This window comes from Pseudomonas entomophila (genome assembly GCF_029193575.1).
GTDB classification, from domain to species: Bacteria; Pseudomonadota; Gammaproteobacteria; order Pseudomonadales; family Pseudomonadaceae; genus Aquipseudomonas; species Aquipseudomonas entomophila_G.
On sequence record NZ_JARGCS010000046.1, the window covers coordinates 1 to 56,755 of the forward strand.

51 protein-coding genes and 1 pseudogene (1 of these 52 cut by a window edge) are annotated in these 56,755 nt (G+C 64.2%); 20 read left to right on the forward strand and 32 right to left on the reverse strand.

Annotated features, from left to right (window positions below; translation table 11 throughout):
* Together P0Y43_RS21130 and P0Y43_RS21135 are read left to right on the forward strand one after the other, a co-directional pair.
* Positions 1–1,032, forward strand: a 1,032-nt coding sequence (locus P0Y43_RS21130) for a polyamine ABC transporter substrate-binding protein (RefSeq protein WP_275639222.1), incomplete at its 5' end; no start/stop codon positions are given.
* Between the two features lie 257 nt (positions 1,033–1,289).
* Positions 1,290–1,730, forward strand: coding sequence for an HIT family protein (locus P0Y43_RS21135; protein ID WP_275639223.1), 441 nt, complete (start codon positions 1,290–1,292; stop codon positions 1,728–1,730).
* A gap of 264 nt (positions 1,731–1,994) precedes the next feature.
* On the opposite strand, the gene P0Y43_RS21140 is transcribed toward P0Y43_RS21135, so the two are convergent.
* Positions 1,995–2,888: a LysR substrate-binding domain-containing protein gene (locus P0Y43_RS21140; protein ID WP_275639224.1), complete on the reverse strand. Its 894-nt coding sequence runs from the start codon at positions 2,886–2,888 to the stop codon at positions 1,995–1,997.
* A 230-nt stretch (positions 2,889–3,118) separates the two neighbouring features.
* Between P0Y43_RS21140 and P0Y43_RS21145 the strand changes: the two genes are divergently transcribed.
* The 9 genes from P0Y43_RS21145 (at position 3,119) to hutH (ending at position 12,035) form a co-directional block, all read left to right on the forward strand.
* The gene (locus P0Y43_RS21145; protein WP_275639225.1) at positions 3,119–4,150 is read left to right on the forward strand and encodes an ABC transporter substrate-binding protein; all 1,032 of its coding nucleotides are present in this window, start codon (positions 3,119–3,121) and stop codon (positions 4,148–4,150) included.
* A gap of 78 nt (positions 4,151–4,228) precedes the next feature.
* Positions 4,229–5,311, forward strand: coding sequence for an ABC transporter ATP-binding protein (locus tag P0Y43_RS21150; RefSeq protein WP_275639226.1), 1,083 nt, complete (start codon positions 4,229–4,231; stop codon positions 5,309–5,311).
* Positions 5,308–6,207, forward strand: a complete 900-nt coding sequence (locus P0Y43_RS21155; RefSeq protein WP_275639227.1) for an ABC transporter permease — start codon at positions 5,308–5,310, stop codon at positions 6,205–6,207. Before P0Y43_RS21150 ends, P0Y43_RS21155 begins: the two co-directional genes overlap by 4 nt.
* A 1-nt stretch (position 6,208) precedes the next feature.
* A complete protein-coding gene (locus P0Y43_RS21160; RefSeq protein WP_275639228.1) occupies positions 6,209–7,003 on the forward strand; it encodes an ABC transporter permease in 795 nt (264 codons plus the stop codon).
* Complete coding sequence (locus P0Y43_RS21165) at positions 7,003–8,103, forward strand: NAD(P)/FAD-dependent oxidoreductase (RefSeq protein WP_275639229.1); 1,101 nt, start codon at positions 7,003–7,005, stop codon at positions 8,101–8,103. Before P0Y43_RS21160 ends, P0Y43_RS21165 begins: the two co-directional genes overlap by 1 nt.
* Positions 8,081–8,389: a (2Fe-2S)-binding protein gene (locus P0Y43_RS21170; protein WP_275639230.1), complete on the forward strand. Its 309-nt coding sequence runs from the start codon at positions 8,081–8,083 to the stop codon at positions 8,387–8,389. The genes P0Y43_RS21165 and P0Y43_RS21170 overlap by 23 nt, the downstream gene beginning before the upstream one ends.
* On the forward strand, positions 8,386–9,825 hold the full coding sequence (locus tag P0Y43_RS21175; RefSeq protein WP_275639231.1) for an NAD(P)/FAD-dependent oxidoreductase: 1,440 nt from the start codon (positions 8,386–8,388) through the stop codon (positions 9,823–9,825). The genes P0Y43_RS21170 and P0Y43_RS21175 overlap by 4 nt, the downstream gene beginning before the upstream one ends.
* Positions 9,826–9,897: 72 nt before the next feature.
* Positions 9,898–10,251 carry a RidA family protein gene (locus tag P0Y43_RS21180; RefSeq protein ID WP_275639232.1) on the forward strand — a complete coding sequence of 118 codons (354 nt, stop codon included), beginning with the start codon at positions 9,898–9,900 and terminating at the stop codon, positions 10,249–10,251.
* Positions 10,252–10,502: 251 nt separating this feature from the next.
* Positions 10,503–12,035 carry a histidine ammonia-lyase gene (gene hutH / locus P0Y43_RS21185; RefSeq protein WP_275639233.1) on the forward strand — a complete coding sequence of 511 codons (1,533 nt, stop codon included), beginning with the start codon at positions 10,503–10,505 and terminating at the stop codon, positions 12,033–12,035.
* Positions 12,036–12,113: 78 nt separating this feature from the next.
* Here hutH and P0Y43_RS21190 read toward each other — a convergent pair.
* A pseudogene (locus P0Y43_RS21190) lies at positions 12,114–13,427 on the reverse strand (spinster family MFS transporter); the annotation flags it as partial.
* Positions 13,428–13,572: 145 nt separating this feature from the next.
* Between P0Y43_RS21190 and P0Y43_RS21195 the strand changes: the two are divergent.
* Positions 13,573–14,022 (forward strand): GNAT family N-acetyltransferase, encoded by a 450-nt coding sequence (locus P0Y43_RS21195; protein WP_275639234.1) that lies wholly within the window; start codon positions 13,573–13,575, stop codon positions 14,020–14,022.
* A 47-nt stretch (positions 14,023–14,069) separates the two neighbouring features.
* On the opposite strand, the gene P0Y43_RS21200 is transcribed toward P0Y43_RS21195, so the two are convergent.
* The 15 genes from P0Y43_RS21200 to P0Y43_RS21270 all read right to left on the reverse strand — a co-directional run bounded on the left by P0Y43_RS21200 (position 14,070) and on the right by P0Y43_RS21270 (position 29,295).
* Positions 14,070–15,050, reverse strand: coding sequence for a D-2-hydroxyacid dehydrogenase family protein (locus tag P0Y43_RS21200; RefSeq protein ID WP_275639235.1), 981 nt, complete (start codon positions 15,048–15,050; stop codon positions 14,070–14,072).
* 109 nt (positions 15,051–15,159) lie between these two features.
* The gene (locus P0Y43_RS21205; protein WP_275639236.1) at positions 15,160–15,861 is read right to left on the reverse strand and encodes a response regulator; all 702 of its coding nucleotides are present in this window, start codon (positions 15,859–15,861) and stop codon (positions 15,160–15,162) included.
* Positions 15,858–18,512: a sensor histidine kinase gene (locus tag P0Y43_RS21210; protein WP_275639237.1), complete on the reverse strand. Its 2,655-nt coding sequence runs from the start codon at positions 18,510–18,512 to the stop codon at positions 15,858–15,860. Before P0Y43_RS21210 ends, P0Y43_RS21205 begins: the two co-directional genes overlap by 4 nt.
* Positions 18,513–18,649: 137 nt before the next feature.
* Positions 18,650–19,204, reverse strand: coding sequence for a potassium-transporting ATPase subunit KdpC (gene kdpC / locus P0Y43_RS21215; RefSeq protein WP_275639238.1), 555 nt, complete (start codon positions 19,202–19,204; stop codon positions 18,650–18,652).
* 10 nt (positions 19,205–19,214) lie between these two features.
* Positions 19,215–21,266: a potassium-transporting ATPase subunit KdpB gene (kdpB, locus tag P0Y43_RS21220; RefSeq protein ID WP_275639239.1), complete on the reverse strand. Its 2,052-nt coding sequence runs from the start codon at positions 21,264–21,266 to the stop codon at positions 19,215–19,217.
* A gap of 9 nt (positions 21,267–21,275) precedes the next feature.
* Positions 21,276–22,970: a potassium-transporting ATPase subunit KdpA gene (gene kdpA / locus P0Y43_RS21225; protein ID WP_275639240.1), complete on the reverse strand. Its 1,695-nt coding sequence runs from the start codon at positions 22,968–22,970 to the stop codon at positions 21,276–21,278.
* Between the two features lie 9 nt (positions 22,971–22,979).
* Complete coding sequence (kdpF, locus tag P0Y43_RS21230) at positions 22,980–23,069, reverse strand: K(+)-transporting ATPase subunit F (protein ID WP_082421007.1); 90 nt, start codon at positions 23,067–23,069, stop codon at positions 22,980–22,982.
* A gap of 219 nt (positions 23,070–23,288) precedes the next feature.
* Positions 23,289–24,338, reverse strand: a complete 1,050-nt coding sequence (locus P0Y43_RS21235; RefSeq protein WP_275639241.1) for an AI-2E family transporter — start codon at positions 24,336–24,338, stop codon at positions 23,289–23,291.
* A 13-nt stretch (positions 24,339–24,351) separates the two neighbouring features.
* Entirely contained in the window at positions 24,352–25,146 is a 795-nt protein-coding gene (locus P0Y43_RS21240) for a DUF4892 domain-containing protein (protein ID WP_275639242.1), read from the reverse strand.
* Positions 25,147–25,252: 106 nt separating this feature from the next.
* Positions 25,253–26,107, reverse strand: coding sequence for an alpha/beta hydrolase (locus P0Y43_RS21245; protein WP_275639243.1), 855 nt, complete (start codon positions 26,105–26,107; stop codon positions 25,253–25,255).
* Positions 26,104–26,892 (reverse strand): alpha/beta fold hydrolase, encoded by a 789-nt coding sequence (locus P0Y43_RS21250; protein WP_275639244.1) that lies wholly within the window; start codon positions 26,890–26,892, stop codon positions 26,104–26,106. The genes P0Y43_RS21245 and P0Y43_RS21250 overlap by 4 nt, the downstream gene beginning before the upstream one ends.
* A gap of 98 nt (positions 26,893–26,990) precedes the next feature.
* Positions 26,991–27,338: a hypothetical protein gene (locus P0Y43_RS21255; RefSeq protein WP_275639245.1), complete on the reverse strand. Its 348-nt coding sequence runs from the start codon at positions 27,336–27,338 to the stop codon at positions 26,991–26,993.
* Between the two features lie 92 nt (positions 27,339–27,430).
* The gene (gene sixA, locus P0Y43_RS21260) at positions 27,431–27,889 is read right to left on the reverse strand and encodes a phosphohistidine phosphatase SixA (protein ID WP_275639246.1); all 459 of its coding nucleotides are present in this window, start codon (positions 27,887–27,889) and stop codon (positions 27,431–27,433) included.
* A complete protein-coding gene (locus P0Y43_RS21265) occupies positions 27,886–28,233 on the reverse strand; it encodes a DUF4389 domain-containing protein (RefSeq protein WP_275639247.1) in 348 nt (115 codons plus the stop codon). Before P0Y43_RS21265 ends, sixA begins: the two co-directional genes overlap by 4 nt.
* Before the next feature lie 36 nt (positions 28,234–28,269).
* The gene (locus P0Y43_RS21270; protein ID WP_275639248.1) at positions 28,270–29,295 is read right to left on the reverse strand and encodes an NAD(P)H-dependent glycerol-3-phosphate dehydrogenase; all 1,026 of its coding nucleotides are present in this window, start codon (positions 29,293–29,295) and stop codon (positions 28,270–28,272) included.
* Between the two features lie 145 nt (positions 29,296–29,440).
* Between P0Y43_RS21270 and P0Y43_RS21275 the strand changes: the two genes are divergently transcribed.
* The 5 genes from P0Y43_RS21275 (at position 29,441) to fabB (ending at position 36,361) form a co-directional block, all read left to right on the forward strand.
* On the forward strand, positions 29,441–31,588 hold the full coding sequence (locus tag P0Y43_RS21275) for a TonB-dependent receptor plug domain-containing protein (RefSeq protein WP_275639249.1): 2,148 nt from the start codon (positions 29,441–29,443) through the stop codon (positions 31,586–31,588).
* On the forward strand, positions 31,588–32,478 hold the full coding sequence (locus P0Y43_RS21280) for an ABC transporter substrate-binding protein (protein WP_275639250.1): 891 nt from the start codon (positions 31,588–31,590) through the stop codon (positions 32,476–32,478). Before P0Y43_RS21275 ends, P0Y43_RS21280 begins: the two co-directional genes overlap by 1 nt.
* Positions 32,475–34,406: a response regulator gene (locus P0Y43_RS21285; protein WP_275639251.1), complete on the forward strand. Its 1,932-nt coding sequence runs from the start codon at positions 32,475–32,477 to the stop codon at positions 34,404–34,406. Before P0Y43_RS21280 ends, P0Y43_RS21285 begins: the two co-directional genes overlap by 4 nt.
* Positions 34,407–34,613: 207 nt before the next feature.
* Positions 34,614–35,129 carry a 3-hydroxyacyl-[acyl-carrier-protein] dehydratase FabA gene (gene fabA, locus P0Y43_RS21290; protein WP_275639252.1) on the forward strand — a complete coding sequence of 172 codons (516 nt, stop codon included), beginning with the start codon at positions 34,614–34,616 and terminating at the stop codon, positions 35,127–35,129.
* Positions 35,130–35,140: 11 nt separating this feature from the next.
* Positions 35,141–36,361: a beta-ketoacyl-ACP synthase I gene (gene fabB, locus P0Y43_RS21295; protein WP_275639253.1), complete on the forward strand. Its 1,221-nt coding sequence runs from the start codon at positions 35,141–35,143 to the stop codon at positions 36,359–36,361.
* An 85-nt stretch (positions 36,362–36,446) separates the two neighbouring features.
* On the opposite strand, the gene P0Y43_RS21300 is transcribed toward fabB, so the two are convergent.
* Positions 36,447–37,451: an amidohydrolase family protein gene (locus P0Y43_RS21300; RefSeq protein WP_275639254.1), complete on the reverse strand. Its 1,005-nt coding sequence runs from the start codon at positions 37,449–37,451 to the stop codon at positions 36,447–36,449.
* Between the two features lie 118 nt (positions 37,452–37,569).
* Between P0Y43_RS21300 and P0Y43_RS21305 the strand changes: the two genes are divergently transcribed.
* A complete protein-coding gene (locus tag P0Y43_RS21305) occupies positions 37,570–38,433 on the forward strand; it encodes a pirin family protein (protein WP_275639255.1) in 864 nt (287 codons plus the stop codon).
* 45 nt (positions 38,434–38,478) lie between these two features.
* On the opposite strand, the gene P0Y43_RS21310 is transcribed toward P0Y43_RS21305, so the two are convergent.
* From P0Y43_RS21310 to P0Y43_RS21320, 3 genes are all read right to left on the reverse strand, one after another.
* Positions 38,479–39,204: a dienelactone hydrolase family protein gene (locus P0Y43_RS21310; protein ID WP_275639256.1), complete on the reverse strand. Its 726-nt coding sequence runs from the start codon at positions 39,202–39,204 to the stop codon at positions 38,479–38,481.
* Between the two features lie 93 nt (positions 39,205–39,297).
* Positions 39,298–40,518, reverse strand: coding sequence for an arabinose transporter (locus tag P0Y43_RS21315; RefSeq protein ID WP_275639257.1), 1,221 nt, complete (start codon positions 40,516–40,518; stop codon positions 39,298–39,300).
* A gap of 34 nt (positions 40,519–40,552) precedes the next feature.
* Complete coding sequence (locus P0Y43_RS21320; RefSeq protein ID WP_275639258.1) at positions 40,553–41,419, reverse strand: SDR family oxidoreductase; 867 nt, start codon at positions 41,417–41,419, stop codon at positions 40,553–40,555.
* A gap of 271 nt (positions 41,420–41,690) precedes the next feature.
* On the opposite strand from P0Y43_RS21320, the gene P0Y43_RS21325 reads away from it, so the two are divergent.
* A complete protein-coding gene (locus P0Y43_RS21325; protein ID WP_275639259.1) occupies positions 41,691–42,317 on the forward strand; it encodes a TetR family transcriptional regulator in 627 nt (208 codons plus the stop codon).
* A gap of 120 nt (positions 42,318–42,437) precedes the next feature.
* Here the strand turns inward: P0Y43_RS21325 and htpG are convergent, their stop codons facing one another.
* The 3 genes from htpG to P0Y43_RS21340 all read right to left on the reverse strand — a co-directional run bounded on the left by htpG (position 42,438) and on the right by P0Y43_RS21340 (position 45,370).
* Positions 42,438–44,345: a molecular chaperone HtpG gene (gene htpG, locus P0Y43_RS21330; protein ID WP_275639260.1), complete on the reverse strand. Its 1,908-nt coding sequence runs from the start codon at positions 44,343–44,345 to the stop codon at positions 42,438–42,440.
* A gap of 93 nt (positions 44,346–44,438) precedes the next feature.
* Positions 44,439–44,897 carry a PaaI family thioesterase gene (locus P0Y43_RS21335; protein ID WP_275639261.1) on the reverse strand — a complete coding sequence of 153 codons (459 nt, stop codon included), beginning with the start codon at positions 44,895–44,897 and terminating at the stop codon, positions 44,439–44,441.
* Positions 44,894–45,370 (reverse strand): PaaI family thioesterase, encoded by a 477-nt coding sequence (locus P0Y43_RS21340; RefSeq protein WP_275639262.1) that lies wholly within the window; start codon positions 45,368–45,370, stop codon positions 44,894–44,896. The genes P0Y43_RS21335 and P0Y43_RS21340 overlap by 4 nt, the downstream gene beginning before the upstream one ends.
* A gap of 157 nt (positions 45,371–45,527) precedes the next feature.
* On the opposite strand from P0Y43_RS21340, the gene P0Y43_RS21345 reads away from it, so the two are divergent.
* The gene (locus P0Y43_RS21345) at positions 45,528–45,800 is read left to right on the forward strand and encodes a hypothetical protein (RefSeq protein ID WP_275639282.1); all 273 of its coding nucleotides are present in this window, start codon (positions 45,528–45,530) and stop codon (positions 45,798–45,800) included.
* Positions 45,801–45,859: 59 nt separating this feature from the next.
* Here the strand turns inward: P0Y43_RS21345 and P0Y43_RS21350 are convergent, their stop codons facing one another.
* The 8 genes from P0Y43_RS21350 to P0Y43_RS21385 form a co-directional block, all read right to left on the reverse strand.
* Positions 45,860–46,609, reverse strand: coding sequence for a DUF599 domain-containing protein (locus P0Y43_RS21350; RefSeq protein WP_275639263.1), 750 nt, complete (start codon positions 46,607–46,609; stop codon positions 45,860–45,862).
* A gap of 281 nt (positions 46,610–46,890) precedes the next feature.
* Positions 46,891–48,204 (reverse strand): branched-chain amino acid transport system II carrier protein, encoded by a 1,314-nt coding sequence (gene brnQ, locus P0Y43_RS21355; protein WP_275639264.1) that lies wholly within the window; start codon positions 48,202–48,204, stop codon positions 46,891–46,893.
* A gap of 411 nt (positions 48,205–48,615) precedes the next feature.
* A complete protein-coding gene (sucD, locus tag P0Y43_RS21360) occupies positions 48,616–49,500 on the reverse strand; it encodes a succinate--CoA ligase subunit alpha (protein ID WP_016393102.1) in 885 nt (294 codons plus the stop codon).
* Positions 49,500–50,666 (reverse strand): ADP-forming succinate--CoA ligase subunit beta, encoded by a 1,167-nt coding sequence (gene sucC / locus P0Y43_RS21365; protein WP_194790987.1) that lies wholly within the window; start codon positions 50,664–50,666, stop codon positions 49,500–49,502. Before sucC ends, sucD begins: the two co-directional genes overlap by 1 nt.
* A 170-nt stretch (positions 50,667–50,836) precedes the next feature.
* Complete coding sequence (gene lpdA / locus P0Y43_RS21370; protein ID WP_275639265.1) at positions 50,837–52,273, reverse strand: dihydrolipoyl dehydrogenase; 1,437 nt, start codon at positions 52,271–52,273, stop codon at positions 50,837–50,839.
* 95 nt (positions 52,274–52,368) lie between these two features.
* Positions 52,369–53,592, reverse strand: coding sequence for a 2-oxoglutarate dehydrogenase complex dihydrolipoyllysine-residue succinyltransferase (odhB, locus tag P0Y43_RS21375; RefSeq protein WP_275639266.1), 1,224 nt, complete (start codon positions 53,590–53,592; stop codon positions 52,369–52,371).
* A gap of 42 nt (positions 53,593–53,634) precedes the next feature.
* Positions 53,635–56,466 (reverse strand): 2-oxoglutarate dehydrogenase E1 component, encoded by a 2,832-nt coding sequence (locus P0Y43_RS21380; protein ID WP_275639267.1) that lies wholly within the window; start codon positions 56,464–56,466, stop codon positions 53,635–53,637.
* 244 nt (positions 56,467–56,710) lie between these two features.
* A protein-coding gene (locus P0Y43_RS21385; protein ID WP_012315348.1) for a succinate dehydrogenase iron-sulfur subunit crosses the window boundary here: on the reverse strand, positions 56,711–56,755 show its end. 660 nt of this gene lie beyond the right edge of the window; only the last 45 of its 705 coding nucleotides appear in the window; its start codon lies off the right edge, out of view — the gene reads right to left on this strand; it ends in the stop codon at positions 56,711–56,713.

Here is a 56,755-nt window from a genome sequence, read left to right on the forward strand (position 1 = left end):
GCTGACGACAAGGTGCTGAACGTCTACAACTGGTCGGACTACATCGCGCCGGACACCATCGCCAAGTTCGAGAAGCAGACCGGCATCAAGGTCAAGTACGACGTCTTCGACAGCAACGAAACCCTGGAAGCCAAGCTGCTGGCCGGCAAGTCGGGCTACGACATCGTCGTGCCGTCGAACAACTTCCTGGCCAAGCAGATCAAGGCCGGTGTCTATGAGGAGCTCGACCGCTCCAAGCTGCCGAACTGGAAGAACCTCGACGAAGACCTGCTCAAGGCTGTCGGCGACGCCAGCGACAAAGGCAACAAGCACGCCTTCCCGTACATGTGGGGCTCCATCGGCATCGGCTACAACCCGGCGAAGGTCAAGGCCGCGCTGGGCGTGGACAAGATCGACTCGTGGGACGCCGTGTTCAAGCCGGAGAACATCGCCAAGCTCAAGAGCTGCGGCGTGAGCTTCCTCGACGCGCCGACCGAAATGCTTCCGGCTGCGCTGCACTACCTGGGCCTGCCGAGCGACAGCACCAAGAAGGAAGACCTGGCCGCCGCCGAGGCGCTGTTCCTGAAGGTCCGTCCTTCGATCACCTACTTCCACTCCTCCAAGTACATCGGTGACCTGGCCAACGGCAACATCTGCGTGGCCGTTGGCTACTCGGGCGACCTGGAGCAGTCCAAGGCCCGCGCCCACGAAGCCGGCGACAAGGTCAAGCTGGACTACGTCATTCCGAAAGAAGGCGCTGGTACCTTCTACGACATGGTCGCCATCCCCAAGGATGCCGAGCACAAGGAAGCCGCCTACCAGTTCATGGACTTCCTGATGCAGCCTGAAGTCATGGCCGAGATCACCAACGCCGTGCGCTTCCCGAACGGCAACAAGGCCGCGACCCCGTTCGTCGACAAGGACATCACCAGCGACCCGAGCATCTACCCGCCGGCGGAGGTGAAGCAGCAGCTGTATGCGATCGCCGCGCCTGACGCTGCCGCCCAGCGTGTGATCACTCGCAGCTGGACCAAGATCAAGTCGGGCAAGTAATAAACGCGAACATTTCGAGCAAGCACAATGCTTGCGACGAGCAGTGTTTTGAAGTCGTACGTTATTCTTGCTACGCCTGCAACGGTTGAAAGCCAGGGCGCCGCGCTAATGCCAGTCAGTCACGCTGACTGGCATTTTCATTTTCGGGTGAGGTACTTCGCAGGTACGAGAACGTAAAAAACTCTAGCGCAACTGTTCGCAACCGCCGTGCCGAGCCGGTATGGTGCGAACACATTCACAACGTGATGGAGTGCCCCATGAGCCTTTACGGCGATTATGATTCGCAGAACATCTTTGCCAAGATCATCCGCGGCGAATTACCTTGCTACAAGCTGCATGAAGACGACGATGTGCTGGTTTTTCTGGATTTGTTTCCGCAGTCGTTCGGTCACACCCTGCTTATCCCCAAGCACGCCAAGGCCCGAAACCTGCTGGAGCTCGACGCCGACAGCCTGACCAAACTGACCCTGGCGGTGCAGAAGGTAGCCCGCGTGCTGACTGACGAACTGCAGCCCGACGGTGTGCAGATCGCCCAGTTCAACGGCGCGGCCGCAGGGCAGACCGTGTTTCATATCCATATGCACGTGATTCCACGTTTCAGCGAGCAGGCGCTGCAGAGTCACGCGGGTGGCAAGGCCGACCCGGCCGAGCTGGAGAAGCTGCAGGCCAGACTGGTGAAGCGCTTCCAGAGCGCGTGATGGGTACCCGATGAGGCCCAACAGGACCGGCTCTAGTGTGGTGTTTCAGAGGTACCCCTTAGCATTTCGAGCAAGCAAACGCTTGCAACGAGCAGCGCTTTGAAGGCCTACATTGTTTTTGCTGCGCCTGTAGCGATTGAAAACCAGGGCGTCGTGCTGATGCCAGTCAGTCAAGCTGACTGGCATTTTCATTTTCGGGGGAGGCACTTCGCAGATTGCTTCAACGGCTCGTGCTGCCGGTGCGCTAGGTTTCCCGGATGCCACTCAAGCGGGAGGCGACAGGGCAACGACCTTCTCCTTTACAAACGCTAGAAACGCCGAGGTCAATCGTGAGGCAACCGTTTGTTCAGAGGTCGCAATGCCGTACTCAAAGTCAATTTCAGGCTCAAAGGGAAGCACTGTAACTTTGTCTGCGAGCGTATCGGCCACCGCGGGATCGATGATAGAAACGCCGGCGCCAAAACTGACCAGGGAGGCGATGACGGTCGATTGCTGGCATTCAATGTTAAGGCGGCGCTCCACTTGGTAACTCGCAAAGAGTTCATCAACGATGCGTCGGGTGTCCAGTTCTTGAGGGTATGAAATGAACGACTCACCGGCCAAGTCTTCCGGCGTGATGCGCGCACGGCCCGCTAACGGGTGGCCGATCGGCAGAATGCAACGCATGGGCGCCGTGAACAGTCGCTCGAGTTTTATGCCGGGTTGCCAAGTGGTGTAAGTCACGAAGCCCACGTCACATTGTTCGTTGGCCACCATTTCACTGACGGTCTTGGTGCCATGAATGCTTAGGATCACCGTCACCCCTTCATGCAGCGCCATGAATTCCGAGATCCAGGCGGGCAACAATCCTGCGGCCAGGGCGGGGGCGCAACAAACGGTCAGGGCGCCTTTGTTCAGTGACCGTATCTGACGGGCGGCATGGGCAATCCGTTCGACCCCGACAAACGAACGTTCCACTTCGCGATACAGCAGTTCGGCATCGGCCGTTGGGAACAAGCGAGCCTTCTCCCGTACGAACAGCTTGAAGCCGACGTCCTCTTCCAGATCCGCGATCAACCGGGTTACAGCGGGTTGAGTCACACTCATCATCTCTGCGGCGCTGGTGATCGAGTGCCTGATCATCACCGCGCGAAACGCCTCCAGCTGCCTGTTTTTCATCCCGTTTTATTCTCATTACATTTCGACATTCGTTTCCATGTATTTCTGCCGATTTCGATGACGGCACCTATACAGTAACCGAAAATATTCGCGATAGCGCCTGGAAAAACCATCACATTTGGACATGGATTTCGCCTGAATTGTAATTGGACCTGCCGGTGTCAATTGCAGACACTGAGGCTGCCCGGCAGGTGCGGGCATCGACAGCGGTACTCATATCAGGAGTCAACATGACCAGAAAGTTTACCCCCGCACTCGTAGTGGCGTCGTTGTTCGCCAGCCACGCCCATGCCGAGCAATTCACACTTTACGTCGCCGCGTTCGGCGGCTCGTTCGAGCAATTGCTCAAGACGCAGATCGTCCCGCCGTTCGAGAAAATGACCGGTAGCAAAGTGATCCTGGTACCGGGCGATACCACTACCACCCTGGCACGCATGCAGGCACAGAAAGGCAAGCAAACGCTGGATGTAGCCTTCCTGGATGATGGCCCGATGTCACAAGCGGCGAAGTTGGATTATTGCGAGAAACTGACCGACGCGCCGATCTACAAAGACCTGCATGAAGCTGCACATTTCAAAAGCAACAAAGCCGTGACCATTGGTTTGGACGGTACTGGCATTGTCTACAATGAGCGCGTCTTTGCCGCCAAGGGCTGGGCGCCACCTACGTCGTGGAAAGATCTGCAAAACCCCTTGTACAAGGGGCACGTGCAATTTCCCAGCATCACAAATGGCTACGGCATTGAAAGCCTGGTGATGTTCGCACGCCTCAATGGCGGCAGCGAGCAGAACATCGAGCCAGGTTTTGTCGCGATAAAAAACAGCGTGGCACCTAACGTTCTGTCCTTCGATCCATCGCCGGGCAAAATTTCCGAGCTGTTTCAGAACGACAGCCTCTGGATTGGCGCCTGGGGTGCAGGCCGCACCCAATCACTGCGCAATCAAGGTGTACCAGTGAAATTCGTCGCACCCAAGGAAGGTGTGATGGCATTGGGCCTAAGCGTTTGTCCGGTGAAACACGACACCGTCAATGCATTGGCCCAGAAGTTCGTTCAATACACCTTGACCCCGCAGGTGCAGGCACTGTTTGCCGCTGAAGAGGGTGTGGCACCGGTCAACAAGCATACCGAGCTACCGCCCGACGTACAGGCGAAGATACCTGACAACGCAACCGTGGCGGCGATGTTGAGTATCGATTGGGACATCATCAATGCCATGCGCCCCACCTGGATACAGCAGTGGAATCGCCAGATCGAGCAATGATATTCGCGGCCCAGGCAGGACTTTCATCTTGCCTGAGCCTGCACGCGCCCGCCCAAGCGAACAGTGAGTCTAATAAAAATGAGCTATTTGAGTATCGAAGGCCTGAGCAAGTCGTATGGCGACTTGACCGTCCTGCATGGCGTCAATCTGAGCGTCGAGCAGGGTGAGTTCATCTCACTATTGGGGCCTTCAGGTTGTGGCAAGACCACGACCTTGCAAATGATCGCCGGCTTCATCGACCCTAGCCAGGGAGATATCCGTCTGCAAGGCCAATCGTTGTTAGGTCGGCCTCCCGCACAGCGCGGCTTGGGCATGGTCTTTCAAAGCTACGCATTGTTCGCGCACATGACCGTTCGGGAAAACATTGACTTCGGTCTGCAGATGCGGGGGGTGTCACGCAACGAGCGAACGCGTCAGGTCACTCAATCCCTTGAACTGGTGCAGCTGGGCGCCCACGGCGACAAGTTTCCTCGTGACTTGTCCGGTGGTCAGCGCCAACGCGTCGCATTGGCCCGCGCCCTGATCATCAAGCCGCCGTTGTTGTTGCTCGATGAGCCGCTTTCCAACTTGGATGCCAAGCTGCGTCACGACATGCAAACCGAACTGCGCAGCATCCAGCGTCAGGTGGGAACCACGACGATCATGGTCACCCACGATCAAGACGAAGCCCTGGCGATGAGTGACCGTGTCGCGTTGTTGAACCGGGGTCGAATCGTGCGTTTCGACAAGCCCAACCATTTATACGACGATCCGCGATCGCACTTCGCCGCCCATTTCATTGGCGGTGCCAATCTACTCGAGGGCGAAATCGTGCTGCAGGACGGCCAGCGACAGTTTGTTTGTGGTTCGGGCACCCTGACACTGGACACTGAGTTGCCGTGTGGCCGTGCAACCTTTTCGTTGCGGCCCGAGCGTATTGACTTGGTTGAAGGCCCTGCGGCCGTTCTCAACGGAAACGTCGTGGGCTGTGTGTTCAAGGGCAATTGCTGGCTGGTCACGGTGATGACAGAACTGGGGCGGCTGCAAGTCCTGTGCGCCAATCGCGGTCAGGCGACTGTGCTGCCAGGCTCGCAAGTGGGTTTGTCTTGGGAGCCTTCAGCCCTGCGCCATGTGGTCTCGCCCAGTGAGTTGCCGCCCGCACAGGTCGGGGTAGCGCAATGACCCATTCATCCGTATCGATCCCCCGTCGCCGGGCTTTCGAGTTCAGCAGCCGAGCGCTGTTGCTCTTGCTGCCAGCCAGCCTGTTGTTCATGGCGCTGCTGATCATTCCGATGTTGATGACTGGCGAACTGAGCCTGCATGGTTTCGACACTGCAACCAGCGACGTGCTGGCGACGCGCTCCTGGCACAACTATGAACGGGTGCTGTTCGACCCCTACTACCAAACCATTTTCCTGCGCACCCTTGGTCTGGCGTTGGCGGTAACCGTGGGCGCCCTGGTGTTGGGTGTGCCTGAGGCTTACATCATTTTTCGGATGCGGCCACGTTGGCGCGCGTTTTTTCTGATCATGACCCTTGCGCCGTTATTGATCTCGGCCGTGGTGCGGACGCTGGGCTGGTCAATCCTGCTGAGTCAGAACGGGGTCGTTTCCAGCGCCCTGGTGTGGCTGGGTCTTGTAGACGGCAACGCGCAGATGCTGTTCTCGTTTTGGGCGGTGGTCGTTGTCCTGATCCATGCGCTGGTGCCGCTGGTGATCTTATCGGTGTGGACCTCGCTGCAAGGCATTGACCCGCAAAGCTGCAATGCCGCGCTTAGCCTGGGAGCCGGACCGGTGACAGTCTGGCGGCGCATCGTCTTACCGCAAATCCTGCCCGGCGTGCTATCCGGCAGCCTGATGACCTTCGCCCTCAGCGCGAGTGCGTTCGCCACGCCTGCGCTGATCGGTGGCAGACGTGTAAAAGTCGCGGCCACAGCGGCCTACGATGAATTTCTCAACACCTTGAACTGGCCTGTCGGCGCGACCATCGCCGTCCTCCTGCTACTGCTCAACATGCTGGTCATCGGCGTGTACGGCAAGCTGGTCGAGCGCCGAATTCAACGTCGCCTGGGGCGCTGACATGAACAAGAACGGATGGTTTGCGCTGGTTTTTCATGGCCTGTTTTCGGTGTTTCTGGCGGCACCACTGATCATCGTCTGCCTGGTCGCCTTTACCCCGGAGAACATGCTGAGCGTCCCCACATCGCACTTTTCCACACGCTGGTTTGTGGCACTGTTCAATGACCACGCTTTCATCACGGCGTTCTGCAACAGCATGGGCCTGGCAACGCTTTCCGCCACGGGGGCAGTGCTGTTGGGCGTGCCCGCCGCATTGGGTCTGATGCGGTATTCGTTCCCCGGCCGGGCCGTGTTGAACGGCTTGTTGTTGTCGCCGCTGATGATTCCACCCGTGGTACTCGGGGTCGCGTTGTTGCGCCTGTTCAGTGAATTTGGCGCCAACGGCTCGTTCACCTCGCTGGTTCTAGCCCATGTGATGCTGATCTTTCCCTATTCACTGCGTCTGATCATGGCGTCGATGGTGAGCCTGTCCCGTGAACCGGAACATGCGGCGATGTCGCTGGGCGCCAGTACCTGGACAACCTTTCGCCGCATCACGCTGCCAGCACTGCTCCCCGGCATCTTCGGCGGTTGGGTCCTGGCCTTTGCGAGCAGTTTCGACGAGCTGACCGCCACCATTTTCCTCGCCTCTCCGGCGACGATCACGTTGCCGGTGCGCATCTACATGAGCATGACCGAAACCATCGATCCCCTGGTGGCGGCGATCGCGGTCGTGATCATCGCGGTCACGATCGGCTTGATGTTCGTGCTTGATCGCGTGGTGGGGCTAGACAAAGTTCTGATGGGGAAAAACTGATGAAGAACGACTACGACTACGTGGTGGTGGGTGGAGGGTTGGTCGGGATGGCCATCGCTTACGGACTGGCCAAGCGAGGGGTCAGCACCCTGGTACTCGATGGCGAAGATTCCAGCGTGCGCGCCGCCCGGGGCAACTTTGGGCTGGTCTGGGTGTCGAGCAAAGGTTCGCGGCAGATCGACTATGCGCGCTGGTCATTGGAGTCCTCGCAATTGTGGCCGGGCTTCTGCCAGGAGCTGGAAGACGCCGGCGGCATGAAGCTGGGGTACGAAAAACCCGGTGGAATCATGATCGCCATGAACGAGGAAAGCCTGGCCAATAGCGCGGCGGCGCTGGAAAAGCTCCATGCGCAAGATAGTCGCTTGAGTTATGAAGTGCTTGATCACGGGCAATTGAAACAGCGCATTCCCGCCATAGGGCCGGAGGTGACAGGCGCAGTTTATTCGCCCCACGACGGGCATGTCAGCCCGCTTTATACCTTGCGCTGCCTGTTCGCGGCGTTTGAACGCGTCGGGGGCGTCTATCGATCGGATGCGCGGGTCGATTTGATCGTCCCGCGCGACGGCGGCTTCCGGCTGACCGCCGGCCAGCAGACGTTCGATGCAGGGAAGGTGGTGCTCTGCGCCGGCCTCGGCAATCGTGCGCTGGCACCGATGGTCGGCCTGCGCGCGCCGGTGGTGCCGTTGCGTGGGCAAATTCTGGTCACAGAGCGGGTGCAACGCTTTCTGGATTACCCGACGCTCTCCGTCCGTCAAACCGCCGAGGGCTCGTTGCTGCTGGGGGACTCCGCCGAAGACGTGGATATGGATGACGGCGTGACGCCAGGCATCATTGCGCACATCGCGCAAAAAGCCATCGCGCCGTTTCCGCTGCTCAAGAACGTGCGTGTGGTGCGGGCTTGGGGCTCGTTGCGGATCATGACCCCCGACAGCATGCCGGTTTACGAAGAGTCGCTCGCGCACCCCGGGGCGTTTGTTGCCTTGTGCCACAGCGGCGTCACGCTGGCGGCCGCGCATTGCGAAAAACTCGTGCCCTGGCTCATGGGTGCTCCTCGTCCCTCACTTCTCGACTACTTCTATGCCAAACGTTTCGCTGTTTAGCGCGCTCGCCGCTGCGCCAGCCGCCCAGGTCTCAATCCTGATCAATGACCGCCCCTTCAGCGTGCCGAACTACATGACGGTCGCCGCTGCGCTGCTGAGCGTGGGTGTGACTCATCTGCGGGAAACGCCGGTGTCGAATGCGCCACGGGCGCCGTTTTGCATGATGGGAGCGTGTTTCGAATGCCTCGTGGAGATTGACGGTGTGCCCAATCAACAGGCCTGCATGACGCTGGTGCAGCCTGGAATGAAGATCCGATCGATGATCGGTGCCAGGAGTCTGAAATGAGCATGACCCAAGTTGACCTGCTGATCATCGGCGCCGGCCCGGCCGGGATGAGTTGTGCGATACAAGCGCGGGAAGCGGGCCTGGAGGTGCTGCTGCTGGACGAAAACCAGCAGCCGGGCGGGCAGATCTATCGCAGCGTGGCGCACTCGCCGTTGGCTGATCCTGGTCTGCTGGGCAAGGACTATACCGTCGGCGCAGCGCTGGTTAAGCGTTTCCTGGCGAGCGGTGCGACCTATTGGCCAAGCACCTTGGCGTGGCAGATTACTCGCGACCTACAAGTGAGCTTCACCCGCAACGGGGCTAATGGCAGTGGCGGCAGCGGCCAAATCCAGGCGCGCGCATTGGTCATCGCCAATGGCGCACAGGAGCGACCGGTGCCGTTTCCTGGTTGGACGCTGCCCGGTGTCATGAGCATCGGCGCCGCGCAAACGCTGCTGAAGTCTTCCGCACTGCTGCCCAGTCAGCGGGTGGTGCTGGCGGGCAGCGGGCCGTTGCTTTATCTGTTTGCCTGGCAGTTGATCCGCTCGGGCAGTTCCGTCGCGGCCATTCTCGACACCACGCCGCGAGCCAACCGCTTTCCAGCGTTGCGCTACCTGTTTTCGGCGTTGCGGGCACCGGGCTACTTGCTCAAAGGCATGGGCTTGTTAAAGACCATACGCGGCAGTGCCATACCGCGCATCCAGCATGTCGAAAGCCTTTCTGCCCACGGGCAGGGCGCTGTCGGGAGTGTTCGCTACACCGTTGACGGTCGCGAAACGCAGATCGACTCGGACCTGCTGCTTGTCCATCAGGGTGTCATTCCCAACGTCCAACTGACGCGTTCACTGGGCTGCGAGCATCGTTGGGACGAGATGCAGCTCTGCTGGCGACCTGAGCTCGATGAATGGGGGCAGACGTCGCTCACAGGCATCTACGTCGCCGGGGACGGTGGCGGCATCGATGGCGCCAAGGTGGCGGAGCTGTCAGGGGCGATTACTGCACTGCAGATCGGTCAGCAACTGGGCTTTCTTGACGAAACCGTCCGCGACACGAAAGCGCGCCCACTCAAGCGCAAGCTCGATACCCATCGGGCTATTCGGCCATTCCTGGACACACTGTATCGGCCTGCGGAGATTTTCCGTCGGCCATCGGATTCGACCATCGTCTGTCGCTGCGAAGAAGTCAGCGCCGGCGATATCCGCGTCATGAGTCGACTGGGTTGCACTGGACCGAACCAGACCAAGTCATTCTCTCGGTGTGGCATGGGGCCCTGTCAGGGACGCATGTGCGGAATCACGGTGGGGGAAATTCTGGCTGAAGCCAGGCATGCGCCTATGCAGACGGTCGGTTATTACCGGATTCGCCCTCCCATCAAACCCGTGCAGTTGATCGATCTGGCAAACGCTTACGTGCCGGATGCGAATGCAGTGCCGATGGCAGCATTTGTACCCAAATAGGACATGAAGCCAACGCCGGTAGTTTCGGGCGGCCCGCCTGGACTCATTCACACGCCACACCAGGAATTTAAAATGAAAGAGATTGTTCGCTTCGATAGCAATCAGCGCATGAGTCGCGCGATTTTATGCAATGGCTTTTTATTCATCGGCGGGCAAACAGCGTCAGACGCCGCGCAAGATATCAAAGGCCAAACCGCTCAAGTCTTGCAAAAAATAGATAGTTTCCTGGAGAAGGCCGGGCTGGATAAAACACGCATTATTTCCGCACAGATCTGGTTAGCGGATATACAGTCAGACTTTGCAAGCATGAACGAGGTGTGGGATGCGTGGGTGCCCGAAGGTCAAACACCCGCCCGTGCAACGGTGGAGTCGCGTCTGGCGCTGCCGGAATTGTTGATTGAAATCACCGTCGTGGCCGCCGGATAGCTGGAACGCAAGATAAACGCAAGGCGGTCTGATATCCCGAGTGCAGTAAATAAATTAACGCAGTCCCGCCGCAGGGGTAGTCGATTCTTTCAGTGGGCGGGGTGAACCGCCAAGACACCCATAGCCGGGTTTGAGGCTTCGCCGTTTCAAGGCATTGGCTCAGCCAAATAATTATAGTTTGGCGCCAGTGTCTCTGCCCAAGTGCGCAACTTGAGCCCCGCTATAATGACTTCCATCAAAGGAACGTGAGCATGTTTGCACTTGACCTTATTCCAGGGCAACTGAGCCTTGCCCAACTGCGTGCTGTTTACCAGCAACCGGTAAAACTCAGCCTTGATCGCCCTGCTTCGCCGCACATTGAAGCCAGTGTGGCCTGCGTGGAACAAATCCTCGCCGAGAACCGTACCGCGTACGGTATCAACACCGGTTTCGGCCTACTGGCATCGACCCGCATCGCCAGCACAGACCTGGAAGACCTGCAGCGGTCCCTGGTGCTGTCCCACGCCGCTGGCGTTGGTCAGCCAATCAGTGATGAGCTATGTCGACTGATCATGGTGCTCAAGGTCAATAGCCTGAGCCGTGGCTTCTCCGGTATCCGCCGTAAAGTCATCGACGCACTGATCTCGCTGATCAACGCCCAGGTGTATCCGCACATTCCATTGAAAGGTTCGGTCGGTGCGTCTGGCGACCTGGCCCCGCTGGCGCACATGTCGCTAGTGCTGATGGGCGAAGGCAAGGCACGTCACAAGGGCCTATGGCTCCCGGCCACCGAAGCGCTTGCCTTGGCCGGCCTGGAACCTTTGACGCTGGCCGCCAAGGAAGGACTGGCGCTACTCAACGGTACACAGGCGTCCACGGCCTTCGCACTGCGTGGGCTGTTCGAAGCTGAAGACCTGTTCGCCGCCGCCCTGGCCGTGGGCAGCCTGAGCGTTGAGGCCGTACTAGGCTCGCGGTCGCCCTTCGACGCTCGCATCCACGAGGCCCGTGGCCAGAAAGGCCAGATTGACGCGGCAGCCGCCTATCGCCACTTGCTGGATGAGCGTAGTGAGGTGTCCGACTCCCACGACAACTGCGGGAAGGTCCAGGACCCCTACTCCCTGCGTTGCCAGCCGCAAGTCATGGGCGCATGCCTGACCCAGCTCCGTCAGGCCGCGGACGTCTTGGCTGTCGAAGCCAACGCCGTGTCCGATAACCCGTTGGTCTTTGCTGCCGAAGGCGATGTGCTTTCCGGTGGCAACTTCCACGCCGAGCCTGTGGCCATGGCCGCTGACAACATGGCGCTGGCCATCGCCGAGATCGGCTCCCTGAGCGAACGCCGCATCTCGCTGATGATGGACAAGCACATGTCACAACTGCCGCCGTTTCTCGTGGCTAACGGCGGTGTGAACTCAGGTTTCATGATCGCCCAGGTGACTGCGGCGGCACTGGCTAGCGAAAACAAAGCCTTGTCTCATCCCCATTCGGTGGACAGCATACCGACATCGGCCAACCAGGAAGATCATGTGTCGATGGCCCCGGCTGCTGGTAGACGCCTGTGGGAAATGGCCGAGAACACTCGCGGGATTCTCGCTGTGGAATGGCTGGCAGCTGCCCAGGGCCTGGACTTGCGCAATGGCCTGAAAACCTCATCGAGACTGGAAAAGATCCGGGCGCTCTTGCGCGCTGAAGTGCGCTTCTATGAAAAGGACCGCTTCTTCGCCTTGGACATCAACGCTGCAGCGCAGCTGTTGGCATCACGTTGCCTAAATCAGGCGATACCGGCAAATTTACTGCCTAGCTTGTAGTTCACCCGGCGTTTGCCCAAGGGCTTGCAAGGGCGGGGTCGCGCAGCAAGCGGCCTCGCCTGCCAACTGCTCACCGTCGGCAAACAGCCCCTCGCGCATCTTCTGCGCATCGCGCACAAAGCAGCGAGAGGCCGCCAGCAGAAACACCAGGGTCAGCAGAAGCGCCACCGGAATCAGGTACATCGCATCATGCAGCCCCTGGGCCTTGAACGCCTCGTTCATCATGCCCTCCCCCGCCTCGAGCATCGCCGACACGGCAAAGTGATCCGACAGGCCACCGACCACCACCGGCCCCAGGCCACCGCCCAGCAGGTACAGCCCGGCGAAGTACAGCGCCATGGCCGTGGCGCGCAGGCGCGGCTGCACCACGTCCTGGATCGCCGTGTACACGCAGGTGTAGAAGTTGTACGAGAACAGCCAGCCCGCCCCGAACACAGCCACGAAGACGCCCAGTTCGATACGCCCGGCCTGCAGCGCCCAGGCCGTGGCCAGGGTCGCCACCAGCATGCTCAGGGCGGCGAACAGCAAGCGCCCATTGGCGAAGCGCTGGTGCACCTTGTCGGCCACCCAGCCGCCGAGCGTGAGCCCCACCAGGCCGCTCAGGCCGACGATCACCCCCGTGGCCACGGCCGCGTCGTGCAGGGGCAGCGCGAAGTAGCGCTGCAGCATCGGCACCATGAACGAGTTGCAGGCATAGGAGGCGAAGTTGAAGGTCAGCCCCGCCAGCACCAGCCAGGCGAAGGTCGGCACGCTCAGCACCCGGCGCAGCGGGCGGTCCAGCGGGGCTTGCGAGGTGGCCACCGTTTCCGCCGCGCCGCGCGCCGGCTCGCGGATCATGAACAGGAACAGCGCCAGCACCAGCCCAGGCACGGCGGCGATGAAGAACGGCGCGCGCCAGCTGTCGAACGCCTGCACCATCGCGCCGATGGTGAAGAACGCCAGCAACAGCCCCAGCGGCAAGCCAAGCATGAAGATGCCCATTGCCCGCGCCCGCCGCCCGGCGGGGAACAGGTCGCCGATCAGCGAGTTGGCGGCGGGCGCGTAGCTGGCCTCGCCAATGCCCACGCCCATGCGTACCAGCAAAAAGCTCCAGAAGCTGCCGACCATGCCGTTTACCGCCGTCAACCCGCTCCAGGCCAGCAGGCCCCAGCCCATCAGCTTGCCGCGCGAACCAGTGTCGGCCAGGCGCGCCAGCGGCAAGCCGGCGATGGCGTAGACCAGGGTGAAGGCGGTGCCGATCAGGCCGATCTGGAAGTCGCTCAGGTGCCACTCCAGGCGGATCGGCTCGATGATGATCGCGGGGATGGTGCGGTCGAAGAAGTTGAACAGGTTGGCCAGGAACAGCAGGAACAGGATGCGCCAGGCGTTGGACGCTTGCGGGGCGGTCGTCATGGTCGGGTCCCTCGTTATTGTTGTTCGGGGCTTCCAGCATGTTGCTGGAATCTAGAGGGTGGGGCGCGCTGCGTCTGCCACCATTGACCAGGCTGATACGTTGCTATGCTGCGCTGTTCATGGGCATCGACAAGGAGGTTGGAGGATGAGCGCCACATTGCGTCTGGCCACGACGCGGGATATCGAGGTGCTGTTCGACATTCGCACGAGCGTTGAGCAAAACCATCTTTCGCGCGAGCAGATGGCTGAGCTGGGGATTACTGCGGCGGTGCTGGCCGAGGCGATTGGTGAGGCGCCTTGCGCGTGGATTGCCGAATGCCAGGGGCAGGCTGTCGGGTTCGTCATGGTGGATCACGGCCAGGGGGAAGTGTTTGCGTTGTTCGTGCGGCCACGGCACGAGGGCAAGGGCGTGGGGAAATCGCTACTGCAGCAGGCGGAAGCGGCCTTGTTCCAACACCATGAAGTGATTCACCTGACGACCGATGGTGCGCAGGGCATTCGGGCGAATGGGTTTTACCGGCACTTGGGGTGGGTGTGTACCGGGGCAGTCGACGCGCGGGATGTGCGCTATGAAAAGCAACGTATGACGGGCTGAAGCGCCGGGTTCGAGACGTGAACACGGCGCCGCGCCTACGGGGGGAATCAGCGCTGGGCCTTCGTCAGCGCTTCGGGGTTGGCGACGTTTTGCGGCGCCCCTGCGAAAAACGCCAGCACGTTGTCGAACGCATCACCGAAATACAGCTCGTAGCCATTCTTCTCCACGTACCCAAGGTGCGGCGTGCCCAGCACACGGGGGTGATGCAGCAGTGGGTGCCGTGGGTCGAGCAACGGCTCGTCCTCATACACATCCACCGCCGCATACCCCGGTCGCCCGGCGTCGAGCGCCCGCAGCAAGGCCCCAGGCGCGATCAGCTCGGCGCGGCTGACGTTCACCAGCAAGGCGTCGGTCTTCATCCTGGCAAGGTCTTCGAACGTCACGGCATGGCGGGTGCGCTCGGACAAGCGCAGGTTGAGGCTGACGATATCCGCCTCGGCGAAGAACGCCTCGCGCGACGCCGCCGCGCGGTGGCCATCGGCTTCAGCCGCGGCGCGGCTGGCATCGCTGCCCCACACCCGCACCGGCATGTCGAACGCCTGGGCATAGCGCGCCAGGCGCTGGCCGATCTTGCCGTAGCCCCAGATGCCCAACACCTGCCCCGCCAGTGCGCTGCCCAGGTTGACCTGCCAGCGGCCCTGGCGGAAGGCCTCGATGGCCGGCACCAGTTGGCGCCGGGCATTGAGGATCAGCGCCCAGGCCAGCTCCGCCGGCGCCACGGGGGAGCCACGGCCCTCGGTGACGACGATGCCACGCGCAGTGCAGGCGGCCAGGTCGAGGTGGCCGGAGACCTTGCCGGTCTGGCTGATCAACTTGAGGTTGGGCAGGCGGTCGAGCAAGGCGGCGTCGATGCGCGTGCGTTCGCGGGTGAGGACCAGGACGTCGGCGTCGGCGAAGCGGCTGGCGAGGTCGTCTGGCGAGGCGGGGTGTGGGTCGTGAAGGAGGGTGACGTCATGGCCTGCAAGGCGGGAATAGCAGTCGAGGGTGTGGATGACGTGCTGGTAGTCGTCTGGGATGACAATGCGCATGGTGGTCTGGCCCGGGCGGATGGGGGAGCAACAGACGATAGCCGAATCCAGGGTGCTGGGGTATGGCTCGGGCGGCGCCCGCGATGGCGTCGATAGGCCCCCTGCCCGCCTAGACCCCGGCAGGCGCCACCAGCCGGTACCCCACCCCCGGCTCGGTGACGATGAACCGCGGCGCCGTCGGGTCATCCCCAAGCTTCTGCCGCAAGTGCCCCACCACGATCCGCAGGTAATGGGTGTCGTCCACATGGGTCGGCCCCCAGATGTCCTTGAGCAGTTGCTGCTGGGTGATCACTCGCCCCGGATGCCCGGCCAGTTGCGCCAGCAGCGCGTACTCCTTGCGCGTCAGCGCCACCTCCACACCCTCGAGGGTCACTTTGCGAAAGGCGAAGTCGACCACCAGCGGCCCGAAGCTGGCATTCGCCGCCGGGGCCGCATCCGAGGGCGGCTTGTGGCGCAACAAAGCACGCACACGGGCGAGAAATTCCTGAATGCCGAAGGGCTTGGTCACGTAGTCGTTGGCGCCGCCATCCAGGGCGTCGACCTTCTGCACCTCGCTGGCACGCACCGACAACACCATCACCGGCACCGCGCTCCATTCGCGCAGTTCGCGCAGCACCTGCTGGCCGTCCATGTCCGGCAGCCCCAGGTCGAGCACCACCAGGTCAGGCTTGCTCAGGGCCGCCTGGGCCAAGCCTTCGCTGCCGGTGCCGGCCTCGATCACCTTGTAGCCCTGGGACACCAGGCTGATGCGCAGGAACTTGCGGATCTGCGGCTCGTCGTCGATGACCAGGAGGGTGGCGGCTTGGCTCATGGGGCTTCACTTTCGCTGTCGGGTTGTTCAGGCAACGGCAAGCATAGAGTGATGCACGTGCCCTGGCCATCGAGGCCCTCGCTCACCAGGATACGCCCACCATGGGCGCCGATCATGCCTTGGCAGATCGCCAGCCCCAGGCCGGTGCCCTGCCCGCCCCGGTCGCCACGGGCGGCGGTGTAGAACATGTCGAAGATCTTCTCGCGCTCGTCCATTGGAATGCCCGGCCCTTGGTCGCTGACGGCGAAGCACAGCTGCTCTTCGCGCACCGAAAGGTGCAGGTCCAGGCGGCCATGGGGTGGCGAGAAGCGCGCGGCGTTCTCCAGCACGTTGACCAACGCCTGCTCGATCAACGCGGCGTGCACGAACAACAGCGGCAGCGCCGCCGGCACCTCGGTGTGCACGCGCAGCGGCGCCAGCACCGCGCGCAGGCGGTTGAGGGCGCTGCCGACGATGTCGGTGGGCGCCACCCAGTCGCGGGCCAGCTTCAGGCCGCCGTGGCCCAGGCGGGTCATGTCCAGCAGGTTCTGGATATAGCGGTCCAGCCGTTCGGCTTCGTTGCGCGTGCCTTCGAGCAGGTCACGACGGTCGTGCGGCGGGATCGCGTCGCCCAGCGCCAACAGGCTGTCGATGCTGCCGCGCATGGCGGTCAGCGGTGTGCGCAGGTCGTGGGACACGGAAGCGAGCAAGGCGCTGCGCAACTGCTCGGTCTCGCCGTGCAGGCGCGCGGCCTCCAGTTGCTCGCCCAGGCGCGCGCGGGCCAGGGCCTGGGCCAGGGGTTCGGCCAGGGCCGTGAGCAGGCGCCGGCGCTGGGCGCCGAGCGGCTCGCCGGAGGCCGGGCGCACGCCCAGCAGGGCCAGCGGTTGGTCCTCCACCGCCAGCGGCCACCACCACCAGCGGCCATGGGGCAAGGTGTCGCTGCCATGACCGGCGGCCTGGCCGTGCTGCCAGGCCCATTCGGCGGCGGCGCGCTCGTTGTCGGTGAACGGCTGCGGGCTGCCGGTGGCCACGTGCAGGCGGCCCTCGGCGTCGCGTTCGAGCAGGCACACCTGGATGTCCTGCCAGTCGCCCAGGTGCTGGCCAGCAGCGCTGAACACCGCCTGGCGGTCGGTGGCCACGGTCAACCGGCGCGACAGGTCGAGCAGTTGCCGGGTTTCGCCCTGGGTCTCACGCAAGGCCTGCAACTGGCGGCGCTGGCGCGCGGCGAGGTTGCCGGTCAGGGCGGCCATCAACAGGAAGAACACCAAGGTCAGCACGTCTTCCTCGCGCTGGATGCGCAGCGAGAAGTTCGGCGGGATGAACAGGAAGTCATAGGCCAGGAACGACAGCGCCGCGCAGGCCAGCGCCGGGCCCAGGCTGCTGCGCACCGCCACCAGGAGCACGGCGGCGAGGAACACCAGGGAGATGTTGGGCAGCGCCAGCACGCTCGACACCGCCCAGGCCAAACCCGTGGCCAGCACCGTGGCCGCCAGCGCCAGCAGGTAGTGGCGCCACACCCAGACACGCCGCACCGCGGCGCGTGTGGGCAGCGGCTGGCTGTCGCGATCGAGCACGTTGATTTCCAGCCCACGGCTGTCGCGCAGCAGCCGCGCGGCCACGCCGGCGCCGAAGAAGCGCCGACGCAGCCGGTCGCGCGACTGGCCCACCAGCAGCAGGCTGGCGCGGCGCTCCAGGGCATGCTGGATCAGCGTGCGCGCCACCTCACCGGCGCGCAGCACCACCACCTCGCCGCCCAGGCGCTCGGCCAGTTGCTGGGCCGCTTGCAGGCGCTGGCGGGCGTTCTCGTCGCGCAGCCGGCCATTGTCCACGTGCACCAGGCTCCAGGGCAGGTGGCGACGCTGGGCGACGCGGCTGGCGTGGCGCACCAGGCGCTCGGCCTGAGCGTCGCCGTCCACGCCCACCAGCAGGCGCCCGCGCAGGGCCGGCGCTTCCTCGCCGCGCTGGCGGTAACCGTGGGCGAGGTCAGCGTCGACCTGCGCGGCGGCGGTTTGCATGGCCAGCTCGCGCAAGGCGGTGAGGTTGGTCTGGGAGAAGAAGGCGTCGATGGCCGCGCGGGCCTGCTCGGGCACGTACACCTTGCCTTCGCGCAGACGTTCGAGCAGCTCGCGCGGCGGCAGGTCGATCAGCACCAGCTCGAAGGCCTCCTGCAACACCCAGTCCGGCAGGGTTTCGCGCACCTGCACGCCCGTGATGTCGCGGACCTTGTCGTTGAGGCTTTCCAGGTGCTGGACGTTGACCGTGGTGTAGACATCGATGCCGGCGGCGAGCAGTTCCTGCACGTCTTGCCAGCGCTTGGCGTGGCGGCTGCCAGGGGCGTTGGTGTGCGCCAGTTCGTCGACCAGGGCCAGGGGCGGCGCGGCCTTGAGCAGGCCGTCGAGGTCCATTTCCTCGAGGGTGACGCCACGGTATTCGCTGCGCAGCAGGGGCTGTTGCGCCAGGCCCCCGAGCAAAGCCTCGGTTTCCGCACGGCCATGGGTTTCCACCACCCCGGCCAGCACCTTGATGCCCTGGCGCTGCTGGGCGTGGGCGGCCTGCAGCATGGCGAAGGTCTTGCCCACCCCGGGGGCGGCGCCCAGGAATACCTTGAGCCTGCCACGACCGTTGCGGGGCAGGCCGGCCAACAACGCGTCGGCGCGAGCGGAGTCGCTCATGTTTGGTCCTTCAGTTGGCGGTGGTTCGGGCCTGCGTTGCAGGCCATCGCGGGGCAAGCCCGGCCCTACAGGAACCCCGCTGATTTCGACAACGGTGGGTAACCTGTCGCGGGCTTGCCCTGCGGTGGGCCCTTGCATCAACGGGCGGTCAGGCGCTCCAGGGCTTGGTTCAGCGCCAGTACGTTGACCACCGGCGGGCCGATCAATGGGTGCAGGGTGGCGTCATTGACCAGCGCTTGCAAGCGCTCCTGCGACACGTTGCGCGCCGCCGCCACACGCGGTAACTGGTAGGCGATGGCCTGCGGCGGCAGGTGCGGGTCCAGGCCGCTGCCGGAGGTGGTCAGCAGCGCCTGGGGTACCGGGCCCAGGCTGGCCTGGTACTGGGCCGCGGCATCGGCCTTGATGCGCTCTGCCAGCGCCGGGTTGCTCGGCGCCAGGTTGCTGGCGCTGCTCGACACAGTGGCGAAGGCGCCCGCCGAGGGGCGCGACTGGAACCAGCCGTCGCCCTTGAATTCCTGGGCGATCAGCGACGAGCCACGCACCTGGCCCTGGTCGTCACGCACCAGGCTGCCATTGGCCTGCTCGGGGAAGGCGACCTGGGCGATGCCCGTCACCGCCAGGGGGTACAACGCGCCGGTGAGCACGATCATCAGCAGGACCAGGCTCAGGGCCGGACGAACGTAAGCAGTCATGATGGCCTCCTCAGACCAGATGCAGGGCATTGAGCAGCAGGTCGATCACTTTGATCCCGGCGAACGGCACGATGATGCCGCCCACGCCGTAGATCAGCAGGTTGCGCCGCAGCAGGTGCGCCGCACTCGCCGCCTGCACGCGCACGCCCCGCAGGGCCAGGGGGATGAGCACGATGATGATCAGCGCGTTGAACACGATCGCCGAGAGGATCGCGCTCTGCGGGCTGGCCAGCTGCATCAGGTTGAGCACGCCCAGCTGCGGGTAGATCGAGGCGAACAGCGCCGGCAGGATGGCGAAGTACTTGGCCACGTCGTTGGCGATGGAGAAGGTGGTCAGCGCGCCGCGCGTCACCAGCAGCTCCTTGCCCACCTGGACCACGTCCAGCAGCTTGGTCGGGTCGCTGTCCAGGTCGACCATGTTGGCCGCCTCGCGCGCGGCCTGGGTGCCGTCGTTCATGGCCATGCCGACATCGGCCTGGGCCAGCGCCGGGGCGTCGTTGGCGCCATCGCCGCACATGGCGACCAAGCGGCCGTCGTTCTGCTCCTGGCGGATGCGCGCCAGTTTCTTCTCTGGGGTGGCTTCGGCGAGCACGTCGTCCACACCGGCCTCGGCGGCGATGGCCGCAGCGGTCAGCGGGTTGTCGCCGGTGACCATCACGGTGCGGATGCCAAGTTTGCGCAGTTCGGCGAAGCGCTCGCGGATGCCGGGCTTGACCACGTCCTTGAGGTGGATCACCCCGAGCAGGCGGCGGTCGACGCACACCAGCAAGGGGGTGCCGCCGCTCTGGGCGATGCGCTCGACCTCACGGGCCAGCGAGGCTGGCATTTCCAGGCGCTGCATGCCGACGAAGGCCAGCACCGCGTCGACGGCGCCCTTGCGGTAGCGGTGCTGCTGGAAGTCGACACCCGAAAGGCGGGTTTCGGCGCTGAAGGCGATGGGCGTCAGTTGCTCGCCCGACGGTTCGCTGAAGTCATGCAACTGGCGCAGGTACTCGACGATCGACTTGCCCTCGGCGGTGTCGTCGGCCAGCGAGGCGAACAACGCGCCCTCCCCCAGCTCGCGGGCGGTCACGCCGGGGGCGGCGTGCAGCGCGCTGCACCGGCGATTGCCGAAAGTGATGGTGCCGGTTTTGTCGAGCATCAGCGTGTGCACGTCCCCTGCGGCTTCCACCGCGCGGCCCGAGCGGGCGATGACGTTCAAGCGCACCAGGCGGTCCATGCCGGCGATGCCGATGGCCGAGAGCAGGCCGCCGATGGTGGTCGGGATCAGCGTCACCAGCAGGGCGGCGAGGAAGATCAACGGCAGGCTGCCGCCGGCGAAGTGGGCGAACGGCTGCAAGGTGACCACCACGATCAGGAAGATCAGGGTCAGGCCGATCAGCAGGATGTCCAGGGCGATCTCGTTGGGGGTCTTCTGGCGTTTGGCGCCTTCGACCAGGGCGATCATGCGATCCAGGGTCGACTCGCCAGGGTTGCTGGTGATGCGGATCAGCAGCCAGTCGGAGACCAGGCGGGTGTTGCCGGTGACCGCCGAGCGGTCGCCGCCGGACTCGCGGATCACCGGCGCGGACTCGCCAGTGATCGCCGCCTCGTTGACCGCGGCGATGCCTTCGAGCACCTCGCCGTCGCCGGGGATCAGCTCACCGGCCAGCACCTTCACCACGTCGTCCCTGCGCAGGGCGGTGGCGGCCACGGTTTCGAAGCCGCCATTGGCCAGGCGGCGCTGGGCGGTCAGGCCCTGGCTGCCAGCCTTGAGGCTGTCGGCGCGGGCCTTGCCGCGGCCTTCAGCCAAGGCTTCGGCGAAGTTGGCGAAGAGCACGGTGAACCACAGCCACAGGGCGATCTGCACGGCCACGCCGATGCTCACACCGCTGCCGGGCACCAGGCACAGGGCCGTGGTGAGCACGGCGGTCAGGGCCACCACCAGCATCACCGGCGAGCGCTTGAGCTGGCGCGGGTCGAGCTTGACGAAGGCCTGCACCAGGGCCGGGCGCCACAGCGCCGAGAAGCGGGTCTGGTCGGCGGCACGCGGCGCTTTCACTTCAGTAACGGGCATGTTCATGGTCAATCCTCAGAAACCCAGGCTCAGCTGTTCGGCGATCGGCCCCAGGGCCAGGGTCGGCAGGAAGGTCAGGCCCCCGACCAGCAGGATGGTCACCAGCAACAGGCTGGCGAATAGCGGGCCGTGGGTGGGGAAACTGTTGAGGCCGGTGGGCGCGCTCTTCTTCGCCGCCAGGCTGCCCGCCAGCGCCAGCACCGGCAGGATGTAGCCGAAGCGGCCGATGAGCATGGCCAGGCCGATCATCACGTTGTGGAACACGGTGTTGGCGCCAAAGCCCGCGAAAGCCGAGCCATTGTTGGCGGTGCCGGAGGTGTAGGCGTACAGCAGTTGGCTGAAGCCGTGCGGGCCAGGGTTGCTCACCGCGCCGGCCGGGCCGGGCAGGCTGGCGGCGATGGCGCCGAGCACCAGCACGCCGAGCGGCATCACCAGCAGGGTCGCCACCAACAGTTGCACTTCCCGGGCCTGGAGCTTCTTGCCCAGGTATTCCGGGGTGCGGCCGATCATCAGGCCGGCCAGGAACACGGCGATCAGCACAAACAGCAGCATGCCGTAGAGCCCCGCGCCGACACCGCCGAAGATCACCTCGCCGACCATCATGTTGACCATCGCCACCAGGCCGGTGAGCGGGTTGAGACTGTCGTGCATGGCGTTGACCGAGCCGTTGGACGCCGAGGTGGTGGTCACGGCCCAGAGCACGCTGGCAGTGGTACCGAAACGCACCTCCTTGCCCTCCATCGGCGGGGCCTGCTGCACTTGGGCATTCTCCAGGGCCGGGTTGGGCTGGTACTCGGACCACAGTGCGGTAGCGCCTCCGAGCAGGAACAGGCCGAACATGCAGGCGAGGATCGCCCGGCTCTGGCGCAGGTCCTTGACGTAGTGGCCGAAGGTGAACACCAGCGCCACCGGGATCAGGATGATCGACACCAGCTCGAACAGGTTGCTCCAGGCAGTGGGGTTCTCGAACGGGTGCGCCGAGTTGACACCGAAGAAGCCACCGCCGTTGGTGCCCAACTGCTTGATGGCGATCTGGCTGGCGGCCGGGCCCAGCGGTAGGGTCTGCTCGGTGCCTTGCAGGGTCACGGCATGGGCGTAGTCGGCGAAGGTCTGCGGCACGCCCTGCCACACCAGCAGCAGTGCCAACAGCAGGCACAGCGGCAGCAGGCCGTAGAGGGTGGCGCGGGTCATGTCGACCCAGAAGTTGCCCAGGTGATGGGTCGAGCGCCGGGCGATGCCGCGGCACAGGGCAACCAGTACGGCAAGGCCGGTGGCGGCGCTGACGAAGTTCTGCACGCTCAGGCCGATCATCTGGCTGAAGTAGCTGAGCGAGGCTTCGCCGCTGTAGGCCTGCCAGTTGGTGTTGGTCATGAAGCTGACCGCGGTGTTGAACGCCAGCGACCATTCCTGCCCAGGCAGGTGCTGCGGGTTGAGCGGCAACGAGCCTTGCAGCAGCAGCACGGCGAACAGCACGGCGAAGCCGACCAGGTTGAAGGCCAGCAGCGCCAGGGTGTATTGCTTCCAGTTCTGCTCCTGCTCGGCACGCACGCCCGAGAGGCGATAGCAGCCGCGCTCCACTGGGCCGAGCAGCGACGACAGCCAGGTGCGCTGGCCTTCCATCACCTTGTAGTAGAAACGGCCGAGAAACGGCGCGGGCAACAGCACCAGGGCGAGAAATGCCAGCAGCAATGCGTAATCGTAACTGTGCATGGCCGCTCCCTAGCTGCGATCGGCGCGCAGCAGCGCCACCAGCAGGTATATGGACAACGCCACTGCCAGCAGCAGTGACACCCCGTCGAGCATGTTCATCTGTGAATCTCCCCGAATAGCGGCGGTGGCCGCTTTGGGGGAATTGTCGAAGGGAGGGGCGTAAAGGGGCGAGACCAGGGGATGGGGCGGGGAATAAAGAATGCGTAAAGATCAAGGGAATTCGGGGCGTGTGGGAGCCTCATCGCAGTGCAAGCCGGCGCCTACAAGGACAACGCCGCCCCTGTGGAAGCGGGCTTGCCCCGCGATGAGGCCGACGCGCTAGACCTGCGTCCCCTGCCCCGCATGCCGGCTCCAATCCAACAGCAGGCTGTACCCCACCGCCAGCAACGTCGGCCCGATGAACAACCCGATGAAGCCGAACGCGAGCAACCCGCCAAACACCCCGAGCAACACGATCACCAACGGCAGGTTGCCGCCGCGGCTGATCAGGTAAGGCTTGAGCACGTTGTCCACGCCGCTGATCACGAAAGTGCCCCAGATGCCAAGGAACACCGCCATGCCGTACTCCCCCTGCCACACCAGCCAGCCAGTGGCGGGAATCCACGCCAGCGGTGGCCCCATGGGAATCAGGCTGAGCATGAAGGTCACCAGCCCCAGCACGATCGCCCCCGGCACCCCGGCGATCAGGAAGCCGATCAGCGCCAGCAGGCCCTGGGCCGCGGCGGTGCCGATCACCCCGTTGACCACCCGCTGCACGGTGCCGGCCACCAGGTCGATGTAGTACTCGGCGCGATCCCCCACCAGCCGTTGCAGCAGGCGCTGCACGAAGGCGGCCAGGCGCGGGCCGTCGCGGTAGAAGAAGAACACGAAGACGATGCTCAGCGTGAGCTCCAGCACACCGCTGCCGATCTGCGCGCTCCGCGCCAGGAACCAGTTGCCGACCTGGCCGAAATAGGGCTTGGCCGACGCCAGCAGCGCGGCGCCCTGCTGGTCGAGTGACTCCCACCAGCTCACCAGGCGCTCGCCGACGAAGGGAATGCCGCGCACCCACTGCGGCGCATCGGGCAGGCCATCGACCTGCACGTCACGCACGAAGTTGGTGGCATCGCGGACATGGTCGGCCAGGTTGAAACCCAGCCATACCAGCGGCAGGGCCACGATCAGAATCCAAAGCGTGGTGAGGATGCTCGCGGCCAGGGTTTCACGCCCGCCCAGCAGGCGCGTGAGCAGACGCATCAGCGGCCAGCTGGCGAAAGCCAGGATCGCGCCCCACAGCAGCGCCGAAATGAACGGCGCCATCACCCACAGGGCGGCGCCGAGCAGCGCCAACAGGAGGATCTGCACCAGCAGGCGGTCATTGTTGGCCATGGCGGCCCTCGTGCTAACGGATCAGTTCCAGGTGCAGGCCATCGGTCGGGGCCGTGCCGACTTCCAGCCGGGCGCTGCGCACCCCGGCCTTGACCAGCTGTTCGCGCCAGGCCTCTGCCTCGGCGCCGCTCAGGCTGGCGCGCAGTGTGCTGTCGAGGTTCAGGCTGCGGGCCAGCAAGGCAACCCAAGTCGGTTGCGGGCTGCCCAGGTCAGGGTAGTCGAGCTTGCCGGTGTCGCGCATTTCGCGCAGCACGGTGGCGGCGGTGGGCAGCAGCTCGCCGAGCGGGCTGCCGGCGACGAACTCTTCAACGTGCAGGTAGGCGCGGCGGTTGCCGCGGGTGACGCTGTACAGGGCGACCAGGGTGTCGGCCTCCTCGGCCGAGCGGCGCAGGAGAATGAACGCCTGCTGCTCGTCGCCGCCATTGAGCCGGGCATTGGCGAACACGTCGTTGGCCCACAGGCTGGCTTCGCCGCAGTCACGGCCCTGGCACCAGAACAGCGGATAGCCGCCGTCGTGCTGCAGTTGCTCGCGGGCGCTGGTGAAGGCCTCGCGAGCCGTGCGCTCGGCGGGCAGTTCGTAGGTGATCGAGCTGACCTGGCCACGGCCCTCGACTTTATCGTCGAGGCGCAGGCGGCCGCTGATCTTGCGCAGCGGGCCCATCGGGTAGACCCGCTCCTGCTCCACGACCGGGCGCTGGTCGACCACCTTGCCGTCCACCGGCACGGGCAGGCTGCCGGCCCAGGCCAGGGTGCCGCTGAGGGCCAGGCTGGCGGCGGTGAGGCTGCGAAGGATAAACGGTGCGCTCATCGGCCACCCTGACGGCGGACGCCGTGGCGAAAGTCCTGGATATCTGGCATCTGCATGGTTGTCTCCCTGTTCAACCCGCCAAGCCTCGACACTTGTCCGGTGCAAGTCAAGCAAAGCCAAAGAAGCGATTGAAACAGTCTGCGACAAGGGCCGCGCCCTGTTCATCGTTCAGGTGCAGATGGTGGCCGCCGGGCAAGGTCACTTGCTCGAAGGGTAGCTGCTCCAGCAGCGCCGTGTGGCGCGCGAGCATGCCATCGGCCGCGACCACCAGGCAGGCCGGGCAACTGACCCGGCGCACGAAGGCCATGGCCTGGGCCTCGTTCAAGCGCGTCGGCGACGGCAGGGTCAGGCGGTTGTCGCTGCGCCAGCTATAGCCGCCAGGCACCGGCATCAGGCCGCGCTGGGCGAGCAGCTCGGCGGCTTCACGGCTGACCGCGACCATCCCTTTCATGCGCGCCTGCACCCCCTCCTCCAGGCTGGCGTACACCGACTTGCGCTTGCCATCCAGGCGCAACTGGGCCTGCAGGGCCATGCCCAGGCGCTCGGCGGCATCCTGTTCGGCCACCGTCGGAGGGATCACCCCGTCGATCAGCGCCAGGTGGCTGACCCGCTCGGGCAAGGCGCCGGCCAACTGCACCGAGATGATCGCCCCCAGGGAGTGCCCAAGCAGGCCGAAGCGCTGCCAACCGAGCTGTTCGGCGACACGCAGCACGTCGTGGGCGTAGTCGGCCAGGGTATAGCTGGCACCCAGGGGACGGTGCTGGGAGTAGCCATGGCCGGCGAGGTCCAGCGCGACGATACGCAGCCCTTGAAGGCGCGGGGCCAGGTAGGCATAGCTGTTGGCGTTGTCGAGCCAGCCATGCAAGGCGATCACCGGCAAGCCGTCGGCAGGGCCGAACAGGTGCGCGGCCAGCTCGATGTGCCCCAGGCTCAGGCGAACTTCCTCGACCTGGGCGCTCATGCCTGGCTCCAGCGGTCGAACAGGCCCTTGATCAGGCTGGCGGTGTCGGTGGGCCGCTCCAACGGGAACATGTGCCCGCCCGGCACACTGTGGTACTCGCCCAGCGCCATATCACGAATCGCCAGGGCATGGTGCTTGCGAATCACCCGGCTGCGGTCGCCACGCACCATGGCCAGCGGCACCTGCAACTGGCGCGCTGGCGCCGGGCTGGTGTGCGGGATGCTGCGGTAGATGCTGATCTCCGTGGCCGGATCGAAGCGCAGGCGCAAGCCCTCGCTGCCCGGCTCCAGGCCATGTTCGAGGTAGGCTTCCAGGCAATCGGGGTCGAAATGGCGGAACAGCGACTTGCCAGCGAAGTAGCGACGCGCGCTGTCACGGTCGGGAAACGCCTCGCGCCGGCCCAGCGTGCGGCCAGCCGGCGTGATGCGGTCGATGAAGCCCAGGCGCTTGGCGGTGCGGATCAGCCACTGGTCGGCGCGGGTCAGCACCGGCGAGTCGAGCATCACCACGCCGCGGTAATACTGCGGGCAACGCAGGGCCGCATGCAGGTGCAGCACCCCGCCCAGGGAATGGCCGACACCCCACACCGGCGCCACCTGGAGGCTGAGGTGATGCAGCAGTTCGTCGACCAGGTTCTGCCAGTTGTCGTCCACCGGAAAACGCGGGTCGTGGGCATGCTGGGCAAGGTGATGCACCTGGTAGTCCGGCGCCAGCGAGGCGAACAGCTTGCCGTAGGTGGCCGACGGGAAGCCGTTGGCATGGGCGAAGAAGATCTGCTGCGACATGGCCGCCAGGTCCGTTCAGGGAGGGGTGGCTCATTGTCGGCAAGGCAGGCGCTGGCGGCAATGTCCGGATAGGTCATCGCCAAGGGCGATCAGGTCATTCAGCCGTCACCCAGGCTCGCCAGGGAACGACGCAGGCAGGCCTGCATGTAGGCCACCTGGTATTCCAGCGCCTCGCGGGCCAGCTTGCGCTCCTGGTACTCCAACTGCAGCCGGCGCAGGGCCAGGCAACTGGTCTGCAGCAGGTGCGCCATGCGCACGCTGGCCTGGCGCAGTTGCTCCAGTTCGGGCTGGTCTTGGAAACGGCGCATCAGGTGGTCGAGCCGAGCGCCGGCACTGTCCTGCAGCAGTTGGTATTCGGCGAAGTCCAGCGCCGTGTCGCACTGAAGCTTGTCGAGGGTGGGCTGCAGGTTGGCGCAGCGCAGCAGCTCCAGATAACGATCGTTCATTGCCTTGCATCCCATTGCCAGCGCCTTGTGGCAAAACGCTAGCAAGGACACCGAATGCCCGGCAACTGACAGAAATGCCAGTTGCCGAACCCTCAGCCGGCGTGGTGGAGCGCTCTCAGGGCCATCAGGCCGGCCAACGGCCAGTCACCCTCGAGCTGCGCGAGGCTGGCGGTACTCATCGGCGCCGGATGCTGGGCACTGCCCTGTTCGAGGCTGGCGACCAGGGCGCCGACCAATGGCTGGTGGCTCACCAGCAGCACCTGCTCCAGGCCCAGGCGCTCGATTTCGCCGATGACCTGGCGCACATCGCTGTCAGGCGTCAGCCAGGGCACGGTGCGCAGCGGCTCGGGGAAACCCAGGGCCTTGTGCACCAGCGCAGCGGTCTGCTGCGCACGCACATAAGGGCTGGCGATGATCGCCTGCAGCGGCTGGCCCAGCAGGTGAGCGGCACTGCGCAGCACCTGCTCGCGGCCATGCGCGGTCAGGCGCCGCTCGGCGTCGGTGTTGGCGCGTGGCTCTGCCTCGCCATGGCGCAGCACCCACAGCTTCACAGCTTGGGCTCCTCGTCGCGCGCCGGGTGTGGCGCGGGCGCCACCGCATGCGGGGCTTCGCCTTCCGGGGCGCGCGGGGTCGGCCAGTCGGCGAACGGCCAGGGTTTCTGGTCGCTGTGGAAGCTGCCGAAACGGCCGATTTGCGCGAGGAACTGGCTAAGGCTGTCACCGAAGTTCATCAGGCTGGCGCTCGGCGCGCCGTAGACCAGGCGGTAGATCAGTTGCACCAGCACCAGGCCGGCGAGCAGCAGCTCGGCCAGTTGCCAGACCACCAGGAACACCACCATCCACAGCACCCGCAGGATGATCGATTCGCGCTGGGCGCGCTCAGGGGTATCGTTCATGTATCGCTCCTTGCTTGTGTCAGCACCGCTGACGGCTCAGTTGAAACCGCTGGTGGAAATGAAGTCGACATCGGTCTTGGGTTCGGCGCGCATCAGGTGCTCGATCACCTGGGCCAGGGTACGGCCTTCGAACAGGATGGCATGCAGGCCAGCGACCAGCGGCATGTACACCTGGGCCTCCTGGGCCTTGGCCTTGAGCACCTTGAGGGTGTTAACCCCCTCGGCCACCTCGCCCAGGCGGTTGACCGCCTCGTCCAGGCTCAGGCCCTGGCCCAGGGCGTGGCCGACCTGGTAGTTGCGGCTCTTGGGCGAGGAGCAGGTGACGATCAGGTCACCGACCCCGGCGAGGCCGAGGAAGGTCATGGGGTTGGCCCCCAGGCTCACGGCGAAGCGAGTCATCTCGGCCAGGGCGCGGGTGATCAGCATGCTCTTGGTGTTCTCGCCCATGCCCAGCGCCACCGCCATGCCGGCGATAATCGCGTAGACGTTCTTCAACGCCCCACCAAGCTCGACACCGAAGCGGTCGGCACTGGCGTAGACCCGGAACGTGCGCCCGTGCAGCACGGCCTGCACGCGCTGGCACAGGTCTTCGTCCTCGCTGGCGACCACGGTGGCGGTCAACGCGTGCTCGGCGATCTCGCGCGCCAGGTTCGGCCCGGACAACACGCCGATTCGCGCCTGCGGGGCGATTTCCTCGAGGATCTGGCTCATCAGCTTGAAGGTGTGCGCCTCGATGCCTTTGGTCAGGCTGACCAGGCATTTGCCGCGCAGCAACTCGGCGTGGGGGGCCAGCACGCTACGCAAGGCGCTGGAGGGCAGCGCGACGAAGACCAGCTCGCAGGCTTGCAGGGTCGCCAGCAGGTCGTTCACTGGCTCGACGCCGTCCTGCAGGCGGATGCCCTTGAGGTAACGCGGGTTCTCGCGGTTGACGCGCATCGCCTCGGCCTGCTCCGGGTCACGCATCCATTGGCGCACCGGGTTGCCGTTTTCCGCTAGCAGGTTCGCCACGGCGGTGCCGAAGCTTCCGCCTCCCAGAACTGCAACAGGTTGCTGTTCAGTCATATCCGATCCATTAAAGCCATAAGTGTGAGTGGCGACCGGGGCATTATACGGGGCGGCTGCGACAGAACCAGTGTCAGTGGCTTGCCCACGAGAGGGCCCGCAATGGCGGCGCAGATCACTGGCAAAACGCCCACGGTCGGTTAACATGCCTGATTCATCCCTGAAACAAGGCCGTACCGTGTTCCCTGGCACGCCACCGTTCCCTCGCCTGCTCCTGCTGACTGCCCTGCTGGGCGGCACGGCCGTGGCCGACGACCTGTTCATCGACAACCAGGACCTGCCCGAGGTACTGACCGCCACGCGCCTGAAACAATCCCCGGCGGCGGTGCCCGGCAGCATGACCGTGCTCGACAGTGAGCTGATCCACGCCAGCGGCGCACGTGACATTCCCGAGCTGTTGCGCCTGGTACCGGGCATGATGATCGGCTACGGCGCCGGCAACCAGCCCACGGTCAACTACCACGGCAGCAACGCCAGCGATGCCCGGCGCATGCAGGTCTTGATCGACGGCCGCTCGGTGTACCGCGCCGGCCTTGCCACCGTGGACTGGAGCGACATCCCGCTGGCGATCGAGGACATCGAGCGCATCGAAGTATTCCGTGGCCCGAACACCGTCAGCTACGGCGCCAACGCCCTGATGGCGGTGGTCAACATCCTCACCCGCAGCCCCGCCGACAGCCACGGCACGCGGTTGAAGGTCACCCGCGGCCAGGACGGCATCAACGATTTCTACGCCAGCCAAGGCTTCGGCTGGGACGGCGGCGACCTGCGCCTGTCGCTGTCGGGCATGCAGGATGACGGCTTCGATCACAACCAGTTCGGCCAGGACTACCGCGACAGCCGCCGCCTCAACCGCATCAACCTCAGCGCCAGCCACACCCTGGCGCCGAACCAGACCCTGGAGTGGCAACTGACGGCCAAGGAAGGCAGCAACCAGCGCCCCTACACCTATACCCCGGTGTTCCCCTACGTCACCGAACGCGGCTACAACGCCGACGTCACCGCCAAGGACTACGCGGGTTCGATACGCTGGAACATCGAGTTCAACCCCGAGCACAGCCTCTACGTGCAGGGCTCGGCCCAGCAGTTCGATCGCCAGCAGGTGTGGCGTGCCTGCGACGCGGCGCTGGCGTTCAGCCCGGAACTCACCCGCTTGTGGCAACTGAATCCGAACTTCGCCGAAAAAGTAGCGCGCGGGGCGAACAACCCACCCAACAGCAGCGACCCGGTGGAGCAGGCGCTGGTCGATGCGATCAAGGACCAATGGAACAACATGGGCGGGCGCAACGTGGTCTGCGGCGACGTCGACCAGAGCACCCGCGAGACCCGCTACGACCTGGAAATTCAGGACACCCTGAGCCTGACCGACAACCTGCGCCTGCTCAGCGGCATGAACTACCGCTACGACCGCGCCGACTCGCAGACTTATTTCAACGGCAGCCTCGACGACCAGACCTGGCGCCTGTTCGGCCAGTTGGAGTGGCGTGCGGATGAACACTGGATTCTCCAGGGTGGGGCGATGTTCGAGGATTCGCGCCTGTCCGGCAGCTCGCTGACGCCGCGCATGGCGGTCAACTACCTGATCACCCCGCGCCACGGCCTGCGCGCCGTGTACTCCGAGGCGGTGCGCTCGCCTGACATGTTCGAGAACAACATTAACTGGAGCTACACGGTCAAGAACCTCACGCCGACCGCGTTCGGCCAGCAACACGGTGAATACTTCGTCAAGACCCGTGGCCCCGGCAACCTTGACCAGGAGCGCATGCGCTCGCGCGAGCTGGGCTACAACGGCTACTTCGCCGACCTTGACCTGAGCGTCGACGTCAAGCTGTTCTATGACGAAATCACCGGCATGATCAGCGAGCCGCTGCGCAACAACCAGTACATCGCCAGCAATGCCAACAAGGCCCGCTTCAGCGGCACGGAAACCCAGCTGGACTGGCGCCTGGGCATGCGCGACCGCCTGCGCCTGACCTACGCCTACGTCGACGCCTGGGCCAGCAACCCCGACGACCGCCGCCTGACCGCGCGCAACAGTGGCTCGGCCGGGTGGCTGCGCGAGTGGGGCGATGGCTGGTCGAGCGGCCTGTTCTACTACGGCGACGACGCCCTCAACCAATACCGCTTCGAGCGCCTCGACCTGCGCGTGGCCAAGCGCTTGCGTATCCAGGGCAGCACCCTGGAACTGGCAGCGTTGTGGCAGCAACGCCTGGATGACCAGCCCACCACCTTCGTGCAGAACCGCTACGACAGCCGCCACCGCCTAAGCGTCAGCGCGGAGCTTGAGTTCTGATGCTGCGCCTGTTGCGCCTGCTGCTGTTCTGCCTCTGGCCGATCGGCGGCTTGTCGGCCGGCGAAATCCTGCTGGTCGGCGGCGAAGACCAGCCGGGCGTGCGCAGTTTCGTCGCCGCCCTGGAAGCACGCCGCAGCCACGACCAGGTGCGTTTCCAGACCGTCGCCCAGCTGCCGCGCCCAGGCCAGCTCAAAGCCGATGTGCGCCTGGTGCTGCTGGACAGCGCCGCCCTGGACTGGCGCCTGATGGAAAACGAAGGCCCACCGGCCTTGGCCCTGCGCATCAGCCGGGTACAGGCCGAACAGCGCCTGGGAAAGTCCCGCCCCACCTACCTGAGCCTGCTCTGGAGCGACCCACCGCTGGCCCGCCAGCTGCGCCTGGCGCGCTACCTGCTGCCCCAGGCGCGACGGATCGGCGTACTGTACGGCGAGCACAGCCGTTTCCTGATCGACGAGCTGCGCCAGGCAGCCCGCCCCTTGGGGCTGGAGATCGTCGCCCAGGACTGGGCCGACCTGCGTGACAGCCGCCCCTTGCAGAACCTGCTGGCCAACAGCGACGTGCTGCTGGGGGTCGACGACCCCGACCTGTACAACTCCAAGACCGCCAAGAACGTGCTGCTGAGCAGCTATGGCCGGCAGATGGCGCTGATCGGCCCGAACGCCGGGTTCGTGCGCGCGGGCGCCCTGGCCAGCACCTACAGCGACCAGGACGACTGGCTGGCGGTGCTCGACCAGTTGCTCGACCAGCCGCCAGCGCGCTGGCCGCGCAGCCTGTACCCCTCGCGCTACGGGGTCAGCGGCAACCAGCAGGTGGCCCGGGCCTTGGGCCTTGAAACGATCGATCCGAAGGCCGCCGCCATGGCCCTGGCCGAAGGAGAACCCACCCCATGAGCAAACGCCTGAGCTGGGACATCCACACCCGCACGCAGATCATCAGCCTGGGCCCGGCCCTGCTGCTGACCTTGCTGTTGATCAGCTTCTTCACCTTCGTGCGCATCCAGGACTTGCGCCAGGAGCTCAATCACACCGGGCAACTGATCGCCAACCAGTTGGCCCCGGCGTCCGAGTACGGGGTGATCTCCGGCAACAACGAAGTGCTGGAAAGCCTGATGCGCGCCACCCTGAGCATCCCCCACGTGCGCTTCCTCGAGGTGCAGGACAGCCGCAATCACATTCTGGTGTACGTCGAGCAGACCAGCGAAAGCGTCAACCGCGCCCAGCGCGTCGAGGTGTTCCAGGCGCCGATCCGCCTGCAGGAGATCCGCCTGGACAACGATTTCCTGCAACAAGGCAAGGCGCCAGCACCGAACATCGGTGACGATTACCTGGGCCGGGTGATCGTCGGCATGTCCGACGACGCCTTCAGCCAGCGCCAGCAGGAAATCGTGATCAAGGCCGGCATCCTCGCGCTATTCGCCTTGCTTTTCACCTTCCTCCTCGCCCGACGCCTGGCGCGCAGCCTGTCCAAGCCGATCAGCGACATGGGCCATGCGGTCGAGGCGATCCAGCAGGGTGAGTTCAATGCGCCGCTGCCGGTGGTCGACGACAGCGAGCTGGGCCATTTGGCGCGACACATCAACAACCTGGCCAGCGCCCTGGACCAGGCCAGCCGCGAGCAGCAACAGGCCATTGCGCAACTGGTGCAGGCCCGTGAAGAGGCCGAGCAGGCCAACGGCGCCAAATCCGACTTCCTGGCGATGATGAGCCACGAGCTGCGCACGCCCATGAATGGCGTGCTGGGCATGCTGCAATTGCTCGAGACCACCCAACTGACCCGCGAGCAGGCCGAGTACACCGCGGTGGCCAGTGAATCCACCGGGCATTTGCTCAAGGTGATCAACGACATCCTCGACTTCTCGCGGATCGAGCGCACCAGCCTTGAGCTGGAGCACATCGACTTCAACCTGGGCGAGCTGATCGCCAGCTGTGTGCAATCGTTCCAGCACAGCGCCCAGCAACGCGGCCTGGAGCTGCGCCTGCAGATGCCGGCCGACATCGAGCCCCTGCAGGTGACCGGCGACCCGACGCGGATTCGCCAGATCCTGCTGAACCTGGTGGGCAACGCGCTCAAGTTCACCGAACGTGGCGAAGTGGCGGTGGAGGCGCGCTGGCAGGCGCTCGACCACCAGCGCATCAGCCTCACCTGTGCGGTGCGCGACACCGGCATCGGCATCGACAGCGACCGCCTGGAAATGATGTTCGTGGCCTTCCAGCAGGCCGACAGCTCGATTTCCCGTCGCTACGGCGGCACCGGCCTGGGCTTGTCGATCGCCCGCACCCTGGCCGAACGCATGGGTGGCCAACTGCGGGGCGAGAGCCGCGCGGGGCTGGGCTCGACCTTCACCCTGGAGGTGCCGTTGACCCTGGCCAGCACGCCGACGGCGCTGCTGCCGGCGCCCGAGCAAGGTCACGCGCCGGCCGGCGAAGGGCGGCGGATCCTGCTGGTGGAGGACAACCCGGTGAACCAGAGCGTGATCGAGGCGATGCTGCGCAGCCTGGGCTTCGAGGTCGCGGTGGCGGTCGACGGCGCCCAAGCCGTGGACCTGGTCGGCCAGCAGCGCTTCGCGGCAGTGCTGATGGACTGCCGCCTGCCGCAGATGGACGGCTACGAAGCGACCCGACGCATTCGCCTGCTGCCCCATACCACGCATTTGCCAATCATCGCCCTGACCGCCAATGCCTTGCAGGGCGACCGGGAGCGTTGCCTGGCCGCGGGAATGAACGATTACCTGAGCAAACCCTTCAAACGCACGGACCTGCAGCGCCTGCTGCAACGCTGGTTGCCCGGGCAGACAGCCGCGACTGGCGATAAATGCTAAAGTGCGGCAGTCTTAAAGACTGGACAGGACCTTCGTTGGCCCTGAGAATAAACATTTCAGTGCACACCTGTACTTCTTTTGCCGGGTGCACTGTGACTTTCACCACAACGCAATAGTCTACCTGTAGGCTGCCGCCTCGGACGCGAAGCAATCCGGGCCGGCCGGGAAGATTCATCCCCTGCCGCAGGGGGTTATTGAGGAGCTCGCATGACCAAACAAAACGCCTTTACTCGGGAAGACCTGCTGCGCTGCAGTCGCGGTGAGCTGTTCGGCCCAGGTAATGCGCAACTGCCCGCCCCGAACATGCTGATGGTCGATCGGATCACTCACATCAGCTCCGAAGGTGGCAAGTACGGCAAGGGTGAATTGGTCGCCGAGCTGGACATCAACCCGGACCTGTGGTTCTTCGCCTGCCACTTCGAGGGCGACCCGGTGATGCCGGGCTGCCTGGGCCTGGACGCCATGTGGCAGTTGGTCGGGTTCTTCCTCGGCTGGCAGGGCCTGCCGGGCCGTGGCCGCGCCCTGGGTTCGGGCGAAGTGAAGTTCTTCGGCCAGGTACTGCCTGTGGCCAAGAAGGTCACCTACAACATCCACATCAAACGCGTCCTGAAGGGCAAGCTGAACATGGCCATCGCCGATGGCTCTGTCAGCGTCGATGGCCGCGAGATCTACACTGCCGAAGGCCTGCGGGTCGGCGTGTTCACCTCCACTGACAATTTCTAAGGGTTATTCGCATGCGCCGCGTCGTTATCACTGGTCTGGGCATCGTTTCGTGCCTGGGCAATGACAAAGCAACCGTCACCGAAAGCCTGCGCAAGAGCCGTCCGGGGATCCGCTACAACCCGGAATACAAGGAAATGGGGCTGCGTAGCCAGGTTTCCGGTTCCATCGACCTCAACCTCGAAGAACTGATCGACCGCAAGGTCTACCGCTTCGTCGGCCACGCCGCGGCCTACGCCTACCTGGCGATGCAGGACGCGATCAAGGATGCGGGCCTGACCGAAGAACAGGTCTCCAACCCGCGCACCGGCCTGGTCGCCGGCTCTGGCGGCGCATCGACCCTGAACCAGATGGAAGCGCTGGACACCCTGCGCGAGAAAGGCGTCAAGCGCGTCGGCCCCTACCGCGTCACCCGCACCATGGGCAGCACCGTGTCGGCGTGCCTGGCGACCCCGTTCAAGATCAAGGGCATCAACTACTCGATCTCGTCGGCCTGCGCCACTTCCGCACACTGCATCGGCACCGCCCTGGAGCAGATCCAGTGGGGCAAGCAGGACATCGTCTTCGCCGGCGGCGGTGAAGAAGAGCACTGGAGCCAGTCGTTCCTGTTCGATGCCATGGGCGCCCTGTCGACCAAGCGCAACGAAACCCCGGAGCTGGCCTCGCGCGCCTACGACAACGACCGTGATGGCTTCGTCATCGCCGGCGGTGGCGGCATGGTGGTGGTCGAGGAGCTGGAACACGCTCTGGCCCGTGGCGCCAAGATCTACGCCGAAATCGTCGGCTACGGCGCCACTTCCGATGGCTACGACATGGTCGCTCCGAGCGGCGAAGGCGCGATCCGCTGCATGCAGCAAGCGCTGGCCACCGTCGACACCCCGATCGACTACCTGAACACCCATGGCACCTCGACTCCGGTCGGCGACGTCGCCGAAATCAAGGGCGTGCGTGAAGTGTTCGGCGACAAGGCCCCGAAGATCAGCTCGACCAAGAGCCTGTCCGGCCACTCCTTGGGTGCCGCAGGCGTGCACGAGGCGATCTACTGCCTGCTGATGATGGAGAACAACTTCATCGCCGGCTCCGCCAACATCGACGAACTGGACCCGGCGGTCGCCGACCTGCCGATCCTGCGTCAGACCGAGGAAAACGCCAAGGTCGACACCATCATGAGCAACAGCTTCGGCTTCGGTGGCACCAACGCCACCCTGGTGCTCAAGCGCTGGACCGGCAAATAAGCCGTACCGCGCGAATGAAGACGCCCCGACTGGTTCGGGGCGTTTTTTTTGGGGGCGGCACCGCCCCTACAGGAGGGCCGAGGTGTCACCGCGCCTTGGGCAACACCGCCAGGAAATTCTCCCGCGCGACCTTGTGCGCCACCGCCTCCGGCAACGCATCCAGAAACGGATCGAAGCCACGCATCTGCTCCCCGACACTGCCAAACCGCCCCACCACATCCGACCCCAGCATGAACCGCTCGGGGAAGCGCGTGACCAACGCCACCCACGCCTCGCGCGGCTTGCCCTGCGCATCCAGCAGGTACGGCTCGCGCATGCTCCACGACAGGTCGACGTACAGGTTCGGGTAGTCCTCCAGCAGCCGCGTCAGCACCGGCAAGAGAAAATCCATCTGTTTCTGGTGCCGATGGATTTCCATGCTGCTGCCAGCATGCGCCCAGATGAACCGGGTATGCGGGTGGTTGCGCAGCGGCTCCTCGATCTCCGCCAGGTACAGCGGGTTGCGCTCGCGCTTGGAGGTCAGGTTGGAATGCACCAGCACCGGCAGGTCACGCTCGGCAGCCAAATGATAAATGCGCGTCATCGCCTCGTTGTTGGCCCTGGGCGTATCGCCGCTGGTGAGCGCGGTGAGGTCATCATGGCGGGTGAACACCTCGCCGATGCCCTGCCACAGGCCCGGGTAGAGGTCGAGCATGCGCTCGATGTGGCTGACGGCGTTCTTGTCCACCGGGTTGAAGCCCGACAGGAACGGGTGGAAACGTCGCCGTTGCTCGACAGGCAACTGCTGCACCGCAGCGGCGACGTGGATGTCAGTGGCGCTGAACCAATAAGCGTCGGCATCGTCGCCAGCGTAATAGCGCGGGCGCTTGGGTTCGTCCTCATGCCATTTCTTCGCCACCGGGATGCCGGAGATCATCGCGTGCTCCACCCCCGCCTCATCCATGGCCTTGAGCAGCGCCGGCATGCCTTCGGTTTCCTGGAAGAAATCGACGTAGTGCAGGTGGGCGTCACTGTAGCGGTAATCGCGCGCCTGCACCGCCTGGCACAGCCAGGTGGACAACAACGCGCAAGCCAGCACTCTGGCGATCATGGGTAGCGTCCTTCTGCGTGTTCGAACAGAGTAGACCGGCGCCCGGCGCGCACGGTTCAGCACGAGGCGCCGACCCGCTATGCTGTCAGCAGCCGCCCGCACTTGCCTGGAGCCCCTCATGAGCAGCCCACTGGTCATCCACCCGCGCGCCGAATCGGTCGAGGGGCAGCCCATCCTGCGCCCGCTGCCATCCGCCCAGTGCCGCAGCGTCGGCCCGTTCGTGTTCTTCGACCACATGCTGGAGACCGACTACGCCCCTGGGCATGGCATGGACATTCGCCAGCACCCGCACATCGGCCTGTCGACCCTGACCTACCTGTTCGACGGCGAGATCCTGCACAAGGACAGCCTCGGCTCCGAGCAGCGCGTGTTGCCGGGCGATGTCAGCTGGATGACCGCCGGGCGCGGCGTGGCGCACGTCGAGCGCACGCCGGCAGACCTTTTCACGCGCGGTTCGCGGCTGCATGGCCTGCAGGTCTGGTTGGCCTCGCCCCAGGCTGACGAGCAGGCGGCGCCCAGCTACAGCCACCACCCCGCGGCCAGCCTGCCGGAAAGCGATAGCCTGGGGGTGCGCATCCGCCTGATCGCCGGCAACGGCTTCTGCCTCGAGTCGCCGGTGCCGGTGCTCTCTCCTACCCTCTATGCCTACGTGCACATGCAGCCCGCCACCACGCTGATCGTGCCCACCGAACACACGCAGCGCGCGCTGTACCTGCTCGATGGCGAGCTGGCGCTGGGCGAGACGGACGTCGAGGCGTGCAGCCTGCTGGTGCTGCCGGAGGGTGAAGAGGTGGTGCTGTATGCCGAGAGCGAGTGCCAGTTGGTGCTGATCGGCGGCGCGCCACTGGATGGGCCGCGGCGGATGAATTGGAATTTCGTCGCCAGCGACCCGGCACTGATCGAACAGGCCCGGGCGCGCTGGGCGGCGGGGGACTGGCCAGTGGTTCCGGGGGAGCATGAGCGGATCGAGTTGCCGCGGTGAGTGATGCGGGGGCCCATCGCGGGGCCGCACCGCAGTCCATACCCCTCACCCCCTGAACACTTCTTCCAGCAGGTTATGCATGGCCCGGAACGCCCGCTCCGAGATGCGCCGGTCATACTGCATCTTGCCCGGCACATTGGCGTTCGGGTCGGTGAACGAATGCACCGCGCCGCCATAGCTGAGCAACTGCCAATCGACCTTCGCAGCGTTCATCTCCTCCTCGAACGCCGGCAGTTGCTCCTTCGGCACCAACGGGTCGGAAGCGCCATGCAGCACCAGCACCGAGCCCTTGATACGCTTGCCGTCCTCAGGGTTCGGTGTGTCCAGGGTGCCATGGAACGACACCGCAGCCTGCACATCTGCACCCGTGCGGGCCAGCTCCAGCGCGCAGCAGCCACCGAAGCAGAAACCGAAGGTAGCGACCTTGCCCGGCTCCAGCAGCGCCTTGGACTGCCCCAGCAACTGCGCCAATGCCTCAGCCATGCGCTTGCGCAGTTCACCCCGGTCGTTCTTCAACGGCATCATCGCCGCGCCCGCCTCATCCGCATTCGACGGCCGCACCGACTGCCCGTACAGGTCGGCGATCAGCACCACGTACCCTTTCTCGGCCACTTCCTTGGCGATGCGCTCGGCCCCCTCGCCGATACCCATCCAGTTCGGCGCCATCACCAGGCCCGGCTGCGGCAACGCGCCTGGGGTGTAGACCAGGCGACTCTCATAGGCCTTGCCCGACAGGTGATAGACCAGCGACTCGACGATTACCTTGCTCATCAAACTCCTCCTGAAACCTGGAAATGTTCCGTGCAACCTCACTAGTGTGGCGGCACCGCAGGTCAAAAGGCTAGACGAGGCCAGCGATCTTCATCATTGCGTGGGCAGCGGAGCCGCCTTCAGCAAGCGCCAGGCGACCACCAGCGACAGCCCCACGCACACCGCGCCCGCCAGGTACACCGAGGCAACGCCCGAAGCGCTGGCCAGCACCCCCGCCAGCGGGCTGGCGATGCCCAGGGCGATGTCGAGAAACGCCACGTAGGCCCCCATCGCCAGGCTGCGAGTCTGCGGCGGGGCGCGGCGCACCGCCTCGACACCAAACGCCGGGAAGGCCAGCGAGTAGCCAAAGCCGGTGAGCGCGGCCCCCAGGTAGGCGACCGCCTCGACGCCGGCCCCCCAGATCAGCAACTGCCCGACCAGCTCGATGGCCACGCTCACCAGCGCGACCCGCGCACCGCCGAGCTTGTCCGGCAGGTGCCCGAACAGCAGCCGCGCGACGATGAAGGCCACGCCAAAGGCGGTAAAAGCCAGCGATGCGCTGCCCCACTCACGGGCAGCGAACAGCAAGGCGATGAACGCGGTGATCAGGCCAAAGCCCACGCTGCACAGCGCCAGCCCCAGCCCTGGGGCCAGCACAGCGCCCAACACCTGGTAGAAGGGGGTTCTGCGGGTCGCGGTCGGCGCCACGCCACGCACGCCCGACACCACAACAAGCGCCAACAGCGGTATGAGCACGGTAGCCGCGGCGACACCCAGAAAGCCCCAGTGGGCGCTGACCATGACGCCGACCGGCGCGCCCAGGGCATAGGCCCCGAAGATGGCGATGCCGACCCAGACCATCACCTTGCCGGCGTTCTGCGGCCCTACCCGCCCGATCGCCCAGCCCAGCGCTCCGGTGGCGATCAGGCTTTCGCCCAACGCCAGCAGGATACGCCCGAGCAGCACCAGCCATACCGCGGTGGCCGGCGTCGCCACGAATGGCAGCGACGCCAGGTAGGCCAGGCCGGACGCTGCAGCGAACAACATGCCCACGACCACCGCACGCTTGGCCCCGCGCAGGTCGGCGAAGTTGCCGGCCCAGGCGCGGGACAGCAGCGCGGCGACGAACTGCGAACCGACCACTAGGCCAACGATGACGGTGCTCATGCCCAAGGTATCGTGCAGGTGCAGGGGCAGCACCGGCATCTGCAGGCCAATGGTGAGAAAGCCGATGAACACGGCCAGGGTAATCGGCAGCAGCGTGAGGAACACATTGCTGGCCGGCGTTGCGGCCCCCGCCTGAGAAGGCGTGGGGCGAGAGAGCGACTCAGTCATGGAAGGTCTTCGCAAGAAAAGGTGTTCGGAGGCTTCAGCCAGCGTAATAAGCAGCCTGGTCCAGGTCGGTGAGCAGGTCCGGCCAGCCGGGCTGCCAGCCCAGCAGCCAGCGGGTGCGGGCGCTGGACGCGGCCATGTCGGCACCGGCCATCCTGGCGAACCAGCCGAAGTGCTCGGGCGGGCGCGATTCGACCGGCACGCCTAGCTGACGACCGATGACCTGGGCGATTGTCTTGAACGGCACAGCCTCGTCGGCCACCGCGTGGTACACCGGCTGACTGACGCCTTCTTCCAGGGCCAGACGATAGACCCGCGCGGCATCCTGGCGGCGCACGCCAGACCAGCAATTGCGACCTTCGCCGAGGTAGGCCGAAACACCACTCACGCGTGCCAGCTTGGCCAGGATCGCCACAAACCCATGGTCGCCCAGACCGTGTACCGACGGCGGCAGGCGCACGGTCGCCGCACGCACGCCGCGTTCGGCCAGCGCCCTTGCGGCCGCCTCGGACTGGCGTGGACCGCTGCCGTCGGGCAGGTCCGCCTCGGTGGCGTGGCACGCCAGCCCCGAAAGCCCGGAGGTCACCAGCAACGGGCGTTGCGAGCCTTCCAGCGCGCTGCCCAGGGCCTCGATCACTCGCTGGTCCTGCGCGCAGTTTTCGGCGAAGCGGGAAAAGTCATGATTGAACGCGGCGTGGATCACCGCATCCGCCGACCCTGCGGCATCGCGCAGGGCATCAAGGTCATCGAGCGTGGCGCACAGCACGCCTGCGCCGGTCGAGGCCAGGGCGGCGACCTTGTCGGCAGAGCGGGCCAGCCCAGTGACCCGATGGCCGGCTTCGAGCAGCTCACGAGCAAGGGCGGTGCCCAACCAGCCGGTGGCACCTGTTACGAATACGTGCATGGGTTTCTCCTGACGCGCAACGATGAAACATGATTGATCCGTCGTGTTGTGGCGAATAATACGACTGATGATTCATGTTTTATATTCGCGTCAGGGATCGCGTTTGCAGGCGTGTTCAAACCATTGTATTTATGGGATATACCCATAAAAACGAAGAAAACTGCGCTTTTTTATTCACATTATCATTCGTGAAATCGGCTGATCCCATGGTTGAGACAACCGTTCCCAGACGCCTAAAATGCGGATAATCCATCGCATTCAGGCCCTCGCCATGCCTCAGAAACAGCGCCCCCAGATCATCTCGCGCAAACACCCGCAGCAGGCCCGGTCGACCGAATTGGTCTCGGCGATCCTGCAGGCCGCTACCCAGGTACTGGCCGAGGAAGGCGTCACTCGCTTCACCACCGCCCGGGTCGCCGAGAAGGCTGGCGTCAGCGTTGGTTCGCTGTACCAGTACTTCCCGAACAAGGCGGCGATCCTGTTCCGCTTGCAGGTGGACGAATGGCGCGAGACCAGCGAGCTGCTGAGCGGCATCCTCGAGGACGTGAGCAAACCGCCGTTCGAGCGCCTGCGCGCGCTGGTGCATGCGTTCATCCGTTCGGAGTGCGAGGAAGCGCCGATGCGCGTGGCGCTGAACGACGCAGCGCCGCTCTACCGCGACGCCCCCGAGGCGCAGCAGGCGCGGGCGGCGACGGACCGGACCATGGTGCGGTTCATGGCCGAAGTGCTGCCCGACGCTGCCGAGGTCACGCGAACCCTGGCGGGCGAGCTGATCATCACGACGTTCGCCACGGTCGGCAAGAGCTTTTCGGAGCAGCCACGCACGCTGCCAGAGATCAAGGCCTACGCCGACGCGATGGCCGACATGTTCTGCGCGTACCTGGCGAGTTTGCGTTGAGGGTTCAATGACGGCCCGCGGTGAGGCCGGCCCTGACACGACAAGGCCGCTGCACAGGCACTGGCAGCGGCCTTGCGTTGCGACGGGGCCGCAAAGCAGCCCCGAACCAGAGGGTGAAACTTAGGCCGACAGCTCGACCAACAGCTTGTTCAGGCGACGGACATAAGCCGCCGGGTCCTTCAGGCTGTCACCCGCGGCCAATGCCGCCTGGTCGAACAGGATATGCGACAGCTCGGCGAAGCGGTCCTCGCTCTGCTCGTTATCCAGCTTCTCGATCAGCGGGTGGCCAGGGTTGAATTCGAAGATCGGCTTCGAATCGGGCACCTTCTGCCCACTGGCTTCCAGGATCTGACGCATCTGCAGGCCAAGGTCCTGTTCGCCGATGGCCAGGATCGCCGGCGAGTCGGTCAGGCGGTGCGACACTCGCACTTCGGCGACGCTGTCACCCAGGGCGGTCTTCAGGCGCTCGACCAGGCCTTCCTTCTCCTTGGCGACTTCTTCCTGGGCTTTCTTGTCCTCTTCGGAGTCCAGCTTGCCCAGGTCCAGGTCGCCACGGGCGACGTCGACGAACGCCTTGCCGTCGAACTCGCTCAGGTAGCTCATCAGCCACTCGTCGATACGGTCGGTCAGCAGCAACACCTCGATGCCCTTCTTGCGGAAGACTTCCAGGTGCGGGCTGTTCTTGACCTGCGCGTAGGACTCGCCGGTGAGGTAGTAGATCTTGTCCTGGCCTTCCTTGGCGCGGGCCAGGTAGTCCGCCAGGGCGACGCTCTGCTCGCCGCTCTCATCCTGGGTGGAGGCGAAGCGCAAGAGGCCTGCGATCTTCTCCTTGTTGGCGAAGTCTTCGGCCGGGCCTTCCTTGAGGACCTGGCCGAAGTTCTTCCAGAAGCCCTTGTACTGCTCGGGCTCGTTCTTCGCCAGCTTCTCCAGCATGTCCAGCACGCGCTTGGTCAGGGCCGACTTCATCGAATCGATGATCGGGTCCTTCTGCAGGATTTCGCGCGAAACGTTCAGCGACAGGTCGTTGGAGTCGACCACGCCTTTGATGAAGCGCAGGTACAGCGGCAGGAACGACTCGGCCTGGTCCATGATGAACACGCGCTGCACGTACAGCTTCAGGCCGCGTGGCGCTTCGCGCTGGTACAGGTCGAACGGCGCGCGGGCCGGCACGTACAGCAGCGAGTTGTATTCGAGCTTGCCTTCGACCTTGTTGTGGCTCCAGGCCAGCGGGTTCTCGAAGTCATGGCCGATGTGCTTGTAGAACTCCTGGTACTCCTCGTCCTTGATCTCGGTACGCGGACGGGTCCACAGGGCGCTGGCGCGGTTGACGGTTTCCCATTCCTGGGCGGGCTTTTCCTCGCCTTCGGCAGCCTCGGCCTGTTCCTTGGGCAACTGGATCGGCAAGGCGATGTGGTCGGAGTACTTCTTGATCACGTTGCGCAGGCGCCAGCCGTCGGCGAACTCCTGCTCGTCCGGCTTGAGGTGCAGGACGATGCGCGTGCCGCGCTGCGGCTTCTCGACCGTGGCGACTTCGAAGTCGCCCTCGCCCTTGGACGACCAGTGCACGCCCTCAGCGGCGGGCAGGCCGGCACGGCGGCTGTACACGTCGACCTTGTCGGCGACGATGAACGCCGAGTAGAAACCGACCCCGAACTGGCCGATCAGGTGCGAGTCCTTCTTCTGGTCACCGGTGAGGTTCTTCATGAAGTCGGCGGTGCCAGACTTGGCGATGGTGCCCAGGTGGGCGATGACGTCTTCGCGGCTCATGCCGATGCCGTTGTCCTCGAGGGTCACGGTGCCGGCGTCCTTGTCGAAGCTCACACGGATCTTCAGATCGGCGTCGCCTTCGAGCAGCTCGGGCTTGGCCAGGGCCTCGAAACGCAGCTTATCCGAGGCATCGGAGGCGTTGGAGACCAGCTCACGCAGGAAGATCTCCTTGTTCGAATACAGCGAATGGATCATGAGGTGCAGCAGTTGCTTCACCTCGGTCTGGAAGCCCAGGGTTTCTTTTTGAGTCTCCACACTCATGGTCTTCAAACTCCGATCTGATGGTAGTGGTCGCCGGGCGGCCGTGTGGCCTGCGTTTGGCGGCGGATGTCCAGCAGATGGGGGCAAGCCGGATTATTTCAAGGGCTTTTCCGGCTCGATCTTGAAATGCGCGCGGGCCGTGGCGATCGGCGTGTCGCGCTCGCCCTGCCAGGCCGTGATGGCGACGTTGGTCACCCGCCGGCCCTGTCGCCACAGTTGGCACTGGGCGAAGGTGTCACGCACATGCCCGGCGCGCAGGTAGTCGATGGAGAAATCGATGATCTTCGGGATGCTCGCGCTTTCGCTGTAGATCAACAGGTACAGCGCCGCCGACAGTTCCATGAAGCCCGCGATGACCCCGCCATGGATGGCCGGCAGCAGCGGGTTGCCAATGTTGTCCGGGTTGGTCGGCAGGCGGAACAACAGGTCGTCGCCCTGGCGCTCGCACTGGATACCGATCAACCCGGCATAGGGAATCAGCGCCAACAATGGAGCGTAGTCGCCCTGCGCGTGCGCCTGGTTGAGTTGCTGGCGGACCTCGGCGGGGATCATGCCCTACCCTCCTTCAGGTTGCTGCCGAAACGAATGCCGCCCCTGGCCTCCTGGCCCAGGCGCATGAAGGTACCGACCACCTGGCAGATGGGTTGCGCCGGATCGTCCTGGTAGGCCGTGCCGCGGGTGAAGATGACATCGCGAGTGACCCGGTAGCACTGGGCGTGGCCATAGATGGCCTTGTGCGGCTCGGCCGGGTGCATGTAGTCGATGCGCAGGTCCAGGGTCGGGCACACCTCGAAACGCGGGAGCACGCACAGGGTAGCCATGCCACAGGTGGTATCCATCAGGGTGGTCAGCACGCCTCCGTGGACCGCACCGGTCTGGGGGTTACCGACGATCGCCGGGGACCATGGCAGCAACAGGGTCATGCCCTCGGCATCGGCTTGTTGCACGCGCATTTGCAATACCTGGCAATGCTTCAATGCCGAGAGAAAACGCTCGGCCATTGCCTGCAATTCACTGTCGCTCATGTCTTGTGCCTATTCCGTGGAAATACGGGTCACGCATAAAGCGGACAAAAAGTCCATATAGATCCGTGCGTTATATATCTACAACCGTTGCGGAACTTATGCCACGCGCTACAACTCGAAGGTTACAAGTATGTTATTCCACAAGGAGATACACCCCATGCGTAAACCTTTTGCTTTTGCTCTGATGCTGGCCGCTGCCCTGGGCCTGGCTGCTTGCGATAAAGCGAGCGAAGACAAAGCCCAGGACGCACAGCAACACGCCGAGCAGGCCCAGGAAAAGATGGGCGAAGCTCAGGATAAAATGAACGAAGCCGCCAAGGAAAACGCCGAAGCCGCCAAAGATCAGGCCGAAGCGCAGCAGAAAGCCGCTGAAGAAGCCGCACCTGCCAACCCAGCCACCCCGGCACCTAGCGAGCCGGCCAAGCAGTAATCTGCTCGCGAATGAAAAAACCCGACAATGTCGGGTTTTTTTATGCTCGCTCAAAAGATTCAGTTCGGCGCCACGGCCGGGTCTTTAGCCACGTCCTGGGGGGCACTTTCAGTGGGTGTGAACACCATCACTTCCAATACATCGGAATGGAACTCCCGACGGTAGAGAATCAGCACCACCCCTACACTCATCAACATGAACAGCCACGGGCTGATGAACCAACTGAGCATGGCCATGCCGAAATAATACGAACGCAGGCCGAAGTTGAACTGGTTCGCCGCCAACGACAGTACCCGTGCGGCACGCGAAGCGAAGGCCTTGCGTTCCAACTCATTGACCAGGCGCTCGCCGATCATGGGCGCCGACCCCACCAGCACGGCGGCGAAATTGTACTGGCGCATGCACCAGCTGAAGGTGAAGAAGGCGTAGACGAACACCGTCGCCAGGCACAGCAACTTGATCTCCGACATGCCCTGTGAGGCCTGCTGCACCAGTGGCAGGTCGGCCAGCAACGACAGTGCGCGGTCCGAAGCGCCGAGCACGGTGAGGATACCCGCGAGAATGATCAGCGTGCTGGAGGCGAAGAACGAGGCGTTGCGCTCCAGGTTGCCGATCACGCTGGCGTCGGCGATGCGGTTGTCGCGCAGCAGCATGCGGCGCATCCAGTCCTCGCGGTACAGGTGCAACACGCTGGCCAGGCATGCGGTGTCGCGGCCTTTCCAGGTGGCATAGCGGGTGTAACCGCCCCAGCAGAGGGCGAACCAGGCGATGGCCAGCAGGTTGTTGAGGTTGTTCAGGATGAAGGTCATGCGGTTTCCCGAGAGGTTCAGGTGTACGGAAAAGGTAGACCGGGTTTCGACGCCTGGATTCGCAAAAAGGCACGCGCGATTGCGTCACGCCTGTTCCGGCCCTATCGCGGGGCAAGCCCGCCCAGGTACCGGTGGGGCGCCTGTAGGAGCGGGCTTGCCCCACGATAGGGCCGGCACAGACATAAAAAAACCCGCATCCTCACGGACACGGGTTTTCAGGTCTCATCCAGTGGCTGGCGCCCTTCGGCTTGTGGCCGGCGCGAGCCTCTGGTTTCAACGCATCAGGCCAACGCCTCGCGCGGCTTGCCCAGCATTCGGTCGAACACCACGGCGGCTGCCAGGGCCAGCACCGAGGGCACCAGCCAGGCCAGGCCCTGCTCGCTCAGCGGCAGGTGGGCCATGGCATCCGGCAGCATGTGCGCCAGGCTGCTGCCCTTGATCGCATCGACCATGCCGAACAGCAGCGACACCAGCATCACAGGGCCCAGGATACGCACCGGCGAGTTCCACAGCTCCTTCACGAAGCTCAGGCCCACCACCACGATGCAGGGCGGGTAGATCGCGGTCAGCACTGGGATCGAGAACATGATCAGCTTGGTCAGGCCCAGGTTGGAGATCAGCAGCGAGAAGCCAGCAAGAATCACCACCAGCGCGCGGTACGACAGCGGCAGGATCTGGCTGAAGTACTCGGCGCAGGCGCAGGTCAGGCCCACCGCGGTGACCAGGCACGCGAGGGCGATCAGCACGGCGAGGAAGCCGCTGCCCAGCGAGCCGAAGGTGTGCTGCACGTAGGCATGCAAAACCGCAGCGCCATTGGTGGCCTCGGCAGCGATGTCGTGGCTGCCGGCGCCCAGGCGGAACAGGCTGATGTAAACCAGCGCCAGGCCCACGCCAGCGATCAGGCCTGCGATGATGGCATAGCGGGTGATCAACTTCGGCGATTCGACACCGCGCGAGCGGATGGCGTTGACGATGACGATGCCGAAGACCAGCGCGCCCAGGGTATCCATGGTCAGGTAGCCGTTGATGAAACCCTGGGAGAACGGCGCGGCCACGTAGGCCGGCTGCGCTTCGCCGATGCTGCCGGCAGGCAGCGCGAAAGCGGCGATGCCGAGCATGGCCAGGGCGATGATCTTCAGTGGAGCCAGGAAACGGCCCACGGTGTCGAGCAGCTTGCCTGGGTACATGGACACCGCCAGCACCACGATGAAGTACACCAGGCTGTAGATGAACAGGGCCAGCGGGCTTTCACCGGTCAGCGGCGCGACGCCCACCTCGAACGACACGGTCGCGGTGCGCGGGGTGGCGAACAGCGGGCCGACCGAGAGGTAGCACACGGCCGCCAGCAGGCCGCCGAAGAACTTGCCGATCGGGCTGCTCAGCGCGTCCATGCCACCACCGACCTTGGCCAGGGCGACCACGGTGATGACCGGCAGGCCCACGGCGGTGACCAGGAAGCCTAGTGCTGCCATCCACACGTGCGGCCCGGATTGCAAGCCGACGATAGGCGGGAAGATGATGTTGCCGGCGCCGACGAAAAGCGCGAACGTCATAAAGCCAAGTGCCAGGATGTCCTGGCCTTTTAACACTTTCATTTAAGGAAGTACCACACTGCTGAAATCGGGATTCGAGAGGGGATTTCCCAATGGATGAAGGGAAATGCTGCCCGGCTTGATAAGCCAGACCCGTTTAGCGTGTCGTTCCCTTTTGGGGTACGGGCACAGAGTGAACGCGTAGGGTAACCAATTTGCCTGGCAAACGCACTGGAACAGTGCAGGTTGTCCGATGTGCGTATGTTCTTGTCGTCTAGGTGACTCAGGATGGGGGGTATTCTCACAGACGGTTCGGGCGGTGTCCGTCGGAAAACTCCTATCGGTTTGATCAGGCGTTTTAGGGTATCCGCGAGGGCTTCATCGCGAGTTCGTCCCGTGATAGGGCCCTTAATAGACGCCCAAAAACACAAAGGCCACCCGAAGGTGGCCTTTGCACTGCGTGGGGGCAGTGTATTACTTCTTGGCTTCCCAGCCAGTCAGCTCGGCCAGGGCCTTGCCGATGTCAGCCAGGGAACGCACGGTTTTCACACCGGCGTCCTGCAGGGCGGCGAACTTCTCGTCCGCAGTGCCCTTGCCGCCGGAGATGATGGCGCCAGCGTGGCCCATGCGCTTGCCAGCCGGAGCGGTAACGCCGGCGATGTAGGAAACGACAGGCTTGGTGACGTTGGCCTTGATGTAGGCCGCGGCTTCTTCCTCGGCCGAACCGCCGATCTCACCGATCATGACGATCGCTTCGGTCTTCGGGTCTTCCTGGAACAGCTTCAGGATGTCGATGAAGTTCGAGCCCGGGATCGGGTCGCCACCGATACCGACGCAGGTCGACTGGCCGAAGCCGGCGTCGGTGGTCTGCTTGACCGCTTCGTAGGTCAGGGTGCCGGAACGCGAAACGATACCGACCTTGCCTGGCAGGTGGATGTGACCTGGCATGATGCCGATCTTGCACTCGCCCGGAGTGATGACGCCTGGGCAGTTCGGGCCGATCAGGGTCACGCCCAGCTCGTCGCACTTGACCTTGGCATCCAGCATGTCCAGGGTAGGAATGCCTTCGGTGATGCAGACGATCAGCTTGATGCCGCCGAAGGCCGCTTCCAGGATCGAGTCCTTGCAGAACGGAGCCGGAACGTAGATGACCGAAGCGTCGGCGCCAGTGGCTTCAACGGCTTCCTTGACGGTGTTGAACACCGGCAGGCCCAGGTGGGTGGTGCCACCCTTGCCTGGGGTCACGCCGCCAACCATCTTGGTGCCGTAGGCGATGGCTTGTTCGGAGTGGAAAGTACCTTGCGAGCCGGTGAAGCCCTGGCAGATGACTTTGGTGTCTTTATTGATCAGGACGCTCATTACTTGCCCTCCGCAGCTTTGACAACTTGTTGAGCAGCGTCGGTCAGGCTGGTTGCCGCAATGATGTTCAAACCGCTTTCTGCCAGTACTTTAGCGCCCAGTTCGGCGTTGTTGCCTTCGAGGCGAACAACCACCGGCACTTTAACGCCGACTTCTTTCACCGCGCCGATGATGCCTTCGGCAATCATGTCGCAGCGAACGATACCACCGAAGATATTGACCAGTACGGCCGCGACATTGCTGTCGGACAGGATGATCTTGAAGGCTTCGGTCACGCGCTCTTTGGTAGCGCCACCACCTACGTCGAGGAAGTTGGCTGGCTTGCCGCCGTGCAGGTTGACGATGTCCATGGTACCCATGGCCAGGCCGGCACCGTTGACCATGCAGCCGATGTTGCCTTCCAGGGCAACGTAGTTCAGTTCGAACTTGGCGGCGTGGGCTTCACGGGCGTCGTCCTGCGACGGGTCGTGGAAGGTCTTCAGCTTCGGCTGACGGTACATCGCGTTGGCGTCGATGTTGATCTTGGCATCGAGGCAGTGCAGGTCGCCGTCGGCCTTGATGACCAGCGGGTTCACTTCCAGCAGGGCCAGGTCGTGATCCTTGAACAGCTTGGCCAGGCCAACGAAGATCTTGGCGAACTGTTGAACTTGCTTGCCTTCCAGGCCCAGCTGGAACGCCAGCTCACGACCCTGGAACGGCTGGGCGCCGACCAGCGGGTCGATGGTAGCCTTGAGGATCTTCTCAGGAGTTTCGTGAGCGACTTTCTCGATGTCCACGCCACCTTCGGTGGAAGCCATGAACACGATGCGACGGCTCGAACGGTCGACGACCGCGCCCAGGTACAGTTCCTTGGCGATGTCAGTGCAGGATTCGACCAGGATTTTGGAGACTGGCTGACCGTTGGCATCGGTCTGGTAGGTCACCAGATTCTTGCCCAACCATTGCGCAGCGAACGCCTTGGCGTCTTCCTTGCTGCGAACCAGCTTGACGCCGCCCGCCTTACCGCGACCACCAGCGTGGACCTGGGCTTTGACAACCCACTCGGAACCGCCGATCTTTTCGCAGGCTTCTGCGGCTTGCTCAGGGGTGTCTACAGCGAAACCCTTGGAAACTGGCAGGCCGTACTCAGCGAACAGCTGTTTACCCTGATACTCGTGAAGATTCATGCTTTTTACCGTCTTCGTTAGGTACTGCGCTTCGGCGCTGCGCCATTACTGGCGCCGCGCCACCTGTGACCGTTAACCCCGGATTTTCCGGTGGCCCGGTCCGGCGGACATTCCGCGGTGAGTCTTGCACGCAAGACCCACGACGGGCAGGCCGCCGTGGTTTCTTATAATTAACGCTTCTTACGGTTGGCCACGTGGATGGCACCGCCATTCACGGCCAGCGCGGCTTCGTGCAGCGCTTCGGACAGGGTCGGATGGCTGAACACCATCATGCCCAGGTCTTCGGCACTGGTGCCGAATTCCATTGCGATCGCGCCTTGCTGCACCAGTTCGGCAGCCGATGGGCCAATCACGTGCACACCCAGGACGCGGTCGGTCTTGGCGTCGGCGATGACCTTGACGAAACCACCGGTGTCGTTGGCCGCCATCGCACGGCCGCTGGCCGCGAACGGGAAGGTGCCCACGTTAACCTCAACGCCTTCGGCCTTCAAGGCCTGTTCGGTCTTGCCGACCCAGGCGATTTCCGGGTGGGTGTAGATGACCGACGGGATCAGGTCGTAGTTCATCTGGGCCTTGTGGCCCTTGATGCGCTCGACGACCATGATGCCCTCTTCAGAGGCTTTGTGTGCCAGCATCATGCCACGCACCACGTCGCCGATGGCGTAGACGCCCGGCACGCTGGTAGCGCAGTAGTCATCGACGAAGATGTAGCCACGCTCGTCGATGTTCACGCCGCTGTCGGCGGCCAGCAGATCAGTGGTCACCGGACGACGGCCGACCGCAACGATCAGCTTGTCGAAGACGATCTTCTGCTCGCCTTCGGCGTTGGTGTAGGTCACTTCGACTTCGTCGCCGTTGACTTTCGAGCCGGTGACGCGCGCGCCCAGCTTGATGTCCAGGCCTTGCTTGGTCAGGGTCTTCTGGGCCTCTTTCGACACGGCGGTGTCGGCAGCCATCAGGAAGGTGTCCAGCGCTTCCAGCACGGTCACTTCGGCACCCAGGCGAGCCCAGACCGAACCCAGCTCCAGGCCGATGACGCCAGCACCGATCACGCCCAGGCGCTTGGGTACCGATTGGAACTCCAGGGCACCGGTGGAGTCGACGATGACGTTCTGGTCGACCGGGGCCGGCGGAATGTCGATCGGACGCGAGCCGGAAGCCAGGATCACGTTCTCGGCTTCGATGACTTCGACCGAACCGTCAGGCTTGGTGACTTCGACCTTCTTGCCGGCCAGCAGCTTGCCGTGGCCTTGGATCGAGGTCACGCCGTTGGCCTTGAACAGGGTGGCAACGCCACCGGTCAGGTTCTTGACGATGCCAGCCTTGCGGCCAACCATCGCGGCGACGTCCATCTTCACTTCACCAGTGGAGATGCCGTGGACGTTGAAGCTCTCTTTGGCTTCCTTGTACTTCCAGGAGCTGTCCAGCAGGGCCTTGGAAGGAATGCAACCCACGTTCAGGCAGGTACCGCCCAGGGCCAGCTTGCCCTCGGCGTCGGTGTATTTCTCGATGCAGGCGGTCGAAAGGCCGAGCTGAGCGGCCTTGATCGCGGCCACGTAGCCGCCAGGGCCCGCACCAATCACTACCACGTCGAATTTCTGGGTCATAACAATTTCCTTTTAAGCGTCAAGCTTCAAGCTGCAAGCCGCAAGAACGACCAGCTTCTACCTGAAGCTTGCCGCTTGCAGCTTGCAGCTGTGCGTTAGATGTCCAGCAGCAGACGAGCCGGGTCTTCCAGCAGGTTCTTGATGGTCACCAGGAAGGTTACCGCTTCCTTGCCGTCGATCAGGCGGTGGTCGTAGGACAGCGCCAGGTACATCATCGGGCGAATGACCACTTGGCCATTGATCGCCATCGGACGCTGGATGATGTTGTGCATGCCCAGGATCGCGGCTTGCGGCGGGTTGACGATCGGGGTCGACATCATCGAGCCGAAGGTACCACCGTTGGTGATGGTGAAGGTACCGCCAGTCATCTCTTCGATGGCCAGCTTGCCGTCACGGGCCTTCTTGCCGAAGGTGGCGATGCCGTTCTCGATTTCCGCCAGGCTCATCGACTCGGCGTTGCGCAGCACCGGTACCACCAGGCCACGGTCGCTGGAGACGGCTACGCCGACGTCCGCGTAGCCGTGGTAGACGATGTCGTTGCCATCGATCGAGGCGTTGACTGCCGGGAAGCGCTTCAGGGCTTCGGTGGCGGCTTTCACGAAGAACGACATGAAGCCCAGGCGCACGCCGTTGTGGGTCTTCTCGAACAGGTCCTTGTACTTCGAACGCAGGGCCATGACTTCGGTCATGTCGACTTCGTTGAAGGTAGTCAGCATGGCCATGGTCGACTGGGCTTCTACCAGACGGTCGGCGATCTTGGCACGCAGGCGGGTCATCGGCACGCGCTTCTCGGTGCGGTCGCCAGCGGCGACAACGACCGGAGCAGCAGCGGCAGCGGCGGCAGGCTTGGCAGCCGGAGCAGCGGCCGGGGCCGACTTCTTGTTGGCGACGGCGGCGACGACGTCTTCCTTGGTCACGCGGCCACCTTTGCCGGTGCCGGCGACGGTCGCCAGGTCGATGCCGTTCTCTTCAGCCAGCTTGCGCGCGGCTGGCGCGGCGATCGGGTCGTCTTCGCCAGCGTCGGCGGCAGCGGCGGCCGGCGCGGCAGCCGCTGGAGCGGCGGCTGGAGCGGCAGCGGCGCCGCCTTCAACGATAGAACCCAGCACCTCGTCGGACAGGACGGTGTCGCCCTCGCCCTTGACGATGTCGCCCAGCACGCCGTCGGCGGTGGCCAGCACTTCCAGGACGACCTTGTCGGTCTCGATGTCGACGATCAGCTCGTCACGCTTGACGGCTTCGCCCGGCTTCTTGTGCCAGGTGGCAACGGTGCCATCGGCAACCGATTCCGGGAAGGTTGGGGCTTTGATCTCGATAGCCATTATCAGTGTTTCCTTAAATTCGGTTTCAGGTGCGCGAAGGCGTTAGACAGTGAACGCGTCTTGCAGCAGTTTTTCCTGCTGTTCGGCGTGCTTCGATGCGTAACCACAGGCTGGCGCGGCGGATGCGTCGCGGCCGGCGTATTCCAGGACCAGTGCCTTGTTGTGGCGGCCCAGGATACGGCGCATGTGGTGCTGGCTGCTGTACCAGGCGCCCTGGTTCATCGGTTCTTCCTGGCACCACACCGCATGCTTGAGGTTGGTGTACGGCGCCAGGATTTCGACCAGGTCGTCCTCAGGGAACGGATACAGCTGCTCGATACGCACGATGGCGATGTCTTCGCGGCCTTCTGCACGGCGTTTTTCCAGCAGGTCGTAGTAGACCTTGCCGCTGGCCAGCACCAGGCGCTCGACCTTGGCCGGGTCGAGGGTGTCGACTTCCGGGATCACGGTCTGGAACGAGCCTTCGGCCAGGTCTTCCAAGGTCGAGATGGCCAGCTTGTGGCGCAGCAGCGACTTCGGCGTCAGCACGATCAGCGGCTTGCGCAGCGGTCGGATGACCTGGCGACGCAGCAGGTGGTAGATCTGCGCCGGGGTGGTCGGCACGCACACCTGGATGTTGTGCTCGGCGCACAGCTGCAGGTAGCGCTCAAGACGCGCCGAGGAGTGCTCGGGGCCCTGGCCTTCGTAGCCGTGCGGCAGCAGCATGGTCAGACCGCACAGGCGGCCCCACTTGTGCTCGCCGCTGGTGATGAACTGGTCGATCACCACCTGGGCGCCGTTGGCGAAGTCACCGAACTGGGCTTCCCAGATCACCAACGCGTTCGGCGTGGTGGTCGAGTAGCCGTATTCGAAGGCCAGCACGGCTTCTTCCGAAAGGAAGGAATCGTACAGCTCGAACTTCGGTTGGCCCGGGAACAGGTTCTGCAGCGGCACGTAGGTGCTGGCATCCTTCTGGTTGTGCAGCACCGCGTGACGGTGCGAGAAGGTGCCACGGCCGATGTCCTGGCCGGTCATGCGGATCGGGTGACCTTCGAACTGCAGCGTGGCGTAGGCCATGGTCTCTGCGTAACCCCAGTTGATCGGCAAGCCACCGGCCTGCATCTTCTGGCGGTCTTCGTAGATCTTCGAGACCTGGCGCTGGACCACGAAACCTTCCGGCAGCTCGAGCAGCTTGGCCGACAGGTCCTGCAGGGTCTTGAGGTCGAAGCGGGTGTCGTGACGCGCGGTCCAGGCGTGGCCCAGGTACGGACGCCAATCGACGAACAGCTCGCGGTTCGGCTCCTTGACCAGGCTCTTGACCACGTGCAGGCCGTTGTCCAGCGCGTTGCGGTACTCGTCGACCTTGGCCTGGGCGCGCTCGGTGTCGATGCGGCCGGACTGGATCAGGGCGTCGGCGTACAGCTCACGGGTGGTGCGCTGCTTGGCGATCTGCTGGTACATCAGCGGCTGGGTGCCGTTCGGCTCGTCGGCCTCGTTGTGGCCGCGACGACGGTAGCAGACCAGGTCGATGACCACGTCACGCTTGAACTGCATGCGGTAATCGATGGCCAGCTGGGTGACGAACAGCACGGCTTCCGGGTCGTCGCCGTTCACGTGCAGAATCGGCGCCTGGATCATCTTGGCAACGTCGGTGGCGTACTCGGTGGAGCGCGAGTCCAGCGGGTTGCTGATGGTGAAACCGACCTGGTTGTTGATCACGATGTGCACGGTGCCGCCGGTCTTGAAACCGCGGGTCTGCGACATCTGGAAGGTTTCCATGACCACGCCCTGGCCGGCGAACGCGGCGTCACCGTGGATCGAGATCGGCAGAACCTTGTCACCGACGGTGTCGTTGCGACGATCCTGACGGGCGCGCACCGAACCTTCCACCACTGGCGAGACGATTTCCAGGTGGGAGGGGTTGAACGCCATGGCCAGGTGGACTTCGCCACCGGGGGTCATCACGTTGCTGGAGAAGCCCTGGTGATACTTCACGTCACCGGAGCCCAGCTCGTTCATCTTCTTGCCTTCGAACTCGTCGAACAGCTCGCGCGGGTTCTTGCCGAAGGTGTTGACCAGCACGTTCAGGCGGCCCCGGTGGGCCATGCCGATCACCACTTCCTTGGTGCCGTAGGAGCCGGAGCGCTGGATCATTTCGTCCAGCATCGGGATCAGGCTCTCGCCGCCTTCCAGGCCGAAGCGCTTGGTGCCCGGGTACTTGGTGCCCAGGTACTTCTCCAGCCCCTCGCCCGCGGTCACGCGCTCGAGCAGGTGGGTCTGCACGTCGACGGAGAATTCAGGACGACCACGCACGCTTTCCAGACGCTGCTGGAACCAGCTGCGCTGCTCGGAATCGACGATGTGGGTGAACTCTGCGCCGATGGTGCGACAATATGTCTTCTGCAGCGCTTCGGAGATTTCGCGTAGGCTCGCTTCCTCTTTGCCGATGAACAGGTCGCCGGCACGGAAGGTCGTATCAAGGTCGGCATTGGTCAAGCCGTAGTGATTGATCGACAGGTCTACGGGCGCAGGGCGCTGCCACAACCCCAACGGGTCGAGCTTGGCAGCCTGATGACCGCGCATACGATAGGCCTGGATCAGTCGCAGCACTTCAACCTGCTTCTTCTCGTGTTCACTGCTCACGCTCCCGGCGGAAACCGGTTGGGCGCGGCGCTGGTTCTTTGCCAGCAGTACGAAATGGTCGCGGATTGTAGAGTGCGATACATCGGTAGCGGTGCTGCCGTCGGCGGGCAACTTCTGGAAGTAAGTGCGCCACTCTTCTGGCACAGCGTTAGGGTCGTGCAGGTAAAGCTCGTAGAGCTCTTCCACATATGCAGCGTTACCACCTGAAAGGTGGGCGCTTTCCCACATGCGCTGCATCACGCTTTCTTGCATGCTTGGTCACCCTCGGTTAGGGGACGATCGGCAAGAGCCACAGCAAACCTGGAAAAGTCCGAACACAGCGACTGAACCACGCCACCTGGATCCTGCAGATTTTCCGGGTACCAGCCCGGAAGCCCCTGCTGGTCTCATATCTTCATAGGTAATGAGCGCGGGCTTTTTGAGCCCTTGCTCGGGTTTTACCTCGGTGCGGGCTCACCGCCCGCACCTCGGCTTACTGCAGGTACAACGCTTTGTATCAGGTGCCGCTTTGCAGCAGCATGTTACGTACATGACCGATTGC

Coding starts and splice junctions, on each gene's coding strand:
- P0Y43_RS21135 (WP_275639223.1), top strand. CDS start 1,290: ATGAGCCTTTACGGCGATTATGATTCGCAGAACATCTTTGCCAAGATC.
- P0Y43_RS21140 (WP_275639224.1), bottom strand. CDS start 2,888: ATGAAAAACAGGCAGCTGGAGGCGTTTCGCGCGGTGATGATCAGGCAC.
- P0Y43_RS21145 (WP_275639225.1), top strand. CDS start 3,119: ATGACCAGAAAGTTTACCCCCGCACTCGTAGTGGCGTCGTTGTTCGCC.
- P0Y43_RS21150 (WP_275639226.1), top strand. CDS start 4,229: ATGAGCTATTTGAGTATCGAAGGCCTGAGCAAGTCGTATGGCGACTTG.
- P0Y43_RS21155 (WP_275639227.1), top strand. CDS start 5,308: ATGACCCATTCATCCGTATCGATCCCCCGTCGCCGGGCTTTCGAGTTC.
- P0Y43_RS21160 (WP_275639228.1), top strand. CDS start 6,209: ATGAACAAGAACGGATGGTTTGCGCTGGTTTTTCATGGCCTGTTTTCG.
- P0Y43_RS21165 (WP_275639229.1), top strand. CDS start 7,003: ATGAAGAACGACTACGACTACGTGGTGGTGGGTGGAGGGTTGGTCGGG.
- P0Y43_RS21170 (WP_275639230.1), top strand. CDS start 8,081: ATGCCAAACGTTTCGCTGTTTAGCGCGCTCGCCGCTGCGCCAGCCGCC.
- P0Y43_RS21175 (WP_275639231.1), top strand. CDS start 8,386: ATGAGCATGACCCAAGTTGACCTGCTGATCATCGGCGCCGGCCCGGCC.
- P0Y43_RS21180 (WP_275639232.1), top strand. CDS start 9,898: ATGAAAGAGATTGTTCGCTTCGATAGCAATCAGCGCATGAGTCGCGCG.
- hutH (WP_275639233.1), top strand. CDS start 10,503: ATGTTTGCACTTGACCTTATTCCAGGGCAACTGAGCCTTGCCCAACTG.
- P0Y43_RS21195 (WP_275639234.1), top strand. CDS start 13,573: ATGAGCGCCACATTGCGTCTGGCCACGACGCGGGATATCGAGGTGCTG.
- P0Y43_RS21200 (WP_275639235.1), bottom strand. CDS start 15,050: ATGCGCATTGTCATCCCAGACGACTACCAGCACGTCATCCACACCCTC.
- P0Y43_RS21205 (WP_275639236.1), bottom strand. CDS start 15,861: ATGAGCCAAGCCGCCACCCTCCTGGTCATCGACGACGAGCCGCAGATC.
- P0Y43_RS21210 (WP_275639237.1), bottom strand. CDS start 18,512: ATGAGCGACTCCGCTCGCGCCGACGCGTTGTTGGCCGGCCTGCCCCGC.
- kdpC (WP_275639238.1), bottom strand. CDS start 19,204: ATGACTGCTTACGTTCGTCCGGCCCTGAGCCTGGTCCTGCTGATGATC.
- kdpB (WP_275639239.1), bottom strand. CDS start 21,266: ATGAACATGCCCGTTACTGAAGTGAAAGCGCCGCGTGCCGCCGACCAG.
- kdpA (WP_275639240.1), bottom strand. CDS start 22,970: ATGCACAGTTACGATTACGCATTGCTGCTGGCATTTCTCGCCCTGGTG.
- kdpF (WP_082421007.1), bottom strand. CDS start 23,069: ATGAACATGCTCGACGGGGTGTCACTGCTGCTGGCAGTGGCGTTGTCC.
- P0Y43_RS21235 (WP_275639241.1), bottom strand. CDS start 24,338: ATGGCCAACAATGACCGCCTGCTGGTGCAGATCCTCCTGTTGGCGCTG.
- P0Y43_RS21240 (WP_275639242.1), bottom strand. CDS start 25,146: ATGAGCGCACCGTTTATCCTTCGCAGCCTCACCGCCGCCAGCCTGGCC.
- P0Y43_RS21245 (WP_275639243.1), bottom strand. CDS start 26,107: ATGAGCGCCCAGGTCGAGGAAGTTCGCCTGAGCCTGGGGCACATCGAG.
- P0Y43_RS21250 (WP_275639244.1), bottom strand. CDS start 26,892: ATGTCGCAGCAGATCTTCTTCGCCCATGCCAACGGCTTCCCGTCGGCC.
- P0Y43_RS21255 (WP_275639245.1), bottom strand. CDS start 27,338: ATGAACGATCGTTATCTGGAGCTGCTGCGCTGCGCCAACCTGCAGCCC.
- P0Y43_RS21265 (WP_275639247.1), bottom strand. CDS start 28,233: ATGAACGATACCCCTGAGCGCGCCCAGCGCGAATCGATCATCCTGCGG.
- P0Y43_RS21270 (WP_275639248.1), bottom strand. CDS start 29,295: ATGACTGAACAGCAACCTGTTGCAGTTCTGGGAGGCGGAAGCTTCGGC.
- P0Y43_RS21275 (WP_275639249.1), top strand. CDS start 29,441: ATGCCTGATTCATCCCTGAAACAAGGCCGTACCGTGTTCCCTGGCACG.
- P0Y43_RS21280 (WP_275639250.1), top strand. CDS start 31,588: ATGCTGCGCCTGTTGCGCCTGCTGCTGTTCTGCCTCTGGCCGATCGGC.
- P0Y43_RS21285 (WP_275639251.1), top strand. CDS start 32,475: ATGAGCAAACGCCTGAGCTGGGACATCCACACCCGCACGCAGATCATC.
- fabA (WP_275639252.1), top strand. CDS start 34,614: ATGACCAAACAAAACGCCTTTACTCGGGAAGACCTGCTGCGCTGCAGT.
- fabB (WP_275639253.1), top strand. CDS start 35,141: ATGCGCCGCGTCGTTATCACTGGTCTGGGCATCGTTTCGTGCCTGGGC.
- P0Y43_RS21300 (WP_275639254.1), bottom strand. CDS start 37,451: ATGATCGCCAGAGTGCTGGCTTGCGCGTTGTTGTCCACCTGGCTGTGC.
- P0Y43_RS21305 (WP_275639255.1), top strand. CDS start 37,570: ATGAGCAGCCCACTGGTCATCCACCCGCGCGCCGAATCGGTCGAGGGG.
- P0Y43_RS21310 (WP_275639256.1), bottom strand. CDS start 39,204: ATGAGCAAGGTAATCGTCGAGTCGCTGGTCTATCACCTGTCGGGCAAG.
- P0Y43_RS21315 (WP_275639257.1), bottom strand. CDS start 40,518: ATGACTGAGTCGCTCTCTCGCCCCACGCCTTCTCAGGCGGGGGCCGCA.
- P0Y43_RS21320 (WP_275639258.1), bottom strand. CDS start 41,419: ATGCACGTATTCGTAACAGGTGCCACCGGCTGGTTGGGCACCGCCCTT.
- P0Y43_RS21325 (WP_275639259.1), top strand. CDS start 41,691: ATGCCTCAGAAACAGCGCCCCCAGATCATCTCGCGCAAACACCCGCAG.
- htpG (WP_275639260.1), bottom strand. CDS start 44,345: ATGAGTGTGGAGACTCAAAAAGAAACCCTGGGCTTCCAGACCGAGGTG.
- P0Y43_RS21335 (WP_275639261.1), bottom strand. CDS start 44,897: ATGATCCCCGCCGAGGTCCGCCAGCAACTCAACCAGGCGCACGCGCAG.
- P0Y43_RS21340 (WP_275639262.1), bottom strand. CDS start 45,370: ATGAGCGACAGTGAATTGCAGGCAATGGCCGAGCGTTTTCTCTCGGCA.
- P0Y43_RS21345 (WP_275639282.1), top strand. CDS start 45,528: ATGCGTAAACCTTTTGCTTTTGCTCTGATGCTGGCCGCTGCCCTGGGC.
- P0Y43_RS21350 (WP_275639263.1), bottom strand. CDS start 46,609: ATGACCTTCATCCTGAACAACCTCAACAACCTGCTGGCCATCGCCTGG.
- brnQ (WP_275639264.1), bottom strand. CDS start 48,204: ATGAAAGTGTTAAAAGGCCAGGACATCCTGGCACTTGGCTTTATGACG.
- sucD (WP_016393102.1), bottom strand. CDS start 49,500: ATGAGCGTCCTGATCAATAAAGACACCAAAGTCATCTGCCAGGGCTTC.
- sucC (WP_194790987.1), bottom strand. CDS start 50,666: ATGAATCTTCACGAGTATCAGGGTAAACAGCTGTTCGCTGAGTACGGC.
- lpdA (WP_275639265.1), bottom strand. CDS start 52,273: ATGACCCAGAAATTCGACGTGGTAGTGATTGGTGCGGGCCCTGGCGGC.
- odhB (WP_275639266.1), bottom strand. CDS start 53,592: ATGGCTATCGAGATCAAAGCCCCAACCTTCCCGGAATCGGTTGCCGAT.
- P0Y43_RS21380 (WP_275639267.1), bottom strand. CDS start 56,466: ATGCAAGAAAGCGTGATGCAGCGCATGTGGGAAAGCGCCCACCTTTCA.